The sequence below is a fragment of the Pseudomonas sp. SWRI99 genome (assembly GCF_014270125.1).
GTDB lineage: Bacteria > Pseudomonadota > Gammaproteobacteria > Pseudomonadales > Pseudomonadaceae > Aquipseudomonas > Aquipseudomonas hamedanensis.
In genome coordinates, this window is record NZ_JABWQR010000039.1 from 1 (window position 1) to 56,507 (window position 56,507).

General features: G+C 59.3%; 54 protein-coding genes and 1 pseudogene. 30 read left to right on the top strand and 25 right to left on the bottom strand.

Features of this window, described 5'->3' with window-relative positions:
• Positions 1-576 precede the first annotated feature (576 nt).
• Both HU743_RS24720 and HU743_RS24725 read left to right on the top strand, forming a co-directional pair.
• On the top strand, positions 577-1,551 hold the full coding sequence (locus tag HU743_RS24720) for a D-glycerate dehydrogenase (RefSeq protein ID WP_186651813.1): 975 nt from the start codon (positions 577-579) through the stop codon (positions 1,549-1,551).
• Positions 1,552-1,702: 151 nt separating this feature from the next.
• Positions 1,703-2,212 (top strand): DUF2165 family protein, encoded by a 510-nt coding sequence (locus HU743_RS24725; protein ID WP_186651815.1) that lies wholly within the window; start codon positions 1,703-1,705, stop codon positions 2,210-2,212.
• 18 nt (positions 2,213-2,230) lie between these two features.
• Here the strand turns inward: HU743_RS24725 and HU743_RS24730 are convergent, their stop codons facing one another.
• Positions 2,231-3,133 (bottom strand): DMT family transporter, encoded by a 903-nt coding sequence (locus HU743_RS24730; RefSeq protein WP_186651817.1) that lies wholly within the window; start codon positions 3,131-3,133, stop codon positions 2,231-2,233.
• Between the two features lie 139 nt (positions 3,134-3,272).
• Here HU743_RS24730 and HU743_RS24735 point away from each other — a divergent pair, with 139 nt between their 5' ends.
• On the top strand, positions 3,273-4,148 hold the full coding sequence (locus tag HU743_RS24735) for an AraC family transcriptional regulator (RefSeq protein ID WP_186651819.1): 876 nt from the start codon (positions 3,273-3,275) through the stop codon (positions 4,146-4,148).
• Between the two features lie 131 nt (positions 4,149-4,279).
• On the opposite strand, the gene HU743_RS24740 is transcribed toward HU743_RS24735, so the two are convergent.
• The 4 genes from HU743_RS24740 to HU743_RS24755 form a co-directional block, all read right to left on the bottom strand.
• The gene (locus HU743_RS24740; RefSeq protein ID WP_186651821.1) at positions 4,280-6,709 is read right to left on the bottom strand and encodes a TonB-dependent receptor; all 2,430 of its coding nucleotides are present in this window, start codon (positions 6,707-6,709) and stop codon (positions 4,280-4,282) included.
• Between the two features lie 216 nt (positions 6,710-6,925).
• Positions 6,926-7,915 (bottom strand): FecR domain-containing protein, encoded by a 990-nt coding sequence (locus HU743_RS24745; protein ID WP_186651823.1) that lies wholly within the window; start codon positions 7,913-7,915, stop codon positions 6,926-6,928.
• Complete coding sequence (locus tag HU743_RS24750) at positions 7,912-8,478, bottom strand: RNA polymerase sigma factor (protein WP_186651825.1); 567 nt, start codon at positions 8,476-8,478, stop codon at positions 7,912-7,914. Before HU743_RS24750 ends, HU743_RS24745 begins: the two co-directional genes overlap by 4 nt.
• A gap of 42 nt (positions 8,479-8,520) precedes the next feature.
• Positions 8,521-8,826, bottom strand: coding sequence for a DUF3649 domain-containing protein (locus tag HU743_RS24755; RefSeq protein ID WP_186651827.1), 306 nt, complete (start codon positions 8,824-8,826; stop codon positions 8,521-8,523).
• Positions 8,827-9,013: 187 nt separating this feature from the next.
• On the opposite strand from HU743_RS24755, the gene HU743_RS24760 reads away from it, so the two are divergent.
• The 3 genes from HU743_RS24760 (at position 9,014) to fecA (ending at position 12,979) form a co-directional block, all read left to right on the top strand.
• Complete coding sequence (locus tag HU743_RS24760; RefSeq protein ID WP_186651829.1) at positions 9,014-9,502, top strand: sigma-70 family RNA polymerase sigma factor; 489 nt, start codon at positions 9,014-9,016, stop codon at positions 9,500-9,502.
• Positions 9,499-10,431, top strand: a complete 933-nt coding sequence (locus HU743_RS24765; protein ID WP_186651831.1) for a DUF4880 domain-containing protein — start codon at positions 9,499-9,501, stop codon at positions 10,429-10,431. Before HU743_RS24760 ends, HU743_RS24765 begins: the two co-directional genes overlap by 4 nt.
• Before the next feature lie 214 nt (positions 10,432-10,645).
• Positions 10,646-12,979, top strand: coding sequence for a TonB-dependent Fe(3+) dicitrate receptor FecA (gene fecA / locus HU743_RS24770; protein ID WP_186651833.1), 2,334 nt, complete (start codon positions 10,646-10,648; stop codon positions 12,977-12,979).
• 69 nt (positions 12,980-13,048) lie between these two features.
• Here fecA and HU743_RS24775 read toward each other — a convergent pair whose 3' ends face one another.
• Both HU743_RS24775 and HU743_RS24780 read right to left on the bottom strand, forming a co-directional pair.
• Positions 13,049-13,456, bottom strand: coding sequence for an HPF/RaiA family ribosome-associated protein (locus HU743_RS24775; protein WP_186651834.1), 408 nt, complete (start codon positions 13,454-13,456; stop codon positions 13,049-13,051).
• A 200-nt stretch (positions 13,457-13,656) separates the two neighbouring features.
• The gene (locus HU743_RS24780) at positions 13,657-14,604 is read right to left on the bottom strand and encodes a LysR substrate-binding domain-containing protein (protein WP_186547204.1); all 948 of its coding nucleotides are present in this window, start codon (positions 14,602-14,604) and stop codon (positions 13,657-13,659) included.
• A 135-nt stretch (positions 14,605-14,739) separates the two neighbouring features.
• Here HU743_RS24780 and HU743_RS24785 point away from each other — a divergent pair, with 135 nt between their 5' ends.
• The 3 genes from HU743_RS24785 (at position 14,740) to HU743_RS24795 (ending at position 18,093) form a co-directional block, all read left to right on the top strand.
• Complete coding sequence (locus HU743_RS24785) at positions 14,740-16,116, top strand: L-serine ammonia-lyase (RefSeq protein WP_186651836.1); 1,377 nt, start codon at positions 14,740-14,742, stop codon at positions 16,114-16,116.
• Between the two features lie 62 nt (positions 16,117-16,178).
• Entirely contained in the window at positions 16,179-17,480 is a 1,302-nt protein-coding gene (locus HU743_RS24790) for a serine/threonine transporter (RefSeq protein WP_186651838.1), read from the top strand.
• 295 nt (positions 17,481-17,775) lie between these two features.
• Positions 17,776-18,093 (top strand): DUF3509 domain-containing protein, encoded by a 318-nt coding sequence (locus HU743_RS24795; protein WP_186630916.1) that lies wholly within the window; start codon positions 17,776-17,778, stop codon positions 18,091-18,093.
• Here HU743_RS24795 and HU743_RS24800 read toward each other — a convergent pair.
• A complete protein-coding gene (locus tag HU743_RS24800) occupies positions 18,090-18,590 on the bottom strand; it encodes a phosphate-starvation-inducible PsiE family protein (RefSeq protein ID WP_186547208.1) in 501 nt (166 codons plus the stop codon). The two genes, HU743_RS24795 and HU743_RS24800, sit on opposite strands and share 4 nt — an antisense overlap.
• A gap of 326 nt (positions 18,591-18,916) precedes the next feature.
• Between HU743_RS24800 and HU743_RS24805 the strand changes: the two are divergent.
• Positions 18,917-19,156 (top strand): annotated as a pseudogene (locus HU743_RS24805) (YebG family protein); the annotation flags it as partial.
• A gap of 158 nt (positions 19,157-19,314) precedes the next feature.
• Here HU743_RS24805 and HU743_RS24810 read toward each other — a convergent pair.
• Complete coding sequence (locus HU743_RS24810) at positions 19,315-20,334, bottom strand: Glu/Leu/Phe/Val dehydrogenase (protein ID WP_186618725.1); 1,020 nt, start codon at positions 20,332-20,334, stop codon at positions 19,315-19,317.
• Positions 20,335-20,519: 185 nt separating this feature from the next.
• Between HU743_RS24810 and HU743_RS24815 the strand changes: the two genes are divergently transcribed.
• Entirely contained in the window at positions 20,520-21,323 is an 804-nt protein-coding gene (locus HU743_RS24815) for a transglutaminase family protein (RefSeq protein ID WP_186547211.1), read from the top strand.
• Between the two features lie 124 nt (positions 21,324-21,447).
• On the opposite strand, the gene maiA is transcribed toward HU743_RS24815, so the two are convergent.
• Genes maiA through hmgA form a run of 3 tightly spaced genes read right to left on the bottom strand, consistent with a single transcriptional unit; the run spans position 21,448 to position 24,710 of the window.
• Complete coding sequence (gene maiA, locus HU743_RS24820) at positions 21,448-22,086, bottom strand: maleylacetoacetate isomerase (protein WP_186651840.1); 639 nt, start codon at positions 22,084-22,086, stop codon at positions 21,448-21,450.
• 11 nt (positions 22,087-22,097) lie between these two features.
• Positions 22,098-23,402, bottom strand: coding sequence for a fumarylacetoacetase (fahA, locus tag HU743_RS24825; RefSeq protein WP_186651842.1), 1,305 nt, complete (start codon positions 23,400-23,402; stop codon positions 22,098-22,100).
• 3 nt (positions 23,403-23,405) lie between these two features.
• On the bottom strand, positions 23,406-24,710 hold the full coding sequence (gene hmgA, locus HU743_RS24830; protein WP_186651844.1) for a homogentisate 1,2-dioxygenase: 1,305 nt from the start codon (positions 24,708-24,710) through the stop codon (positions 23,406-23,408).
• 164 nt (positions 24,711-24,874) lie between these two features.
• On the opposite strand from hmgA, the gene HU743_RS24835 reads away from it, so the two are divergent.
• Complete coding sequence (locus HU743_RS24835; RefSeq protein WP_186651847.1) at positions 24,875-25,666, top strand: IclR family transcriptional regulator; 792 nt, start codon at positions 24,875-24,877, stop codon at positions 25,664-25,666.
• A gap of 30 nt (positions 25,667-25,696) precedes the next feature.
• Here HU743_RS24835 and HU743_RS24840 read toward each other — a convergent pair whose 3' ends face one another.
• The 4 genes from HU743_RS24840 to HU743_RS24855 all read right to left on the bottom strand — a co-directional run bounded on the left by HU743_RS24840 (position 25,697) and on the right by HU743_RS24855 (position 35,203).
• Positions 25,697-29,161, bottom strand: coding sequence for a DUF6543 domain-containing protein (locus tag HU743_RS24840; protein WP_186651848.1), 3,465 nt, complete (start codon positions 29,159-29,161; stop codon positions 25,697-25,699).
• Positions 29,162-29,324: 163 nt separating this feature from the next.
• Positions 29,325-31,880 (bottom strand): LuxR C-terminal-related transcriptional regulator, encoded by a 2,556-nt coding sequence (locus tag HU743_RS24845; protein ID WP_186651850.1) that lies wholly within the window; start codon positions 31,878-31,880, stop codon positions 29,325-29,327.
• A gap of 138 nt (positions 31,881-32,018) precedes the next feature.
• Positions 32,019-33,386, bottom strand: coding sequence for a DUF1329 domain-containing protein (locus HU743_RS24850; RefSeq protein ID WP_186547218.1), 1,368 nt, complete (start codon positions 33,384-33,386; stop codon positions 32,019-32,021).
• Positions 33,387-33,409: 23 nt separating this feature from the next.
• Positions 33,410-35,203, bottom strand: a complete 1,794-nt coding sequence (locus HU743_RS24855; protein ID WP_186630925.1) for a DUF1302 domain-containing protein — start codon at positions 35,201-35,203, stop codon at positions 33,410-33,412.
• 623 nt (positions 35,204-35,826) lie between these two features.
• Between HU743_RS24855 and HU743_RS24860 the strand changes: the two genes are divergently transcribed.
• The 5 genes from HU743_RS24860 (at position 35,827) to HU743_RS24880 (ending at position 38,014) form a co-directional block, all read left to right on the top strand.
• Positions 35,827-36,210, top strand: a complete 384-nt coding sequence (locus HU743_RS24860; protein WP_186651852.1) for a hypothetical protein — start codon at positions 35,827-35,829, stop codon at positions 36,208-36,210.
• A gap of 209 nt (positions 36,211-36,419) precedes the next feature.
• Positions 36,420-36,683, top strand: coding sequence for a bacteriocin immunity protein (locus HU743_RS24865; RefSeq protein ID WP_186651854.1), 264 nt, complete (start codon positions 36,420-36,422; stop codon positions 36,681-36,683).
• A 318-nt stretch (positions 36,684-37,001) separates the two neighbouring features.
• Positions 37,002-37,268 (top strand): immunity protein, encoded by a 267-nt coding sequence (locus HU743_RS24870; RefSeq protein ID WP_186651856.1) that lies wholly within the window; start codon positions 37,002-37,004, stop codon positions 37,266-37,268.
• 77 nt (positions 37,269-37,345) lie between these two features.
• Positions 37,346-37,603, top strand: a complete 258-nt coding sequence (locus tag HU743_RS24875; RefSeq protein ID WP_186547221.1) for an immunity protein — start codon at positions 37,346-37,348, stop codon at positions 37,601-37,603.
• 153 nt (positions 37,604-37,756) lie between these two features.
• Positions 37,757-38,014, top strand: a complete 258-nt coding sequence (locus HU743_RS24880; protein WP_186651858.1) for an immunity protein — start codon at positions 37,757-37,759, stop codon at positions 38,012-38,014.
• A 53-nt stretch (positions 38,015-38,067) separates the two neighbouring features.
• Here the strand turns inward: HU743_RS24880 and HU743_RS24885 are convergent, their stop codons facing one another.
• From HU743_RS24885 to HU743_RS24900, 4 genes are all read right to left on the bottom strand, one after another.
• Positions 38,068-38,979 carry an SDR family oxidoreductase gene (locus tag HU743_RS24885; RefSeq protein WP_186618716.1) on the bottom strand — a complete coding sequence of 304 codons (912 nt, stop codon included), beginning with the start codon at positions 38,977-38,979 and terminating at the stop codon, positions 38,068-38,070.
• A 153-nt stretch (positions 38,980-39,132) separates the two neighbouring features.
• A complete protein-coding gene (locus HU743_RS24890) occupies positions 39,133-40,035 on the bottom strand; it encodes an alpha/beta hydrolase (protein WP_186651860.1) in 903 nt (300 codons plus the stop codon).
• A complete protein-coding gene (locus tag HU743_RS24895) occupies positions 40,035-40,817 on the bottom strand; it encodes a class II aldolase/adducin family protein (RefSeq protein WP_186547225.1) in 783 nt (260 codons plus the stop codon). The genes HU743_RS24890 and HU743_RS24895 overlap by 1 nt, the downstream gene beginning before the upstream one ends.
• Positions 40,818-41,019: 202 nt before the next feature.
• The gene (locus HU743_RS24900; RefSeq protein WP_186651862.1) at positions 41,020-41,475 is read right to left on the bottom strand and encodes a flavodoxin; all 456 of its coding nucleotides are present in this window, start codon (positions 41,473-41,475) and stop codon (positions 41,020-41,022) included.
• 154 nt (positions 41,476-41,629) lie between these two features.
• Here HU743_RS24900 and HU743_RS24905 point away from each other — a divergent pair, with 154 nt between their 5' ends.
• Both HU743_RS24905 and HU743_RS24910 read left to right on the top strand, forming a co-directional pair.
• Positions 41,630-42,106: a PAS domain-containing protein gene (locus tag HU743_RS24905; protein WP_186630930.1), complete on the top strand. Its 477-nt coding sequence runs from the start codon at positions 41,630-41,632 to the stop codon at positions 42,104-42,106.
• Between the two features lie 54 nt (positions 42,107-42,160).
• Positions 42,161-42,766 (top strand): hypothetical protein, encoded by a 606-nt coding sequence (locus tag HU743_RS24910; RefSeq protein ID WP_186547228.1) that lies wholly within the window; start codon positions 42,161-42,163, stop codon positions 42,764-42,766.
• A gap of 3 nt (positions 42,767-42,769) precedes the next feature.
• Here HU743_RS24910 and HU743_RS24915 read toward each other — a convergent pair whose 3' ends face one another.
• Positions 42,770-43,729, bottom strand: a complete 960-nt coding sequence (locus HU743_RS24915; protein WP_186651864.1) for a MerR family transcriptional regulator — start codon at positions 43,727-43,729, stop codon at positions 42,770-42,772.
• A gap of 212 nt (positions 43,730-43,941) precedes the next feature.
• Between HU743_RS24915 and HU743_RS24920 the strand changes: the two genes are divergently transcribed.
• The 6 genes from HU743_RS24920 to HU743_RS24945 all read left to right on the top strand — a co-directional run bounded on the left by HU743_RS24920 (position 43,942) and on the right by HU743_RS24945 (position 47,078).
• Positions 43,942-44,511 (top strand): antibiotic biosynthesis monooxygenase, encoded by a 570-nt coding sequence (locus HU743_RS24920; RefSeq protein WP_186618709.1) that lies wholly within the window; start codon positions 43,942-43,944, stop codon positions 44,509-44,511.
• A gap of 174 nt (positions 44,512-44,685) precedes the next feature.
• Positions 44,686-45,396: a dihydromonapterin reductase gene (folM, locus tag HU743_RS24925; protein WP_186651866.1), complete on the top strand. Its 711-nt coding sequence runs from the start codon at positions 44,686-44,688 to the stop codon at positions 45,394-45,396.
• 21 nt (positions 45,397-45,417) lie between these two features.
• Positions 45,418-45,978 carry a GTP cyclohydrolase I FolE gene (folE, locus tag HU743_RS24930; RefSeq protein ID WP_186651868.1) on the top strand — a complete coding sequence of 187 codons (561 nt, stop codon included), beginning with the start codon at positions 45,418-45,420 and terminating at the stop codon, positions 45,976-45,978.
• A complete protein-coding gene (folX, locus tag HU743_RS24935) occupies positions 45,979-46,350 on the top strand; it encodes a dihydroneopterin triphosphate 2'-epimerase (protein ID WP_090281808.1) in 372 nt (123 codons plus the stop codon).
• A 99-nt stretch (positions 46,351-46,449) separates the two neighbouring features.
• Entirely contained in the window at positions 46,450-46,743 is a 294-nt protein-coding gene (locus HU743_RS24940) for a DUF1244 domain-containing protein (protein WP_186651870.1), read from the top strand.
• A complete protein-coding gene (locus HU743_RS24945) occupies positions 46,740-47,078 on the top strand; it encodes a HopJ type III effector protein (RefSeq protein ID WP_186651872.1) in 339 nt (112 codons plus the stop codon). The genes HU743_RS24940 and HU743_RS24945 overlap by 4 nt, the downstream gene beginning before the upstream one ends.
• 188 nt (positions 47,079-47,266) lie before the next feature.
• On the opposite strand, the gene trxB is transcribed toward HU743_RS24945, so the two are convergent.
• A complete protein-coding gene (gene trxB, locus HU743_RS24950; protein WP_186547236.1) occupies positions 47,267-48,229 on the bottom strand; it encodes a thioredoxin-disulfide reductase in 963 nt (320 codons plus the stop codon).
• Between the two features lie 311 nt (positions 48,230-48,540).
• On the opposite strand from trxB, the gene cysZ reads away from it, so the two are divergent.
• Both cysZ and HU743_RS24960 read left to right on the top strand, forming a co-directional pair.
• On the top strand, positions 48,541-49,293 hold the full coding sequence (cysZ, locus tag HU743_RS24955) for a sulfate transporter CysZ (protein ID WP_186547237.1): 753 nt from the start codon (positions 48,541-48,543) through the stop codon (positions 49,291-49,293).
• A 40-nt stretch (positions 49,294-49,333) separates the two neighbouring features.
• Entirely contained in the window at positions 49,334-50,530 is a 1,197-nt protein-coding gene (locus HU743_RS24960; RefSeq protein ID WP_186651873.1) for a glycosyltransferase family 1 protein, read from the top strand.
• A gap of 110 nt (positions 50,531-50,640) precedes the next feature.
• Here HU743_RS24960 and HU743_RS24965 read toward each other — a convergent pair whose 3' ends face one another.
• The 3 genes from HU743_RS24965 to HU743_RS24975 all read right to left on the bottom strand — a co-directional run bounded on the left by HU743_RS24965 (position 50,641) and on the right by HU743_RS24975 (position 52,996).
• Positions 50,641-51,744, bottom strand: a complete 1,104-nt coding sequence (locus HU743_RS24965; RefSeq protein WP_186651875.1) for an NADH:flavin oxidoreductase — start codon at positions 51,742-51,744, stop codon at positions 50,641-50,643.
• Positions 51,745-51,904: 160 nt separating this feature from the next.
• Entirely contained in the window at positions 51,905-52,387 is a 483-nt protein-coding gene (locus HU743_RS24970; RefSeq protein WP_186547240.1) for a glutathione peroxidase, read from the bottom strand.
• 123 nt (positions 52,388-52,510) lie between these two features.
• Positions 52,511-52,996, bottom strand: a complete 486-nt coding sequence (locus HU743_RS24975; RefSeq protein WP_186630937.1) for a peptidylprolyl isomerase — start codon at positions 52,994-52,996, stop codon at positions 52,511-52,513.
• On the opposite strand from HU743_RS24975, the gene HU743_RS24980 reads away from it, so the two are divergent.
• Genes HU743_RS24980 through HU743_RS24990 form a run of 3 tightly spaced genes read left to right on the top strand, consistent with a single transcriptional unit; the run spans position 52,965 to position 56,345 of the window.
• Positions 52,965-53,291, top strand: a complete 327-nt coding sequence (locus HU743_RS24980; protein ID WP_186547242.1) for a DUF3565 domain-containing protein — start codon at positions 52,965-52,967, stop codon at positions 53,289-53,291. The two genes, HU743_RS24975 and HU743_RS24980, sit on opposite strands and share 32 nt — an antisense overlap.
• 51 nt (positions 53,292-53,342) lie before the next feature.
• Complete coding sequence (gene pta, locus HU743_RS24985; RefSeq protein WP_186547243.1) at positions 53,343-55,442, top strand: phosphate acetyltransferase; 2,100 nt, start codon at positions 53,343-53,345, stop codon at positions 55,440-55,442.
• The gene (locus HU743_RS24990) at positions 55,443-56,345 is read left to right on the top strand and encodes an acyltransferase (protein WP_186547244.1); all 903 of its coding nucleotides are present in this window, start codon (positions 55,443-55,445) and stop codon (positions 56,343-56,345) included.
• Positions 56,346-56,507 lie beyond the last annotated feature (162 nt).

Sequence of the window (56,507 nt, forward strand, 5' to 3'; positions counted from 1 at the left end):
AGGTCGGCTGTCAGGCCGCCTTCGCTGGCAAGCCAGCTCCCACAGGGACAGGGTGAATCTGGCAGAGATAGGTTGGCAGTGAAGACGCTTTCGCGAGCAGGCTCACTCCTACAAAAGCAAAGGTAAAGCAGCGCAGCTGCCCGCGGCGAAGCCGCACCACTCAACAATGAGCGTTAGCTCGCGTGCCTTTGATCTTGCTTTTGATCCACGGGCGACTTCGGAAGGCTGAGCGGAGGGATTGATCCGGGCGTGGGAGCGCAGCGACCGTCTGGCGCAGCCAGACACAGCGGAAGGAGGTGCAGCGAAGCAAACCGGAAACGCTGCGCCCGGATCGATCCCGCAGCGAAGGAACCCGAGCCTGCGAGGGCCGAACGCAGGAGCAAGCCTTTTTGGGTACTTTTTCGGCGTCTGGAAAAAGTGCCTCGCCGTAAGGGCGAAACCGCCAGCAGCCGCTACCGAAGCAACGGATATTCACACCCGACAAACCCAAGGCATGGCCGGCCCAGAGGCCGCCAAGACAACCCGAGCGAGAAAATGTTAGCGTGCTTGCAATCAAGCCCGACGAGCCCAAACCCAATGAAAAAAACAGTCCTGGCCTTCAGCCGCATCACCCCCCCCATGATCGAACGCCTGCAAGAAGAGTTCGACGTCATCGTCCCCAACCCCAAGAACGGTGACATCAACGCCCAGTTCAACGAAGCCCTGCACCACGCCCACGGCCTGATCGGCGTCGGCCGCAAACTGGGCCGCGCGCAACTGGAGAACGCGACAAAACTCGAAGTGGTCTCCAGCGTCTCGGTCGGCTACGACAACTACGACCTCGACTACTTCAACGAACGCGGGATCATGCTCACCAACACCCCCGACGTACTCACCGAAAGCACGGCGGATCTGGCCTTCGCGCTGATCATGAGCAGTGCCCGCCGCGTCGCCGAACTCGACGCCTGGACCAAGGCCGGGCAATGGCAGGCAAGCGTCGGCGCCCCACTGTTCGGCAGCGATGTACACGGCAAAACCCTCGGCATCGTCGGCATGGGCAACATCGGCGCCGCGGTCGCCCGTCGTGGCCGCTTTGGCTTCAACATGCCGATCATCTACAGCGGTAACAGCCGCAAGACAGAACTGGAACAAGAACTCGGCGCCCAATGGCGCAGCCTTGATGAGCTACTGGCCGAAGCCGACTTCGTCTGCCTGGTGGTACCGCTAAGCGACAAGACCCGTCATCTGATCAGCCATCGCGAACTGGCACTGATGAAACCGAGCGCAATTCTGGTCAATATCTCTCGCGGCCCGGTTGTCGACGAACCTGCACTGATCGAAGCCCTGCAAAACAACCGCATCCGTGGCGCCGGGCTGGACGTCTACGAAAAAGAACCGCTGGCCGAGTCGCCGCTGTTCCAGCTGAAAAACGCCGTCACCCTGCCGCACATCGGTTCAGCCACCACCGAGACCCGCGAAGCCATGGCCAATCGCGCACTGGCCAACTTGCGCAGCGCCCTGCTCGGCGAACGGCCTCAGGATCTGGTCAACCCGCAAGTCTGGCGCGGATAAAAAACCGGGCCAGCGCAACAAAGCGCTGGCCCTGGACTTATTCTCGATACATAACTTGCAACCGAACAGCAAAGCCAAATCAGGCAACTGCATATAAGCTCTCGACACTTATCAATTTATTGATTGATTAATTGCAAGGAGAGCAAATTTCGTGGACACCCTGACCACTGACAAACTCATTCGTTACAGCAAAGTCATCTTGATGGCTTATATAAGCTTCTTTGGCCTGCTGGTGATGATTCACAACTTCACCGACTACGAGTCCAATTACACATACGTCGCGCACATCCTGAGCATGGACACCACCAATGCCAGCGAGAACATCATGTATCGGGCGATTGACTCGCCGATGATCCATCACCGGATCTACTGGTTCATCATTACCATGGAAGTCACCTACACGGTGCTCTGCATGATCGGTACTTACCAGTTATATCGCTACATCGATGCATCGGCTGCGGCATTTCATGAAGCCAAGAAATTTTCGATCATGGGCATATTGGTCGCCCTCTTCATTTATTACGTTTGCCTGCAAACTGTCGGTGTGGAGTGGTTCGACATGGACACTTCGCAATCATGGAATGCCAAGGACTGGGCAAGACATATTGTCGATTTCATTTTCCCGGTAATGATTTACATCACATTGAAAGTTGAGCGCTGAACCACAGCACTCGTTTTATCAAGCCAACTTTCCCTGACGGGCAGACAACAGCTTTTTCGGTTTACGAAACACCAACACGTTGCCCAGCATCACCAACACCAGCCCGGCCAGCGCCGGTGCGGTCCACTGATAACCTTCGGCGAACGCCGATACGTTCAGCGCCACCACCGGGAACAGCACCGTGCAATAAGCGGCACGCTCCGGGCCCATGCGCCCGACCAGCGTCAAGTACGCGGTGAAGCCAATCACCGAGCCGGGAATCACCAGATACAACAGCGCACCGACATAACGCGACGACCAGTCCATGTCGAAAGGAATGCCTTTGACCAGACACCAGACCGACAACATCGCCGCGCCATAGGCCATGCCCCAGGCGTTAGTGGTCAGCGGCCTCAGGCCGGCCTTCTGCTGCAGACTCGACAACATGTTGCCCGCCGAAAAACACAGGGTGCCGCACAACGCCAGACCGAGGCCGAGCAAGGTTTGCGGACTGGCCTGATGCCCAGCCAGTTCCGGCCAGAACAGCAGCCCCAGCCCGAACAGCCCCAGCGCGCCGCCCATCAGCACATTACGCGCAATGCGCTGGCCGAAGAACACTCGCGCATTCAGCGCGTTCCACAACGTTGCCGTCGAAAACACCACCGCCACCAGCCCACTGGGAATCCACTGACTGGCCGTCAGGAAGCACATGAAATTCACGCAGAACAGACACAATCCCTGTGCCACACAGATCAGATGCCCGCGTCGATTCATCGGTTGCAGGCGCCGACTGAGCAGCAACAGCGCAAACAACACCAGCGCAGCAAGACCGAAACGGTAGACAATCGATACTGGAATTTCGACCACGCCCAACTGCCATTTCAAGGCAATCCAGGTGGTGCCCCAGATCAGCACGGTCAGCAGATACAACGACAGGTTCATGACAGACGCTCCTTAAACAGGCCTTGAGTGTCCGCCCGGACTCGCCTTGAACGCTTGCAGAATCTTGCGCTTTTGTCTGCCGACAGGCTGGCAGCGCGGTGCCTACGGAGTAGGATGCAAGGCGTTGGAGAGAACGAACATGGCCGCCATTGATACCCTGCAAGTCTTTCAAGCATTAAACAGCTCGCCGAACGCACGCCTGGTGCACAGCGCCGAGCTCGGTGACGGCTTGGCGGCGGCTTTGTGGACCAATCACCACGACGCCCGCGAATACGAAGCGCCGAATCATCACACCCTCTCCTGCTATATCGCCGGCGGCACCGGCACATTCCGTCGTGGCCAGCCGGGGCGAAAGGGCGGGCCGGACAAACTGTGCATTTTGCCGGCCGATCACGAATCGGGCTGGGTGATCAATGGCGATATCCGTCTCGCGCACCTGTATTTCAGCGCCGAGCAATTCGCCCTGGGCTGCGTGACCTTGCTTGATCGCGAACCACGCGAGATGCAGTTGCGTGAACAGACGTTTCTTGAAGATCCGCTTCAGGCACAGCGCTTTCGGCAATTGCTGACCCTGAACTGGGAAGAACCGGCAGAGCGCTTGCTGACCAGCAGCCTCGCCCACGAATTGATCAGCCACACCCTGCTCAGCCAGGTTGGCGTGCGGCAAGGCCTGCGTTTGAAGGGCGGATTGGCACCGCATCAACGCCGACAATTGGTGGAGTTCATCGACAACCAGTTGAGCGACGCAATCAGCCTCGGGCAACTGGCCGGGGTGTGTGCGCTATCGGAATACCACTTTGCGCGGATGTTCCGCGTGAGCTTCGGGCTGCCGCCGCATCAGTATGTGCTGGCGCGCCGCCTGAGCCGCGCGCGCGAGTTGTTGCGCGGGACGGCGCTGCCGCTGGGCGAGATTGCGCTGGCGTGCGGGTTTGCCAGTGCCAGTCACTTTACCAACCGGTTTCGCCAGGTTCTGGGTGGGACGCCGGGGGAATATCGGCAGGCGTTTTTGCGCTAAAGCCTCGCACCTTGTCCTCGGTTCTGGCCCCTTCGCGAGCAGGCTCGCTCCCACCTTGGAATGTAGCTTCCTGTGGGAGCGAGCCTGACTCCGAGCGGCGCTCCGACGAAGAACAATGATGCGATTCTGGATCAGAACTCCAGAGTGCTCGACAAGGAAACCTGTCGCGAATCGCCCATCGACACAAAGAAGCGGCTCGCCGAAGAGGTGTAATAAGTGCGATCAAACAGGTTCTTCACGTTCAACTGAAACTTGACCTTCTGCCCTTCGACTTTAGTGTCGTAAGTCGCAAACGCATCAGCCACGGTATAGCTCGGCAGATCAAAATCATTCACCGCGTTGCCCGCCCGCTCGCCGACATACCGCGCGCCGGCACCGACACGCAATTGATCGCCGCCGAACACACTGCCGAAGTCATACACCGCCGACAGCGAGCCGGAATTTTTCGCTACGTTTTGCAGGCGCTTACCCTTGTATTCCGGGTCTTCGGTCACTTCAGCATCGGTGTAGGCGTAGCTGCCGATCAGGTTCCAGTGCTCGCTGAGCTGACCGCTCAAATCCACTTCGAGCCCGCGTGAACGCACTTCGCCCGCCGCGCTGTAGATCGTCGTCGGGCCTTCGGAGTTGGCCACCAGCACGTTGCGTTTCTTGATGTCGAACAGCGCGATATTACCGGTGATGCTGCCCGGCAAATCCAGCCGCGCGCCCAGCTCCCACGACTTGGCTTCCTCGGGCGCAATGCTGCCGTCGAGCACAGTGCTGCTGCCACTCAGCGGGGCGATGGTCGAGTTGGGTTTGAACGATTCGGTGTAGCTGCCGTAGAACGACAAGGCATCGGTGTAGCGATACACCAGACCTGCGCGCGGCACCCATTTCTGGCCGTTGCTGTCGGTATTGGCCTTGAACGGCACGCCTTTGCCGGCGTACTGGTCGTATTCCTGAAAGCGTCCGCCAGCGACCAGAATCCACTGCTCGTTGAGATGAATCGAGTCCTGCAGGAACACCGAGTCGCTGCGCAGTTCATCGGTCTGCGCACTGTCGGGTGCGCTCACCGTCGAGCCCATCACTTCGCGGCCGTACACCGGATTGAGGTAGCTGAAGGTGGTCAGGCTTTTCTGCCGGATCAAATCCTCGCGGTAGATTTTGCGGTACTCGTCATCGACGCCGAACACCAGATCATGTTGCATGCCCAGCACATTGACCTTGCCTTCGAGGCTGACGGTGGTGAAACGATCGGTGCTGATCGCGTTCTGCGTACCGTCCATGCTGCGCGTCAGCGTGCCGTTTTTGGTATTGATCGCGGTCACGCGGACCTGGCTGGCGTCGTAGGTTTCGCGGTTCCAGCTATAGCCGAAGTGAGCTTTCCAGTCGTCGTTTAGCTCATGATCGGCTTCGAAATGGTACAGATCCGAACGCCCTTCCATGTCGTTGAACGGCTCGTCGAGACGCTCCTTGCGGGAGATATCCAGTGGATGATTGGTACGCGGATCGATCAAGGTGCCACGGTCGAACGGGGTGAGGAATTCGCGGTGTTCGTAGGCAAACAACAGCTTGGTGCGCTCGCCGTACCAAGCCAGCGACGGCGCAATCAGCGTCTCGCGGTGCGTGCCGAAATTGCGCCAGTAATCTTCGTCTTCATGATCGAGGACCATACGATAGGCGAATCCGGAATCGCCCAATGCACCGGTGCTGTCGAACGCGCCGCCGCTGCCATTTTTGCCGTCGCCGTAAGTCGAGCCGCGCAGGGTCAGGGCGTTGTACTGAGTGAGTTCGGGCTTTTTGCTGACCAGGTTGACCACCCCGCCGGGGTCTTGAATCCCGTAGAGCAACGAGGCCGGCCCCTTGAGTACTTCGACGCGATCCACACTGGCGTTCATGCCACGGCCCTGCACAAGCGGCATGCCGTCGCGCATGATCGAGCCGTTGCGGTTGTCGCCGAAACCGCGGGTCATCACCGAATCCTGCGTGCTGCCCAAGGTGTTGCCTTGGGTGATGCCGCTGACGTTGGCCAGCGCGTCATCAAGATTGCGTGGCGCCTGATCGCGAATGACCTGCGCCGGGATGATGTTGACGGTCTGCGGAATTTCCTGCAACGAGGCCGAAGAACGCATCACCGAACTGGTCTGCGGCGGCTGATAACTCATCGATTCATCGCGCATCGAGGTGATCGTTGTGGCACCAAGGTTCAGCGCGCCTTCGCTCGGCTGGGGTTCCAGCGCCAAGGTGTGGGGGTCGGTGCGACGGAAGCTCAGGCCGGAGTTGCCGAGCAAGCGTTGCAGTGCCTGTTCGGCGCTCATCCGACCGGTGACCGCCGGGGCATTGAGGCCGTACGGCGCTTCATCGGTGTAAACCACGCTTTGCCCGGTGACGCGGCTGAAGTCATTCAAGGCTTGTGGCAGCGGTTTCGCGGCGAGGGCAAAATTGAACTGCTGTTGCGGCTGATTACTGACCGCCTCAGCGGCCACTGCCACCCGCATCGGCAACAGTGCCAATGCGGAAAAACTCAACGCCGACACGCTTAACCACTGTTTGACCGAACCCGACTTTGCCTTGGACTTCATTGCTTAACGACCTGTGTAGAACCGCAACGGATGCGAATGAATCGCAGTTTCAGTCACTACACGGATGGGGCTCGGAGTTACCTCACCAAGATTTCGAAATTATTTTTTGGGAGTGTTGTGCTGTTTGTTCTGGCCCCTTCGCGAGCAAGCCCGCTCCGACATTTGAACTGCGCTCCCCCTGTGGGAGCGAGCCTGCTCGCGAAGAGGCCGGCAGCCTCACTGCAAAATGATCAGACGCCCCAACACCCGATGCTGCTCAAACCCCAACACCCCCTGCAACGAATTGAGCACCGCCTGCGGATCCTTGCTCGGAAAACTGCCGCTGACCTTGCGCGCCGCCAGCTCGTCATTGAGCACAACAATCCGTCCCGGGTAATAGCGACGTAAATCTTCCACCACATCGGCCAGGGTTGATTTGTAATACGTCAGCCACCCCTGGCGCCACGCCATTTGCGCTTCACTGTCCACCGCATGGAGCTTTTGCGCCGTTCCGTCAGCGTAAGCGACCTGTTGACCGGCAGTGAGAATCTGCTGCTCGCCGTCACGACTGGCGGACACGCCGACGCGCCCGGACATTACCGTGACCTGCGCACCGTGAGGCTTCAAACGCACTTCAAACCGGGTGCCGAGCACCCGCGCCTCGCCCTGCTGCGCCGCGACCACAAACGGATCGCCGGTGTGGCTGACGCTGAAGAAACCGGCCCCCCGGATCAGTTGCACGCGCCGCTGACCGTGACTGAAATCAACGGCAATCGCACTGTCGGCATCCAGGGTCACTTGCGACTGATCGGCCAGTGTCACCGTGCGAATTTCGCCAGGCGCCGAGACGTAATCGGCGCCAAGATCATCGACCCAGCGCTGCGGCTGCCAGCCTGTGCCAAGGCTGACCATCAGCAACAAACATGCGGCCATCGCGAGCGCCCCCGCCGCACGCCGGAGTTGCGGACGCCGAGGTCGATCCATTGCGTCGAGATACCCTTGCAGCGCAGCCGCTTCTTCAGCGGCAAGCGAGCGCGCCGGGCTTTCGCTCAATTCCCAGACGACCTGCGCCTGTGCATACGCTTCGGCGTGGGCCGGATCGGCACGCAGCCATCGGCTGAAGGTCAGTTGATCGCCGGCACTCGGCCGATCATGCAACAGGCTCAGCCAGGCGAGAGCGGCTTGCTCCTGAGCGGGGGTCGGGGTGACGGAATCGGATCGGTTCACGGTGCTTTCCCTGGCAGGCGTGGCGCGGGTTCGCGCAGGCTGGCCTTGCAGGCCTCGAGGGCGCGCATCATATGTTTTTCCACGGCGCTTTGGGACAGGCCCATGGCTTTGGCGATGTCGGCGTACTTGCGACCGTGAATGCGATTGAGCAGAAAAATCTGCCGGGTACGCTCAGGCAAGGCGCGCAGTGCAGCTTCGACATGGCGCAGGTCGTTGCCCGCCTCCAGTGCCGCTTGCGGCTCGCTGCCGTGGCTGTCGGGTTCGTCCGGCTGCCAGCCTGCCTTGACGCGGGCCCGCGTGCCTTCACTGCGCAAATGGTCGATGGCAATGTTGCCAGCGCAGCGCAGCAGATAAGTGCTGAGTTCCTCGACCTGCACCAGTGGCCGGCGCCAGAAACGCAGAAACAGATCCTGGACCAGATCCGCCGCCGTCGCTCGGCAGCCGACACGCCGGTTCACCAGCGCTTCCATTTGCGCACGCTGGGACAGGAACACCTGGAGAAAATGCGCACGGGCGCCACGCGGCTCGTCGTCGCGCGATTCCGGCGGCAGACCGATTAGCATCTCAGCACTGCGCCCAGGCCATCGCCTGCAGGAAGCCCTCTTTCATGCCAGCCCCAGGCCGCGCGCAACGCCGGAGACGGTGGCGAGAATCACGCTCGGCACCAGCAAGCCGACCCACGCCGACCAGGCGCTGCGGCAGACAAAACACCAGAGCACCGCGACCAGATAAACCAGAAAAGACACGGTCATGCCGGTCACCACCGCTTCGGCGCGGTTCAACGGCAGCCACAGCGTCAGGGTGACGCTGGCCAGCGCCGCGACCAGATAGCCGCCAAAAATTGCCGCCAGCACCCGCGAGGTGAGCGCCAGACGATAGGACATGGGAAGCGTGGCGAGTTTGCCTTTCATCTTTCGGCCCTGAAACGAAAAACGCCCGGCCGACAAGCCGAACTACAGACGAGCAATATTAATGATAAATATTCTCATACGCAAAAGCATCTGATTGCCGGGGACGGCCTCCAGCCCCTACAATGCGAACCGTTCTTGTTCTCTAACGCACGTTCTCTACGCAAGCATTGCGTCCGGAGTCATTTCGTTGCCGTCCGCCCATCCTGTCGAATCGCTTTACCACGCCCACCACAGCTGGCTTACCGGCTGGCTGCGGCGCCGGCTCGGCTGCCCGGACAGCGCGGCGGACCTGGCTCAGGACACGTTCATCAAGGTACTCACCGCGCGCGAACCGCCTGTCATCATCGAACCGCGCGCCTTTCTCACCACCCTGGCCAAGCGCGTGTTGTTCAATCACTACCGCCGTCAGGATCTGGAGCGCGCCTACCTCGAGACACTGGCGCAGCTGCCAGAGATGGTCGCGCCGTCGGAAGAACACAAAGCGATCATCCTGCAGACATTGGTCGAACTCGATGAGCTGCTCAACGGTTTGCCGCGCCAGGTCAAACGCGCCTTCCTGCTCGCTCAGGTCGATGGCCTGACGTATCCACAGATCGCCGCTGAACTGGGTATCTCGGTGGCCACGGTCAAGCGCCATTTGAACAAAGCGGCCATGCGCTGCTATTTCGCCCTGTGAATCGCGCGCCGGATTTCTCCGCGCAGGTCGCCGAACAGGCGGTGCACTGGCTGCTGGAAATGCAGCAGGGCACGCTGACGCCGCGCCAGCAACAGGCCTGGCAACAATGGCTGGATGCACACAGCGAACACCGCCGGGCGTGGGAACACATGCAACGGGTCAACCAGCGCTTGCGCGGTGTGTCGTCACCGCTGGCCCACGCGGCATTGAACGGGCCACAGTCCACCAGCCGTCGGCAGGCGCTGAAACTGCTGCTGATCCTCGGTGCCGGTTCCGCATTGACCTGGAGCCTGCGCGAGCACACGCCGCTGCCGTCGCTGCTCGCCGATTACCGTACGCCGGTCGGGCAACGGCGCAGGATTGCGCTGGGTGGCGCCGATTCGTTGCAACTCAATACCGCCAGCTCGGTCGATGTCGATGCCGCGCGGCGGTCGATCCGGCTGCTGGAGGGCGAAATGCTTTTGAGCGCTGCGACACCGTTCGAGATAGGCACGGCACAAGGCGTGCTGAAAACCCAAGGTGCGCGCCTCAATGTCCGGCAGTTCGCCGATCGCACGCAGGTTGCGCTGTTCGAAGGGCGAGTCGAATTGACCGGCAGTCAACGCACCCCCCTGCTGTTGCCAGTCGCGCGCCAACTGAATTTCACCACGACCTCCGTCAGTGAGGCTAAACCGCTGGATGCCAACAGCGGAGCCTGGACAGACGGCATGCTGGTCGCCGCGCACATGCGCTTGGGCGATTTTCTTGAAGAGCTTGGCCGCTACCGTCGCGGCCAGTTGAGTTGCGATAGCCAAGTCGCCGATCTGCTGATTTCCGGGACGTACCCACTGGATGACAGCGAACGGATTCTTGAGCTGCTGCAGATCAGTCTTCCGGTCAAAGTGAAGCGCTTTACTCGCTATTGGGTGACCGTCGAAGCCCGGGCGTAAGGCAAAAATTATTGTGGCGAGGGAGCTTGCTCCCGCTGGACTGCGCAGCAGGCCCGTTTTGAAAAGAAGGGCCGCTGCGCGACCCGGCGAAAGCAAGCTCCCTCGCCACAACCGCAGTCGCTGAAAAATATTCGTAAACAGTGAGCCGTTTTTCAGATCTGGCGTGACAGAGAAGGAAAGCCCCCTTGATTCCACCTTCTCAGGATCATTCGACATGCAGCCCACCCGCCTTACGCCACTGGCCCGCAGCCTGCGCAATTTCGTCCTCGGCGCCAGCCTGAGTCTGACCGCCCTGCCTGCTGCACTGGCCGCCGAGACCAAGACCTATCACATCGCCCCTGCGTCGCTGGAAACCGCGCTCAACCAGTTTGGCCGTGAAGCCGGCGTGCTGATTTCCTTCGGCTCGCAAGTCACCAGCGGCGTGCAGAGTCGAGGTCTGGAAGGCAATTACACCGCGCAACAAGGCCTCGATGCCCTGCTCGAAGGCACAGGCCTGCAAGCTCGCGCCGAGGGCAATAATGCGTTCAGCCTGCAACCGGTGGCAGACGCGGCGCTGGAGCTGGACACCTCGAAAGTCGTCGGCGACTGGCTTGGCGATGCGGCGCAGATCAACGTTTTCGAACACCCCGGTGCGCGCGATGTGATCCGCCGCGAAGAATTCGAGCGTCAGGGCGCGACGCAGGCCCGTGACGTGCTCAACCGCATTCCGGGCGTTAACGCACCAGAAAACAACGGCACCGGCAGCCATGACATGGCGCTGAACTTCGGCATCCGTGGTTTGAATCCGCGCCTTGCCGCGCGCTCGACCGTGTTGATGGACGGCATCCCGGTGCCGTTCGCGCCGTACGGTCAGCCGCAGTTGTCGTTTGCACCGATCAGCATGGGCAACATGGATGCGGTGGACGTGGTGCGTGGCGGCGGTGCAGTGCGTTACGGCCCACAGAACGTCGGCGGCGTGGTCAACTTCGTGACTCGGGCGATTCCCGACGAACCAACGGTCAAGGGCGGCTTCCAGACCGAAACCAGTCCATCGTCGAGCCATGACGGTTTCAAGACCAGCGCCAACCTGCTGGCCGGTGGCACCAATGCCAACGATCTGGGCGGCGCATTGCTGTATTCCGGCACACGCGGCGGCGACTGGCGTGAACACAGCGATACCGAGATCGACGACCTTATCCTCAAGGGCAAGTACCAGCTCGACGAGGCCAACAGCTTCAACGCCATGGCCCAGTATTACGAAGGCAAGGCCGACATGCCCGGCGGTTTGAACGTTGCCGACTACGATGCCGATCCGTATCAGTCGACGCGCCCGAAAGACCAGTTCTGGGGCCGTCGGACGATGTTCAACTTCGGTTATCGCTATCAGGAGGATCGCCGCGAGTTCACCGCCAACACCTTCTTCACCAAGACGCTGCGCAGCGGTTATCTCGACCAGGGCACGTTCCTTTCGCTGTCTCCGCGCGAATATTGGGTGCGCGGTCTGGAAACCCGTTTCGCCCAGGGCTTCGACCTCGGTTCGAGCAGCCATGAAGTCGGCGTCGGCTACCGCTACATCAACGAGGCCGGCCACGAGCTGCGTTATCGCACGCCGATCAGCGCCAACGAATACCCGACTACCAGCAGTCGCAACGACCGCGACACCCGTGGCGGCACCGAAGCCAATGCGTTCTTCGTCGATGATCGCATCGACATCGGCAAGTGGACGATCACTCCGGGCGTGCGCTACGAGATGATCGAATCGCAGCAGACCAACAACCTGACCAACGTCAAATACAAGGGCGACTACAACACCGCGTTGCCGGCGCTGAACGTGCTCTATCACCTGACTGACAGCTGGAACCTGTACGCCAACACCGAAGGCTCGTTCGGCAGCGTGCAGTACAGTCAGATGCCCAACCGCGTGACCAGCGGTGAAGTGAAACCGGAAAAAGCCCGCACCTGGGAACTCGGCACGCGTTACGACAACGGTGCGCTGCGGGCGGAAATCGGCGCGTTTCTGATCAACTTCGACAACCAGTACGAAAGCAACCAGACCAACGACTCGGTGATCGCCCGTGGCGAGACCCGGCATCAGGGCATCGAGACCAGTGTCAACTATGCACTGGATGACTTGAGCCCGGCGCTGGCCGGCTTCGACGTCTACGCCAGCTACGCCTACGTCGACGCAACCATCCGCGAAGACGGACCGAACAAGGGCAACCGCGTGCCGTTTTCCTCTAAACACAAAGGCACGGTTGGCGTCGGTTATACCGAAGGGCCATGGAAACTGAACCTGGACAGCAGCTTCCAGAGCGACCAGTTTGCCGACAATGCCAACACGTCCAGGGAAAGTGCTGATGGCAGCACCGGCAAGATCCCCGGTTATATGCTGTTCAGCAGCCGCGCCGGGTATGACTTCGGGCCGCAGTTGTCGGATCTGAACGTGGCGGTGGGGGTGAAGAACATCTTCAACATGCAGTACTTCACGCGTTCGTTCGATGACAACAACAAGGGCAAGTATGTGGGTGAGCCGCGGACGGTGTACGTACAGACTTCGGTGGCGTTCTAGGAAATCGCCCAAAAAAAACGGGCCTGCATCAGCAGGCCCGTTCTCCTTGTGTGACTTGAAATCAGCGCATCAACTGTTGATCGCTGCCTGTTCGTTCTCGTCGAATTCTTCCGCCAACAGCTTGTCGTTGGCTTTGCCGGTAAATGGCACTACAGCGGCGCGTGGTTTGCCTCGTTTTTTGCCGAAATGGTGTTCCAAGGCGTGCTCGAGCTTCTCGGCAGCGCCGTCGATCGCCTGCTCCAGCGAATCGGCTTTATGGGTCACGGAAATCGGTTGGTGGCCTTTTGGCCGCGCTTCCAGTTGGCAGCGCAAGTCATGGGGACCTGGTTTTTCGCCGTTCTCATCGCTCAGGTGAACTTCGACACGGGTCAGGTCTTCTTCATAACGTTCGAGCGTGCTCTCAATAGTTGTACGTACCCACTCCTCCAGTCGCTTACTGCCTTGAATATGGTTATCGCTGTTGACTTGGATTTGCATAGTTCATCCCTTATTTCAGCTAGCTCGCAAGGGGCCTGGATCAGGATTTCGTGACCCCTTGATTACAACAATCGGCCCGAGCGGCGAACATTTCAACCCCTGAAAAAAGATAAATATTCATTCGCAAAAAAAGCCGGACAACCGAGCGAAGCGCTGGTAAGGTCGGGAGTCGGGTCGCCTCGCCTCTTGGCAAAATCTGCTCATGACTGCCCGTCATTCAGCGGGTGTAAACTGCGAAAAATGCCCGCCTCTTCTACCACCCAATCATGTACCGCACGCACGCCTGGATGGCTCAACGCCCCCGGCGCATACAGCAACACATAGCGTTTGTGATTGGGCACGGACAGCCCGAACGGCACCATCAGCGTGCCGCGTTCCAGTTCATCGTTGAGCAAGGTACGTCGTGCGATCGCCACGCCCATGCCGGCGATGGCGGCTTCGATGGTCAGGTGATTGCGGTTGAAAGTGTGACCACGCCGGACGTCGGCGCCCTCGAAACCGATCGCATTCAAATAGAATTCCCATTCCGCATATTCGTAACTGCCGCGCCAGGCAGTGATGTCGTGCAGCAACGGAAAATGCCCCAGATCCGCCGGCCCGTGCAGTGGCGGTCGTCCGCGCAGCAGGCTCGGCGCGCACACCGGAAAGATCTGCTCATCAAGCAAGGCTGTGGATAACAATCCCGGGTAGCTGCCATCGTTCAGGTCGATTGCCAGATCGAAATCGCCCTCGTGCAACGGCACGCTGCTGTCCTCCGCCACGAGGCGCAACTGGATGTCCGGGTAGCGCTGTTGCAGGCGCGGCAAGCGCGGGGTCAACCACTTGCTGAGGAATGAGGGAATCGAACGCACCCGCAAAATCCCGCTGATCATGCCGGCGTCCAGCCGGCGCAGTTCGGCATCGATACTGCCGTAAGCCTCGTTGACCGTCATCGCCAGCCGCTGTCCTTCTGCACTGAGCTCCACGCCGCGTGCCCGTCGATGGAACAGCCGGAAACCCAGGCGCTCTTCCAATTGGCGGATTTGCTGGCTGACCGCGCCCGGGGTGATGTGCAACTCCTGCGCGCAGCGAGTGAACGACAGGTGCCGCGCGGCACAGGAAAACACCTGCAGCCAGACGTAGGTCTGGGCGTGCAATTGACGACTCATTGTTTAGTCCTGCTAAAGGCTTTCTTAGGAAGTTTCGTTGGTCACGTAGGACCGAGGCAGGCAGTATCGCCGACATTGCGCTTGTCCTACAAAAAATGGCAGCGATTCCTCTTCCATTGCTTGTCAGGGTTTAGCATGGCTATCAGCGTTTTTGATCTATTCAAAGTCGGCATCGGTCCGTCCAGTTCCCACACCGTCGGCCCGATGCGCGCCGCCGCAACGTTTGCCCAGGCCTTGATTGATCAACATTTGCTCAACGACGTACGGCGTGTGGAAATCCGTCTGTACGGCTCGCTGTCGGCTACCGGCGTCGGCCATGCTACTGACCGCGCCACAGTCATGGGATTGATGGGCGAATGGCCGGACAGCATCGATCCGTCGACCATCGATCCGCGCATCCGGCAACTGCGCGAGGACGGTCAACTTCGCCTGGCCGGCCAGCACTCGATTGCCTTCAACTGGCAAAACGATCTCCTGCTGCTGGACGAGAGCCTGCCCTACCATCCCAACGCCATGTCTCTGACAGCCTTTGGCGAAACCGCGAAGCTGTGCGAGCAAACGTACTACTCGGTGGGCGGCGGTTTCATCATTGAAGCGGCCGAGGCCGAATCCGGCGTCGCGCCGGCCAGTGACGTCGTGCTGCCTTATGACTTTTCCAGCGCGGCCGAACTGCTCTCGCTGTGCAAAAAACACAACCTGCGCGTGTCCGAGCTGATGATGGCTAACGAGCGGGCGTGGCGCAGCGATGCCGAGATTCGCCAAGGCCTTTTGCACATCTGGTCAGTGATGTGCGAATGCGTCGAACAAGGCCTGCGTCACGAAGGCATCCTCCCCGGCGGTCTGAATGTTCCGCGTCGAGCGGCGAAACTGCACCGCAGCCTGCTGGAAATCGGCAAACCGAATGTCATCAGTTCGACGCTGTCGGCGATGGAGTGGGTCAACCTGTTCGCCCTCGCCGTCAACGAGGAAAACGCTGCCGGCGGGCGCATGGTGACCGCGCCGACCAACGGTGCCGCAGGGATCATTCCGGCGGTTCTGCATTACTACATGAAATTCAATCCGGATGCGTCTGAGGATGACGTCGTCGCGTTCTTTCTCGGCGCGGCCGCCGTCGGCATTCTGTGTAAGAAAAATGCCTCTATCTCCGGCGCCGAAGTCGGCTGTCAGGGTGAGGTCGGATCGGCCTGTGCCATGGCCGCCGCCGGCTTGGCCGACGTACTTGGCGCCACCCCGGAACAACTGGAAAACGCCGCCGAAATCGGCCTGGAACATAACCTGGGCCTGACCTGCGACCCGGTCGGCGGTCTTGTTCAGGTGCCGTGTATCGAGCGCAATGCCATTGCTGCGGTGAAAGCCATCAATGCCACGCAAATGGCCCTGCGCGGCGACGGCAACCACTTCATTTCCCTCGACCGGGTGATCCGCACCATGCGCGACACCGGTGCCGACATGCACGACAAATACAAAGAGACTTCACGGGGCGGCCTGGCCGTGAGCTGGGTGGAGTGCTGAGGAGCCTCCCCTGCCGTCCGTAACACGTGAGCCCGAGCAAGAATAATAACGAGGCGATACCGATGACCGATGTACGTACACCTGCTGCCGAAAATCCCGCTGTACCGCGCACAGAAAAGACAGAAACGGCCGACAAGGGCTGGAGCACATTCGACACCACCTGGATGCTGGGTCTGTACGGCACCGCCATCGGTGCCGGCACCTTGTTCCTGCCGATCAACGCCGGTGTCGGTGGATTCTGGCCGTTACTGCTGTTGGCCGTGCTGGCTTTCCCTATGACCTTCTTCGCGCACCGGGGCCTGACGCGGTTCGTGTTGTCCGGACGCTCCGGGGACATCACCGAAGTGGTTGAAGAACACTTCGGCATCGGCGCCGGCAAATTGATCACGCTGCTGTATTTCTTTGCGATCTTCCCGATCCTGCTGGTCTACAGCGTGGCGCTGACCAACACCCTGAGCAGTTTCCTCGAACACCAATTGCAGATCGCCCCGCCGCCACGAGCAATCTTGTCGCTGGCGCTGATCCTCGGTCTGATGGTTATCGTGCGTTGCGGCCAGCGTGTCATCGTCAAAGCCATGAGCGTGCTGGTTTATCCGTTTGTCGCGGCCTTACTGCTGCTGGCGTTCAGCCTGATCCCGAACTGGAACGGCGCCTTCTTCGCCAGCGCTCAAGAGGCCATGCCGCTGTCGGTATTGCTCAAGACACTGTGGCTGGCGATCCCGGTGATGGTGTTCTCGTTCAACCATTCGCCGATCATCTCCGCCTTCGCTGTCGATCAGAAACAGCGTTATGGCGCGCAGGCCGAACGCAAAAGCAGCGGCATCCTCGCCATGGCCCACGGCATGATGGTCGTCACGGTGATGTTCTTTTGCTTCAGTTGCGTGCTGGCGCTGTCACCGGCGGATCTGGCGGCAGCGAAAGCGCAGAATATTTCGATCCTGTCGTACCTGGCCAACCACTTCCAGACACCGGTCATCGCGTATGCCGCACCGCTGATCGCGCTGGTGGCAATCACCAAATCCTTCCTCGGCCACTACATCGGCGCCAGCGAAGGCTTTCAAGGCCTGATCGTCAAAAGCCTGCGCAGCCGTGGCCGGGTGATGTCGGCGAGCTGGCTGAACCGCGCCACCGCGCTGTTCATGATCCTCAGTTGCTGGGCCGTAGCCACGTTCAACCCGAGCATTCTGGGCATGATCGAGACCCTCGGCGGCCCGGTGATTGCCTGCCTGTTGTTCCTCATGCCGATGTACGCAATCCGCCGCGTGCCGGCCTTGCGCCAGTATTCGGGCCAGGTATCCAACGTGTTTGTGGTGCTGATCGGCCTCATTGCACTGTCAGCGATCATCTACTCATTTCTGCCCTGAAACAGGCCAGCCAAAAAAGGCGAACCTCGGCGGTTCGCCTTTTTCATGCCCGTGTTCATTGTTCGACAATTTTCTCGGCACAGCCCTTGCTACTTCCCTGCTGGAGCACCGAATGACTGCACTGATTTCATTCACTGATCGAAATCAACACAGCCAAGCGCAAAAGATCGCAGCCTTCGACAGCCCCCACATGAAGCAACGCTACAGGCCACGGAATGCCGGTGATCCGGTTTGGCGAACCAAATCGGATCATGGCCGGTCAACAACTGCACGTTCAATCAGGCGGTGACGCATCATGGACAACCCATTTCAGATCATTACCGATGCCTTCGCGCCGGACTATCAAATCAACCTGAGCATTCAGGGTCTGGACGGCAGCATCATGCTGACCCTGTCCAACAGCGGCCGAATCGTGGCCAAACGCATGATCAGCGCCGAACAGCGCAACGATCCGGAAAGGTTGAAACGGCTGGTGCAGAGCATCCAGTTCGGCATCGCCATCGAGCAGGGCCACAGCGCCATGACGATTCTCGAAGCCATGACTCGCGGCGCCGGGCTCACCCCGCCACCGCCTCGAACCAAAGGCCCGTCGGGCCAGGCGGCGGGCCTTTAAAGCTCGCCTTTCTCGACCTCGGGATGCTCGCTGGAACCGGCGCCCAGTTTGCGTTGCGGTTTTTCGATCTTCACCGAAGGGAACTGCGACGAAGCGTAACGCACCACAAGGATGGCGAAGGCCAGCAGCAAAATCCCGCCGCACAGGTAAATGATGCCCATGTCCGGCGGGTTGTGGTGCGAGACGTTGGAAATCAGCAGACGGGTCAGCGCGGTGATGGCCACGTAGATCAGGAAGCGCACCGGCATGTGGTTGGTCTTGAAATAAATCCCGACCATCGCGCCCAATTCCAGATAGATGAACAGCAACAGGATGTCATCGATCTTGATGTGGCCTTCCTCGAGCATCCCGAGAAACTCCATCACTGCCGCCCACGCCGTCACCGCACCGATGGCGAACAGCGCCAGGTAGTGAAAGGTTTCGACGAACAGGTTGCCCAGGGACTCGGCCAGTTGGTGCACGTTTTGCCGTAGTTTCTCGGCCCAGTTGATTCTCACGATGATGTTCCTTAGCCCGATTCGAGCGGATGATGCGTGTTGGACGTGACGGTTTTGCGCATAGGCCCTTCTGCGTTTTTTTCATGCAGATTCAGGGCCATGCATCATGGCGATCCGTTGCAGATCCCGCGCCGTGGCGTTTGGTCGCACCGCCTGTGGCAGCGAGCCTGCTCGCGAATGCCAACGACACGCCCCCTGACAAACCGAAAATCCGGTCTACATTGAAAAGCCACTACCCATGGCGCAGGGATTCGCTTATTCTTTTCGCTGTATATGGATACAGTAGTCGTCAAGACAACTTAACGTGAAGGCATGTGAGGTGGTGAATGGCCGTCGAAGTGGTATACCGCAGCAGCCGAGATCTGGAGCGCTTGTTCATGGATAAAGCCGAAGCTGACCGTCATGACAAAATGCTCGAACTGGCCGAATATCTGGCCGATGTGCTGCAAAAAGCCGTTCCGTCCTTGACTGAACAGCAAGTGGAAGAAGCCGGGATCTACATGGCGAAGAATCGCGATGTGTTCGCCCGGGCGTTCAAGAGCCAGCCCGATGCGCTGTCGGAGCTGATCAACGCGCCGGCTGAACCGGTCGAGAAAGCGGACGAGGCTGAAGCGGCAGAAGCGCCGGTGAAACCGGTCAAAGCGGCGAAGGCAGCGAAGTAATCGAAGCCCGAATTGAACAGGCCCTGAGTCGAAACGCTCAGGGCCTTTTTGATGCCTGACATTTATCGATACAAAACCTTCTCGGCCAACTCATCTGCCACCCGCGCCGGCGAACGCTTTTCTGCTTGCGCGTGGGCGAAGACTTCGGTCAATCGCGAACTGATTTTCGACAGGTGCGCGGTAATGGTCGGCAATTCTTCACCGCGATGTTTCAGCGAGACGTAGATCAGGCCGCCGGCATTGATCACATAATCCGGCGCATAGAGAATGCCGCGCCGCTCCAGTTGGTCAGCCACATCAAGATGCGAAAGTTGATTGTTCGCCGAGCCGGCCACGGCCGAGCAGCGCAGTTGCGCGACTGTGTGGCTGTTGAGCACACCGCCCAGGCCGCAGGGCGCGAGAATGTCGCAGGGTGTGCTGAGCAGCGCATCATTGGCAATCGGGTGGGCGTTGAGTTGCTCCATCGCCAATTGCACCTTGCCGTGGTCGATGTCGCTGACCAGCAGCTCGGCCCCGGCCGCGTGCAGTTGCTCGGCCAGCGCATAGCCGACATTACCCAGGCCCTGGATGGCCACGCGCAACCCTTCGAGATTATCGCTGCCCAGCCGCGCCATGGCCGTGGCGCGAATGCCGGTGAACACGCCCATCGCCGCGTGGGGCGCAGGGTCGCCCGCAGAAGTGGTGCTGGTGACGTGTTGCGTCTGTTGGGCGATGCAATCCATGTCGGCCACCGAGGTGCCGCTGTCGATGGCGGTAATGTAACGGCCATCGAGCTGGTCGATGCAACGGCCGAATGCTTCGAACAACGCTCCACGGTTTTCTACATGGACCGGGCGCACAATCACCGCGACTCCACCGCCCTGTGCCAGACCGGCCAGCGCCGCTTTATAGCTCATACCCTTGGCCAGGCGAATGGCGTCCTCGACGGCTGATTCGTCATCGGGATAGGCAAGGTAACGACATCCGCCCAGGGCTGGCCCGAGACGGCTGTTATGGATGGCAATGACCGCCTTCAACCCGGAGACCGGGTCCACGCTCAGGTGCAGCGATTCCAGGCGAGTGCTTTGCATGAGAGCGAACATCATCGGGCTCCCGAATCACTTCTTGTAGAACGCCAGTATAGGCTTGCCCCTGAAAATTGCTGGAGCGCGCCGGAATAAGCGACCCTGCACAAACTGCCTTTGCGGCATATCCGGCATGCCACGCCGCCGGCGACTGGACGAACGCCACGGACGGGGCTAAAACGAGGCATTCGAGGGAGATTTCGATGAGTCCGCGCCAAGGTTTTTTCGAGTGTCTGCACCGTTCGCCGCCGGCGCTGCTGGAAGCCGCGCTGTGGATCGCCGCCGAGCACGACAAAGCGGTGGAACCGCAAGCGCTGCTGCAAGCGTTCAAGGCACTGCAACAACGGATCAGTTACGGGTTGCCAATGCTGCCGGTCAGCGAACTGGCGCAACCGCTGCTGCGCCGCATGGTCGATCTGGGATTCGCTCAGGACGACTTCCTGCCGCTGCGCCCACAGGCGGCGCTGGTGCATCGCGTGTTAGAGACGCAACGCGGCCAGCCGTTGGCATTGGCGCTGATTGCGCTGGAGCTGGCCCGCGGCCTGGAAATACCGCTGGTCGGGGTCAACTTTCCCGGGCATTTCCTGCTGCGCGTACCCGGTGCCGATCACCTGCTCGATCCCTGCGGTGGGCGCCGCCTGTACCCCAATGACTGTCGTGAACTGTTGCAGCGCCAGTACGGGCCGAACCTGCAACTAAAAGCCGAGCACCTGCTGACCGCGACACCGGTGCAGATGCTCCAGCGTCTGTCGCGCAACCTGCGCCAGCTGCACCTGACCCACGATAACTTCATCGCCGCCCTGATCGACGCCGAGCGCGTACTCGAACTGGGCGACGCCACTGCCGCCGACTATCTGGCCCGGGCCAGTCTGTATCAACGCCTTGATTGCCCGAATGCCGAACGCTTCGACCTGGAGCATGCGTTGCTGCTCAGTGACGATCCGATCCAGCGCCTGCGCCTGACCGAACGACTCGGCCACCTGCCGCCCAACTCCGTCGTCCACTGAAATACTGTTGTGCAAGCCCATGGGAGCGAGCCTGCTCGCGAAGCGGACGCCTCGGTCTGACTGGCAGACCGCGTTAACGTTCTTCGCGAGCAGGCTCGCTCCCACAGGGTTATCTCTTAAAGGGTTATCTCGGGGTGTCAGGTTGGTTGGCGGGATGGGCCTTGATGAACGCAGGGTGCTCGGCCGCGAGCGCGGCGACCCGGCGGATTTTAGGATAATGGTCGAGGCTGACATTAAACCGCTCAGCCGCATACAACTGCGGGATCAGGTACACATCCGCCACGCACGGCCACTCGCCGAAACAGAAACCGCTGTCACCGATCAATTGCTCCACCGTCGCCAGCCCTTGGGCAATCCAGTGGTCGATCCACGCCGTCACCTGCGCTTCGTCGTGCCCTGACTGACGCAGGCGATTGAGCACGCTGACGTTATGCAGCGGGTGCACGTCGCAGCCGATCACCGCCGCGACACCGCGCACCTTCGCACGCGCCACCAGATCGTCCCGCAACAACGGCACCTGTGGATAACGCTCCTCCAGGTACTCGATGATCGCCGGTGACTGGATCAGCAATTCGCCGTCATCGCTGCGCAAGGCGGGCACCCGGCCCTGTGGATTGATCGCCAGGTACGCCGCTTGCCGATGCTCGCCACCCGGCGGCGCGATCAGGTTGATCGGCAACGCCTGATAATCAAGGCCCTTGAGCGCCAGCGCGATTCGCACCCGGTACGACGAGGTCGAGCGGTAGTAGGTATAGAGATCCATGAGCGGCTCCTTCAGCGCGCCGCGATCACGGTGCCACGGCATTCGCCGAAGCCGATCGAGGCATGACCGTCGCGGGCGCAACGCGCGCGCAGGATGATTTCGTCACCGTCTTCAAGGAATTTGCGCACCTCGCCGGAGGCCAATTCGATAGGCTTTTTACCGCCCTCGGTGATTTCCAGCAGGCTGCCGAACTGACCGTTTTCAGGGCCGGACAAGGTACCCGAGCCAAACAGGTCGCCGGCCTGCAACTGGCATCCGTTGACGCTGTGATGCGCGACCATTTGCGCGACAGTCCAGTACATGTAGCGAGTGTTGCTGAGGGTCAGGCGATGGGCCGGCAGATTTTGCTCGCGCATGGCTTCGGTGAGCAGCAGCACTTCCAGTTCGATGTCGAAGGCGCCACCGTCCTGATCACGCTTGTCGAACAGGTAGGGCAGCGGCTGCGGATCGCCCTCGGGGCGCGCCGGCTGCGCCGTGCGGAATGGCTCCAGCGCTTCGGCCGTGACCACCCATGGCGAGACACTGGTGATGAAACTCTTCGACAGGAACGGCCCCAGCGGCTGGTACTCCCAGGCCTGGATGTCGCGGGCCGACCAATCGTTGAGCAGGCAGAAACCGGCAATGTGCTCGGCCGCATCGCTGATGGCGATCGGCTCGCCCATCTCGTTGCCCGGGCCGATCCAGATGCCCAGCTCCAGCTCGTAGTCCAGGCGCGCGCAGGGGCCGAAAGTCGGCTCGTTCTGGCCGGCCGGCAGGGTCTGGCCTTTCGGTCGACGCACCGCGGTGCCGGAGGCACGCACGGTGGAGGCCCGACCGTGATAACCGATCGGCACGTGCTTGTAATTGGGCAGCAGGGGATTGTCCGGGCGGAACAGTTTGCCGACGTTCTGCGCGTGCTCGATACCAACGTAGAAGTCGGTGTAATCGCTGATCCGGGCCGGCAGGTGCATCTGGCAATCGGCAGCCAGCGGCAGCAGTTTCGCGCCTTGTGCTTCGATGTTGCCACGCAGGGTACTGCCTTCGCTGAACAGTTCGAGCAGGCGCGAGCGCAGGGCAACACGCGCCGCACGGCCCAGTTCGAAGAACGCGTTCAACTGCCCTCCGCGCATGGCTTCGACGGCGCTGCGCGCAACGCCATCGAACAGACCGGCCTCGAGCGCTACTTGCAGATCGAAGACATGTTCGCCAATCGCCACGCCCGCGCGCGGCGCCGAATCGTTGATGCTGAACACCCCCAGCGGCAGGTTCTGCAACGGGAAGTCACTGTGGCCGTTGGCCGAAGCGACCCAACTGCGGGTAATGGAAGGCTGAGTCATGGGTTATCTCCGGGTCGGGTCGAACGTGGCGGGCAGCGTGGCCCAGCAGGCGTCGTAATCGGGTTGCAGTTGTGGGCAGTCGAGGGCGAAGCGGCTTGGGCGCAGCACCTGGCTGGTCTCGAACATGAAGGCCATGGTGTTGTCGATCTTCGTGGGCTTCAGCTCGGCATTGATTGCTTTGGTGCAGGTTTCGCCGTCCGGGCCATGGGCACTCATGCAGCTGTGCAGCGAGGCGCCACCGGGCACGAAACCTTCGGCCTTGGCGTCGTACTCGCCCTGAATCAGGCCCATGAATTCGTTCATCAGGTTGCGGTGGAACCACGGCGGCCGGAAGGTGTTTTCGGCGACCATCCAGCGCGGCGGGAAGATCACGAAGTCGAGATTGGCCAGACCGTGCACGCTGGTCGGCGACGTCAGCACGGTGAAGATCGACGGGTCCGGGTGATCGAAACTGACCGTGCCGATGGTGTTGAAACGGCGCAGATCGTATTTGTACGGCACGTTGTTGCCGTGCCAGGCGACCACGTTCAGTGGCGAATGATTGAGTTCGGTGGCCCATAGCTGGCCGAGGAATTTCTGCACCAGAGTGGTCGGTTGTTGCAGGTTTTCGTAAGCCGCGACCGGGGTCAGAAAATCTCGCGGATTGGCCAGTCCGTTGCTGCCGATCGGCCCCAGGTCCGGCAGACGCAGCGGCGCACCGTGGTTCTCGGCGAGGTAGCCGCGCGCTTGTGGGTCGAGCAATTCGACACGAAATTTCAGCCCGCGTGGCAGCACGGCGATTTCCAGCGGCGCCACCTCCAGCACACCCAGTTCGGTGGCGATGCGCAGACGACCCAGTTGTGGCACCAACAGCATTTCACCGTCGGCGTTGAAAAACACCCGCTCCATTGATCGATTGGCGGTATAGCTGTAGATGCTGATGCCGGACGGTTTTTCGGCGCTGGCGTTAGCGGCCATGCTCACCAGGCCGTCGACAAAATCGGTTGGCGCGGCAGGGATGTCCAGCGCATTCCAGCGCAGACGATTGGGGGTCACTTCACCCAACGGCCCTCCCGCCAGTTGCCGCTCCAGTTTGACGAATGCCGGGTGATTCGCCGACGGCTGGATCCGGTACATCCAGGTGCGCCGCGCTTCGCTGCGGGCCATGGTGAATGCAGTGCCGGAGAACAGTTCGGTGTAGAGACCGTAAGGAGCGTTTTGCGGGGAGTTCTGGCCAACGGGCAGCGCGCCGGGCAACGCTTCGGTGCTGAATTCGTTGCCGAAGCCGGACTGATAAGCCAGGCCCTGCGCGGTTGAATCGAGGTTCATGGAGCCTCCTGAACAGGGAGTCGGCAGTGGCCCATCGCTCTGGCTCAGAGGTTTCGGCACGCCGGGGTTGTTATTATCGTAATTTGATTACGCATAACGTAATTTGCTCGCTATCCAGCGTCAAGCTATAAAGACGCCCATTCGAACCGGAACCCGCCAGCACCATGGAAAAAACCAGCGACAGCAACGGCAAACAGAAAGTCCGCTCCGCCGAAGTCGGCACCGACATCCTCAAGGCCCTGGCCGAGTTGTCGCCGTCCACTTCGCTGTCGCGCCTGGCCGAACACGTACAGATGCCGGCGAGCAAGGTGCATCGCTATTTGCAGGCGTTGATTGCCTCGGGTTTTGCCGAGCAAAACGCCGCCACCAACCACTACGGTCTCGGCCGCGAGGCGCTGCGCGTGGGTCTGGCCGCACTCAATAGCATGGACGTGTTGAAAGTCGCCGCCCTGCCCTTGTCCGATCTGCGCGATGAACTCAACGAAACCTGCTTCCTCGCGGTGTGGGGCAATCAGGGCGCAACCGTTGTGCACATCGAACCGGCGGTGCGCGCAGTGACGGTAGTGACGCAGTTGGGGTCGGTGCTGCCGTTGCTCAGTTCTTCCACGGGGCTGGTGTTCAGTGCTTACCTGCCGCACCGGGAAACCGATGAACTGCGCGAGCAGGAGATCACCGTTGCGCAACATCCGCTCAAAGACGAAAAAGCCTATACAGCGCTGTGTCAGCAGATCCGCGAACGCGGTCTGCATCATGTGCATGGTTTGTTAATGCCGGGTGTGGATGCGCTCTCGGCACCGGTGTTCAACGCGGTCGGGCAGATCGCCGCCGTGCTGACCATCGTCGGCCCGACCTCGCTGTTTCACGCCGACGAAAACGGCCCGGCGGCGCAGCGGTTACTGGCGGCGACGCGGGCCGTAAGTTGGCGAATGGGGTATGAACAGCAGCGTATCGAATGAGTAAACGAGCGCGTAAGTGCTCAGTAACGATCAACGCACCGTTGTTTTACTCAGCCCGTACTCGGCGCCCTCCATTAATGTCTTGAAGAACTCGATCAACATCTCCTTGGGTTCTGCCTGGCCAGTGTAATAGGTAACCAGTTCGGCGACCGTGCGCGCGTCTTCAAACAGACTGAGAAACGAGCGTTGTGCATGGGTGATTTCTTTGACGGGCGCACCCGCCGCCGCTGCCTTGCCCAGCGTCAACAGTCCGGTCAGGGTTTCTTTTACATGCCCCAGTGCAGCGGCATAATCACCTCGCCTGTGCGACTGCGAGGCGTCATAGATGCTTTTCATCATCTGGACGGCGACTACAACCGTTCCCACCGGAGGCACCAGCAAACTGACGATATTCGCAGCTTTCAATAGATTGTCGTAGACAAGACCGGCAATCAATTCATTCAGACTGGTAGTGCGCTCGTCGATATCACTCAATACCCGCCGCACCCGCTCATCATGGAAGGTGTAGAGATCCGGCAGCTTCGCGCGATTCTGCGTCCCGATCTGCGGTTTGCTGTCCACGGTTGCGACAAGGTTGTCGAAATAGTCGTTGATCACCTTCTGATCGGTGAGCAATATTCGCTTGCTGTAATACTCCCTGAATGGTCCGAGTCGAAAGCGAATCGAGGGAACGAATTCTGCGATTGGCCGGAAACTGACAAGATCTGGCGCGTCGGGTGTATAGAGCAAGTTCATAAAGCCCGAGGTCCGTTTCACGCGGAATATATAAACGCCTCCTACCGTGCGATCCCAAGCCGTCGTCAAACCGAGCGAACCGATGTTGAATTTATATAAACCCACGTCGCCTTCAGAGATATCGTTCGCAATCGGCTGATAAGCGCCGCTCTCTTTCAGGCTATCGATCACCTGCTGAACAGCAGAAAAAATCTCGGACGATAACTTGCCGCCAACAAAATCGGCGACTGCATTCAGGTGCATTTCACAGCGGATTTTCCGAGCATGTACCGCACGTATGAATACGTAGTCAGGATGCGCCTTGTTCTGGAACTTTTCTTTCAGCATCGCTGTATATCTATCGCCGGGTCGAAAGGTTTTCGACAGCGAAGACAGATCACGAATATCCAGCTTGTCCACCGCCGGGTGATTACTCAGCAAATAATATTTCGGGCTGTATTTGGTTTCGTAGGCGGGAGCGACCGCCTCAAACGCGATTCCTTCAAGCAAGAGATCGGTAACGCTCTTACGAAACGTTTCGGTCTGAACAATAATCCGATCAGGATCAACAGTAACGTCGCTCCCACGAGTGCGCAAAATTTCTTCAATCTGAGCTTTCACTGCATCATGGGTGAACTGCTCGAACGATGGAAAACCGTTGTCTCGTGCATCGACGGTTGAAAGAGCCTTGAGTTCAGTGGTCAACCGGGAATAGCGCATGCGACCTTGAAACCCCAGCGCCCGATAACCTGTCGGCGCAATTGCCTTGTGTTGGGCAACCTCGGCCCGGTAAGCGACGTTTACATAATCAACCAATGGTGTTTTGGCATCGAGGTCGAGATTGGCCAGTGTGGTATCCAGTTCGTACCGATAGCTCAGTTTAGCGCCGGTGCCATTGAGCAAGACGCCTGCGTCATGCAAATACTCCGGGTGAACCAATAATGCTGCGTATTCGCGGCTTGCGGACAACGCAGCCTCAATCCAGCGGTTCATGGCAAAAACGTCGGCGAACTTGTGCAGCTTGAACGGACCTTCGGGACTGCGCAAGAACAGCAGACAGCCCGAGTACCCTTCTGCGGTGAAAACAAGTACATCTTTCAAGGCTGGCGCTTGTAGCCTGATTTTCAATCCGCGAATGGCAACCGACGAATCACTGGCCATTGCCCGGGCAATAATCCCGGCGTCAGTGTCGGTAAGGTCACCTGAGTGTCGAGCAACAAACAACTCGAACTGCATCTGACCGAATAAATAATCACGATAGGCTTGCTGATATGCAACAGAAGGAGACGATGCAAGATCGCTGACAAAATCCAGACGCAGATTGCGCTGCACCAACCATTGCTCAAGCGCAGCGGGCGTCAGCCGGCTTGCGCTGGGTACGCCTGTGATGCTGAGACTGGCGCGATAACCGTTATCATGCAGACCGAAAACAATGAACTCGGTCAGCGTTCGGGTTTCTTCGTGCTCAATGGTGCGGCCTGCGACCTGCAGGGTGTACGAGCTCCGCACGATGATGGATTGCGGGTCCAGTTGTTCACCCAGCACCCTGTCGGCCCACTCCGAAAACGTACGCAGCACATAATCTTTAAACGAAAAGCATGCCTCGGATGCGCTTTGATAATCCGCCAGGTATTGATCTTTCGATGCCTCAAGTTCGGTGTAGCGCACTTGTATATCAGCGTTCGCTTGCTTCAGCCAAAGCGGCCACTCCGTCCGTTTCAATGCCGCCCACAGCAAATAAAAGCGAGTGTTGATACCGTAACGCAGCACCTGCATGCCTTGATTATCCTGCAGCACGGAAGTCAGCGTGGTTTCCAGTTGATCACGGCTATTGGAGAGTAACGATACGCTCTCCAACTGACCTTTGAGATGAACCTCAACACAGTAGGCATGAGGATTCTGCATGGCTTTTGGGTAGTTGATCTGGTTGCTTTGCAAGGACAATCGAGCCTGAAGCTGGCGATGCAAGTCGGTATTTTTCTCAAAAAACTCAAAGCCGTTCTCAGGCGTGTGCATGAGGTAGCAAGTCGACTCGTTGAGCAGCTTCATCTCTGCATCCGAGCGCTCAGCGTTGTCGAGAACGAAACAGGGCAGGAGCGAATCGAGATAATCCTGTCGTGGTTGCAGGCTGACTTCAAACATCCCGCGGCCTGTCTCCGCGTCGAGCAGAGAAGCGAATCGCTCGCCCCAGTGGGCATCGAAATTGTTGGCCATGACCGACAGCGATAGCTCTGCACTTGCCACCGAAGCGTACGCCTGAATAAACGCCTGCTTGTTGGTCAGCGATAGCGCTTCAGAGCGTATGGATTTAACCGCTGCCGCCCAAAACTTCCCGATCTCGGCTCGCAGCGTTTTTTCCAGTCCGGCAGTCACTGCCGCGATCAGATCTTCGACAACAAAAATAGTGAGCCCGCTGACTTTGAATTGATCGTCCAACGTGTCCGGCAGCACAAATACCCCGTCACCGCCCATGATGTAGCCGGGGGTAACATTATTGTCCACGCAATAAAGCGTCACCTGCCAAAGAGAGCCCGACGGACGGTTATCACTGGGCGCAAAAGCAGGGTCCGTATTGATATATACCTTATCGATATCAACACTTTTACCCAAGCGCTTCAATTCCGCTTCAAGCATATTACGCAAGATATCGTGCACGCTCGGCATCGCGTCGATAATTGCAAAAAGTTCGGCCTTTGCCCGGCTTGCCTTCTCCCACTCCTCTGTCCACGTGACTTGATCACCTACTGTGTCACGCATCAAACTTTTGAATACCTTACTCATGCAATATCCTGCCTTACTATCCAGAGCTGCGTTTGCAGCCACTGCAGATAGTTGCAAGGTAATGATTTTTTTAATTAGCAAGAAGCCCAAATACTTTACAAAGCATGCACAACAAAAAGACATACAGCCTTTCATTACTACTGACTACTAACTTCAAACAATCTCAATCCAGTATGCCCATGGCTTTTGCTTTCGCCACCGCCTGGGTCCGGCGTTCCACACCCAACTTCCCGTTGATTCGCCGGGCGTGGGTCTTGACTGTATGTAAGGAAATGAAAAGTTGCTCTGCAACTTGCTGATTCGATGCGCCTTGGGCAATCAACATCAGTACTTCGCACTCACGGCGACTCAGGCACGGCGCCAGCTTACTGCTCTCGGACTGCGGCGCCGCAACAGCCGTGACGGACTCTGTGCCAGCACTGCCTCGGCGTAACTGCCATTCGCGCATGGCTTGATGCAAATGACAGCGCTCAACCAGCATTCGAGCCCGCTGCAATGCCTGTTGCGCCAAGGCGCTATCGCCGTTCAACTCTGCCAGTTGCACAGCGGCCAGCAGTAATTCCGTTTCCATGGTCAGCAAGCCCTTGGCCTGGGCCTGCTCCAATAACCGTTCCAGAGTCGGGAGAGCGTTTTCGTCTGGATTCAATTGCGCACTGGCGCAGGCCAACAGGTATTCGACACGGGTGATCAGCTCGAACGTCGCGGGTGGCGCCTGGAGCGCAGACGGACCGCGGTAATGCCGTAGCAGCCGTGCCAACGCCTCATGCGCCAGCTGCGGTCGGCCTTGCTGCAACCAGAACTGGCTACTGATTTGCAGCACGACGCCGCGATAGACCGTATCGGGAATCTGTCGCTGCTGCATGACCCTCTCGGCCTCACGCAAACGTTCGAACGCACCGGCGTAATCGCCGCGATTACCTGCCAATTGGGCCTGGCCCAGATAACCATACAACACGCGCTTGTCGGCACTGCGCAAGCAGTCTTCAAGGCCTTGGGTGAACAACTGCGCAGCCCGCTCTTCGCGCCCCATGCACAGCGCCAGCCGCCCTCGCCGTAAAGCAATGCGGCCAAGCAACGGCGTGGGGACAACCCTGCGCTGACGCAGTAACTGCTCGATATCCATGAGCAGACTTTCAGCCCGCACAGGGGCTCCGCGCTGTTCAAGCCATTGCGCATGGTCAAGTTCAAGCACCGCCTCGAACAGCAAGGAGCCCTGAGCACGCGCCAGGCACAAGGCCTCGCGGTTGATGGCATGGGCCTGATCGAGTTCACCGCACAGTAATGCTTGCTGGGTCAGTCCCGACAGGCACAACACACGCGCCTGCCAGGCATCGGGCGCCAGCGCGGCCAATGCCTCCTCAAAGCAGGCGCGCGCCGGTGCCATACGCCCTTGCAGATGCAAAAGCCACCCTTGTTGCGCCTGCCAGCGCGCGAGCAGTTGCTGTTCCAGCTGCGCCGCAGGCTGTGGCAGGAAGCGTGAAAGGTGAGCCATGCAGTGTGTGGCCTGTTCGAAACGACCGGCAAAGAGCAAGGCGTCAGTGACCAGCCCGATCAAGTGCGGGGTCATCAGCGTCAGCTCCTGGCTCTGGTGATCATGTAATCGCAACAACAGGACAACCGTCTGGTCTTCATACAAGTCTTCACAGCTCAGGTGCTGCGACAGGCTCACGGCAGTCTCGTATTCTTCGGCCAGCAATGCCTGCTCGAAGGCCGCCCGCCAATCCTGCGCCGCGGTCAACCATTGGCAGGTTCGCCGATGCCAGGAGCGCGCGCACGGCCAATGCGACGCCTGCATGATTCGCGACAATGGCGGGAACACCTGCAGCCAGTCACCCGCCTCGTGCCAGGGTTCGATAAAACATCCGAGTACTTGCAGATCGTGCAGCAGCTGCGCGCCCTCTCCGGCGCCAAACAGGTGTTCACACAGCGGCGCGTTGAAGCGCGGCAAATGAGCCAGCACACGCCATGCTTCGGCTTGCTCCGGCGTCAGACTGGCGAACAGTTCGTGTTGCAGATAATCGAGCAATGTATCGACACGCTGCCGGGGCTGAAGGTGTTGCGCCCAGTCGCACTTTTGCAGCAGCGCCATGCGCGCACCGGCGCACCAGCCGCCGGTGCTCTGAAGAATACCGGCCGCGACGCGGGCAGCCTGCTCCGGCGGCAAGTGGTGCAACACCGAGGTAACTTCATCGTGTGTCAGGGCCAGGCTGGCGCGCTCGCATTCGTATAGTTCGTCATCCAGCAACAGGCGCGGCCAGTTGCACTGTGGTCGACGCCGGCTGCTGATCCAGAAGGTCAGCGCCGCGCTGCTGGCCGTCAGTAGCAGATCAAGCAGAGCATCCAGCGCCGGATTCGGCAGACGGCTGTAGTCGTCAATAAACAGCCAGGCGGGCCTGGACCACGCCGCCAGCGTCGCCAATAGTTGCGCCTCGCCAAGTTCTTCACTCAGCCCGAGCGCGCGGGTCATTCGCTGGCAGAATTCTGTACGGCTGAGCGCCACGCCGGCCAACGGTAACCAGATCGTCTCGCAGCCTGCCGGGGCCATAAGCAGGCACTCGGTGAGTAGCGCGGTTTTGCCGCTGCCGGCGGGCGCGCAAACCAGCCGGACCCGTGCCTGCGACTCAAGCAATGGCTGGCACAGACGCGCGCGCGGCTGATGATGGGAAGCAAGCCTGGGGAGAAATCCGGGGCGATCCAGGCACGGAGTCATGGCGGTCATCGCGTCAGCCTTCTTATCGTTGTGCGATCACCCTAGCCCTCTCCACCGCCCTTGTTGACGAGTATTCAGCGCGCTGATTGACGGCCATAAAAAAGGCGACCGTGCGGTCGCCTTGTGTACAGCTTCGTCGCAGAGCAGTTACCTCACGCCCTCGGCGCGCAACGCCGAAGGTGTGTAATCGGCGGCCTTGGCTTCGAAGCCGAATTCGAAGCTGTGCTTCTCTTCGTTCTTCATGCCCAGGGCAATGTAGCGGCCGGCAATGATGTCGTAGAGCGCTTCAAGGGTGTAGGCCGGCGTCTGGTGATCGTAATAGAACTGAGCATGCCCTTCTGCTACTCGCCACAGCTGGCCGCGCCCGTCGTAGTGGTCGACAAGTGCGACCTGCCAGCTGTCCTCGTCAATGTACATGTGGCGCTTGGCGTAGATATGGCGTTCGTTCGGTTTCACCGTGCCGATCACTTCCCAGACACGGTGCAATTCGTAGCGGGTCAGGTCCTGATTGATGTGCCCGGCCTTGACGATGTCGTCGTACTTGAGCTTCGGCGAGTCGAGCTTGTAGCTGTTGTACGGGATGTACATTTCCTTCTTGCCGACCAGTTTCCAGTCATAGCGATCCGGCGCGCCGGAGAACATATCGAAGTTGTCCGACGTGCGCAGACCGTCCGCCGCCGTACCCGGGCCGTCATACGCCACCTGCGGCGCACGGCGTACCCGGCGCTGGCCGGCGTTGTAGATCCAGGCCAGCCGTGGCTCTTTCACCTGATCGAGGGTTTCGTGCACCAGCAACACGTTGCCCGCCAGGCGCGCCGGCGCGGTCACCGACTGTTTGAAGAACGTCAGCACATTGGCGGCTTTTTCCGGGTCGATTTCCTTCATCAGTTGCGGCACGGCGATCTCTTCTTCGAAGCGGATCGGTGTGTAGCTGCCGTTGGTCTGTGGCGTGACCTGGGTGATGATCCGGCGCAGGTTGCCGCCGTGATAACGGGTGATGTGGTTCCACAGCACCTCGACGCCATTCTTCGGAATCGGGAAGGCGTAGTAGCGGTTGCCGGTGAAATTGGCCAGGCCGTTGCCGTCGTTGATGGTGGTCACATTCAGTGCACTGCGCTTGGCCGATTCATTGATTTCCGGCGGCACGGCGACAGTACGGTGGCTCGGGTAGACCGGGATCTTGTAGGTTTCGGGGTAGCGCTTGAACATCGCCACCTGGCCATCGGAGAGCTTGCTTTTGTACTGATCGACGTTCGCTGCGGTGATGGTGAACAGTGGTTTTTCATTGGCGAACGGGTCGGCGAGAAAGCCTTTGCTGTCCACCGCGCCGGCGTTTTTCGGGATACCGCCGGTCCACGCGGGAATCGAGCCGTCAGCGTTGCCGGCCTTCTCGGCACCCAACGGGGTCAGGCTGGTGCCGAGTTTGTTCGCTTCGTCCGGCGACACTGCCGCCATCACATTGGCCGCCAGCAGACTCAGGGCCAACACCCCGCATTGCAGAATCATTTTGCGCATTGCAGTCATCCTTCTCGGGCAGATCAGAAGTTCACGCCGAAGCTCAGGGCCACGAAGTCACGGTCTTCAAGGACGTTGTAATCGCCGCCGAAGAAATCGGTGTAACTGAGGCTCGCGGTGTAGGTGTTGCGGTAGTCGGCATCGATCCCGGCGCTGATCGCTTTCGCGCCTTCGTTGAACAGGCCGTTGGGGCCATAGCCGGCGACATCGTGCGACCAGGACAGGTTGGGTTTGAGGTTGATCCCGCCAATCACGTTGGCGTAATCGAGGATGGCGCGGGCGCGGTAGCCCCACGACGTCGAGGTCACGAAACCGTCAGTGTCGCCGCCGAACCCGTACTGGCCGTACACCGAGTCGCGGCCGTAACGCAGATTGCTGCGCGACTCCAGGCCACCGACATGCACCACCGCCGCTTCGCCGACCACGGTCAGGCGCTCGGCGCCCAGGACCTGATCGAAGAAGTGCGTCAGGGTACTCTGCACTTGCGTCACTTCTTTGCGGCGATAGCCCTTGTTGTCAGCACCTGGCGCGGTGGCCAGTGGCGACGCCGTGCCGCCGGCAATCGGATTGAGCAGCGCCAGGGTCAGGTCGTTGGTGCTGACCTGCACCGGTGCGTTGGGCCGGTAGCTGATCTCGCCGGTCCACGCGGTGCCGGTCGGCAGCGTGGTGGAGAAACTGGCGCCATACAGGCGAATGTCTTCCGGGTAGTCGAGGTAGTAGCTGCCGCGCCCGAGCATCACACTCTGCGCCAGACCGGCACCGCTGCCCGGCGCCAGGCCGTTGGCGATGCCGACCATGCGCGGCAGCGCCGCCAGGGTCGAAAGGCCCGCGGTGGTGGTGCCCACGTTTGGTGTGCGGCTGTGGTAATTCATGAAATAGAGGCCGTACTCGGTGTCTTCGCCAAGCCAGCGCAGCGCCGTGCCCCACTGCCCGGAATCACGCGCATCACGATCGCCGCCACGGGGAATCACCACGCCCTCACGGGTGACCTGAATGCCTTGGCCGAACGCGGTGGTCAACGGCACCAGCGGGGCAATGGCCGGATTGCCGACGGTATAGCCGTTGTTGCAACCGTCCGCCGCCACGTCAACGCCGAAGAAGGTGCCGCAGTTGTCGAGGACAGTCTGGTCCCACTCCAGTTGGTAGAAACCTTCGATGGACAGTTTGTCGGTGAGGCTCTGTGAACCAAACAGCATGTTTACCGGGATCAGACCTTCCTTGATCTCGGCACCCGGGCGACGGAATGCGGAAACGTCGATCGGGTTGATGCTGTTGATGGAGTTGCCGATGAAGGTGCTTTCGCCCCAGCTCACCACCTGCTTGCCAGCACGCACCGTGCCCGGCAAATCGGCGATGGTGTAGTTGTGGTAGACGAAGGCATCGAGAATCTGCGCGCCAGAGGACTTGGCGCCTTCCTTGCGGCCGCTGTCGCTGATCTGTTTGAACTCGCGATCTTCGTCCTTGAGTTCGAAGTCGTACCAGTACTTGCCACGTATGAATACGCCGGTATCGCCGTACTTCAATTCAAGGTCGTGAATGCCCTTGAAGATCTTCGAGAAGGTTTCGCCCTTCTTGAAGTTCAGGCGCCCGTCATCACCGGTCGAGGATTGTCCGGTGCCACCGTTGACCGTGCCGACCAGCGACTTGTCGGCATCGCGCATGCCCCAACTGGCCCCGATCGACAGCGACGAGTCGAACGTCCCCTCGATTTCGCCGATATTGAATGCAACCGCGTGCGCCTGGGAGCAGCAGCCCAGCGTCACCGCGGCTGCCAGCGCCTGCGGTGTGAAGATGGCGCGCATTGTAGTTTTTGTCATGCGTCTTCCCCGGTGAGTGACAGAAGGCCCCACCCTACTGCCGGGCGGTCAGGTCGATAAGCGCACCAAGGAGGTATTCGCGTTGTCGCTCGAAAGGATGAATGCCCTGCCGAGGCGCGCCATTGCGCCGTCCATGGATCGGCTGGATGAACAATCATCAGTCAGATCCATGGTGCGGTCTGGGGCCGGCGGACTGTTGCATGCCCCGTAACAGTGCATGTCCGGAATCGGTATTTTTCCTACAGGACTGAGACCGTATTCTGAACGCGCTTTCACGGGTAAGCCGCAAAGCACGAAGCACTGGCGCTCGAGTCATTCGCGCCAGCGCCGACAGATTCCAGATGAATCGAACGCTCGGTTCGTCGCCCGCTGTTCACTGACGTTGATTTGTAGCTCCTTGATCCAACGTCTTACCTTGGCCGCTGCGTTTGCAGCGGCCTTTTTTATGCCTGTTGAAAATATCGAAACTCTGGTCCTACAACGTTTCCGAGACCACTATCAGATATTTCTCTTCTTGCCGAAGAACAATTAGCTCGCCGTTAAAAAACAGCGAAAGCGCCTTCAAACCAACTCCCTCTTACTGACAACTTTCTCGGATTCGTTACCTGCGGATCTGTTGTAACTTGAAATGCATCAACTATTCGCTGATGACGCTTATAAACCAGCAATGGATCATCGCGTTCTGCGCGCCTGTCACGCACATTCAAAAGGATATGAATATGCAAAAGCCTCCGCCGTGGGGATTAACTGAACCTGTTCACACGACAGCTATCGCACCGGACCACATTATTCCCGCGAGGCCTTCAATAGGCAGCCATCGTTACAACGGCACTTTTAGTACGACTCGCAACTCCGCGCGTTATCAACCGATCCTGCAAAGTCACATCGGCATTCTGGAAAGAGAGTTCCAGACCAGTACTGCCCAGATCCCCCAGACCCTTGAAGCGCAATTAACCGCGACACGCCAGGAGGAGTCGACTCATCCACTGCCACCGGGGCCGCGATAATCCGTGAGCTTGGCGTGCGCAACAAACTTATCCAACGTAAAAGCGCGGAACTGCAACATCAGACCCACCTGTCCCACAGTTTTTATGGAAGCGACCCTACCAATAAAAGCGCCGATCAATTCCTTTCCCGCGCACTGGTTGTTGATAAAACCCTGTGCTGACACCAAAGCAGCACGTTGAACTGCACTCTAAATAAGGAGCGATGCAAATTGGAACTAAAAAACAAACTGGAACACTACGCAGAGTCGGAATACCTGGCAGTGATAGAACGGATATTCCGAGGTCGATTTCCTTCAGAGAGACAACATGATGAATTCATTGAGAACATAGTAGCCACGTCAGAACATCCAAACGGAACAGGTGTTCTTTACTATCCGGAAGAAGGAGTCGACGACAGCCCGGCAGGAGTATTGGCAGCTATCAAAACTTGGCGTGCTGCCAACGGAAAACCCGGCTTCAAACAAGAATCTTAGAAATGCGAGCAGGCGTCCTGTGCCTGCTCGTATTCGAAAGCGGTTACAGCGAATACTTCTGCAAATTCCCCATCATCGATACGGACTGGCACTATTACACTCATGAGATTCGAGAGTTTGAAAGATTTCTGGCGATGCAACTTAGGGATGACTTCAAACCTGAGAGCGGATCTCCGGTGTGGAACAATGCCACGCTGCAACTTTGGAGGACTACAAACTGGGCAGCAGTGAGCATGTCTTGTACTCACCGGACGCGGTTCGGGCAGGAAACAGCCAAACCGCCCGGATATATGAACAACTGCTTACAGGAACAAAGCAATGAGCCGGATCGAGAAGATTATAAAGAACGAACCTGTGTTGGACGTTTTGACAGCCTTTGGAATCGGACTGGCGTATCCGTCGCTGGATAGAATGATTGGTCGCTATAAATTCGAGCTTATTGCCAACGGTGAACTTCTGAAAATCTACACGCAGCTTTTCGAAGACGGAGTGCTCGCTAATGGAGACGGTCCCGTTCCGATTAAAGGACCCAACTGGGAAGCCCCAGAATGTTTAACTGAAAATAAATATTCAGAAAAAAGGTAATTGACCATCGAGCCGGCAATTAAAGCAATGAATACTCAAGATCAACGAGAGCATGCAACTGCATGAGGAGTTGGCCAATGACCACTATCGAGAAAATCGTAAAGAATGAGTCAGTGGAAGATGTACTGACCGTGTTCGCACTCGGCTCCGCCATCCCGTCTTTGGACAGAATGTTTGGGCGTTATAGATACGAAGTTATCGCGAGCGGTGAGCTGCTAAAAACCTATGCGCGTCTTTTCGAACAAGGCGTGTTAGCTAATGGCAACGGGCCGATTGCCGTCAAAGGACCCAACTGGCGAGCACCAAAGTTCATGACTGACAAAACGTACTCCTAGACAGCGATATCGGCCACCACGTCCAAGCTTGGTGGCCTCCACCCCGGTCCACCCCGGTCGGGCAGCGATGAAGCTGTGTTGCGATCTCGGACGCGGCTCGGGCAGGAGCCAACAGGACCGAAGATGTCAACATCTGCTTAGAGGAACAAACCAATGAACCGGATCGAGCAAATCGTAAAGAACGAACCGATTGCGGACGTCATTTCACTCTTTGCACTGTGTTTTCACACCATGCGCATCGATCAAATGTATGCGCAATACTGCAAAGACACTATTACCCATCGTGTATTTATAGACACATACCAATCGTTGTTCAGAAAAGGCGTCTTGTCCTACGATGAAAACGGGAAAACCATCAAAGGTCCTAATTGGGCACCGCCGACGTTCATGACGGATAAACGCTACGACTAAAACAGAAAAAATCCACCCGACTATCACTTTCATTAGTCGGGTGGTTTAAGTACCTAGAGCGAATACTTCTGCAGATTCGCCATCATTTCCTTCAACGCCTCGATATTGTCCTGCGGATGCGCCGCCCCTTCGAAGTCGCAAATCTGCTGCCAGTGCGCTGCCACATCTTCCGGTGAAAACCCCTCGCGCGGGTCAAACCCGGCGCCGAGGCTGCGCTCCCAGCGCACTTTGCCCATCCACCCCCCGCCGACTTCGAACAACCCGGACGTTTCCTGACATTGCTCACTCGCCAGATAAACTACTAGCGGGCTGACCAGTTCCGGCTTCAGTTGCTCGAACACTTGCGGCGGGATCAGGCCTTCGGTCATGCGCGTGCCGCCGGTGGGGGCAATGGCGTTGACGAGGATGTTGTTCTTGCGACCTTCAATTGCCAATGTGCGCGTCAAACCGTACAGCCCGAGCTTCGCCATGCCGTAGTTGGACTGACCGAAGTTACCGTAGATGCCCGAAGTTGATGCAGTGAAAATCACCCGACCGTAGTTTTGCTCGCGCAAATGCGGCCAGGCAGCACGGGTGACTTTGTAGGCACCTTCGACGTGCACGCGATAGACCAGATCCCAATCCGTGTCCTCCATCTTGTGAAACGATTTGTCGCGCAGGATCCCGGCGTTGTTGACCACCACGTCGACGCGGCCGAACGCATCGAGAGCGTTCTGCACCAGTTTGTCGCCGTCGGTGACCGAGTCGTGGTTGGCTTCGGCAGTGCCTCCCGCGGCGCGAATTTCGGCGACAACACGATCGGCGGCCGACGCGTTGGCGCCTTCGCCCTGAGTCGAGCCGCCGAGGTCATTGACCAACACCCGGGCGCCCTGTTTTGCGAACAACAGTGCGTGAGCACGTCCGAGTCCGCCACCGGCTCCGGTGACAATCACGACTTTATCTTCGAAACGCACAGGCTCGTTCATCGCGGCAACTCCAGCTGGCCAAGGGATAATGATCCCGAGTGTCAGGCACCGCGCTTTGGGTCACAACGAATACGACTGAGGCTGAATGGTGCGCGATAAGGCAGGGGGATGATCCAGGGTCCGAGGGCTGGGAGGAAAGTCCTCCCGGCGTCATCAGGAACAGGCGACTTTGCGCGGTGGCAATACAAGATGGGTGCGAAACGCCAGATAGTGCTCGAGTACCTGCACCGGCGCTTCGATCTGCGGATAGTGGCCAATGCCCGGCAACAATACCGTGTCCGCGTCAGGGATCAGCTCGCGATAACGCTCCACCATGTGCACGCCGGAGATCGGGTCGACCGCACCATCGATCACGCGCAGGGGAACATCCCCGCGCTGCATGGCGGCCACCCAGCGCTCGCGCTGCACCCGGCGTTCGGGGATGTAGGTAATCAGTTTGTGCATGATGCGTGGCCCGCGGTTGCTGTCGACCAGACTCCAGAAATCGTCCAGTTCGCTTTCGCTCGGCTGGGTCTGCGGGCCGAATATTCGCTGAAAACCCTTGACCAGGGCCTCGCGACTGAACGCGCGGCCCAGTAGCCAGCCCAGCGGGCTTAGCAGCAGTTTTTGCATCAACAGTGGGCGATGGGTTTCCGGAAACAGACCGCCGTTGAGAAACACGCAACTGGCGACGACGATTCGCGCCTCGTAGTGCCGCGCGAGCAGTTCCTGCGCGACGCTGTCGCCATAGTCATGGGCAAGGACATGCACCGGTTGCTCAACCTGCAAATGGCTGAGTAATGCCTGCTGCAGATCGGCCTGTTCCAGCAGGCTGTAGCGGTGATTGAGCGGTTTGGCCGAATCACCGAAACCGAGCATGTCGCAGGCGATCACCCGATAGCGCTGGGCCAGCGGTTGCCACAGGTAATGCCAATCCCAACTGGCAGTCGGAAAGCCATGGATCAGCAGCAGCGGCTCGCCCTGCCCGGCCACCCAGTAACGGATCGTCTGGCCCTGAAAGACAAACGTCCGGCTGCGTTTACGCCAGACACACAGAGGAATCTCGGCAAGAGGCATCAGAGCTTATATCCGGGGTCTTGTTTATCCAGTTTGCGCAGCAGCGCCGGCCAGGCCAGCGCGCCGCCCATGCCTTGAGCGCTTTTGGTCACGCCGGCAATCATCGCCTTGGCGCCCGCGAGAATCTGCGGTTCGATGGCAATCAGCTGCGCACCGCCGGTCTGCGCCATGACCTGAATGTCGCAGGCGCGCTGAAAGGTGAACATCATCAGGAAAGTGTCGGCGATGGTGCCGCCACAGGTCAGCAGACCGTGGTTGTGCAGCATCAGAAAATTGTTATCGCCAAGATCAGCTTGCAGCCGCGCCTTCTCTTCATGGTTCAGCGCCACTCCTTCGTAGGCGTGGTAGGCCAGGCTCGACAGCACGAACAATGATTGCTGGCTGATCGGCAACACGCCCTGCTGTTGCGCGGACACCGCGACACCGGACGCGGTATGGGTATGCAAGACACAGACGACGTCGTGCCGAACCTCATGTACCGCACTGTGGATGGTGTAGCCGGCGGGGTTGATTTCGTAGGGGCTGGCCATGAGTTTGTTGCCGGCCTGGTCGACTTTCACCAGGCTTGAGGCGGTGATCTCATGAAACATCAGACCGAACGGATTGATCAGGAAATCTTCGGTGCCCGGCACCTTGGCGGATATGTGCGTGAAGATCAGGTCGTCCCAGCCATGCAGGGCGACCAGCCGATAACAGGCGGCGAGATCCACACGGGTCTGCCACTCAGCAGCACTGACCTGGTCTTTGACATCAAGGGACGACGGGACGGGGGCTACGCTCACTGTGTGCTCCTCTGCGTTCTTCTTGTTCTGCTGTGTCAGCAGTCTAGTCAGACGCACGCCATCGCGTAGTTGCATTCGCAGCCAGCTTGATGACTGAACGAGTCAGCGGTGCAAACCGCTGGCGTCCTGTCAAAGCATGGACGCCAGCGAATCTGCAGTAACCGAGTGAGCAGGCGCTTTTGACGCCTGGTAAATACCGTGATCAGCCCTTGAACGTGTCGATCAGTTTTGCCAGCCAAGGCTCGGCATCGGTTTCCGGGGTAACACTTTCACTGGCGTCGATGCGCAGCATTTCTTGCACTTCGCGCAACCCCAGTTCAGCGAACAGTTCACGTATCTGCTCGCCACCGCCACAGAAGGTGTCGCCATAACTGGCATCACCGAGGGCAATCACCGCCCCCGGCAAGCCGCGCCACGCAGCGGGCAACTGATCGCGGATGGCCGAATACAAGGGTTGCAGGTTGTCCGGCAGTTCGCCCATGCCTGTGGTCGAGGTCACGGCGAGGAAAGCTTCAGGCCCGAACGCGTCAATATCGGCCAGCGTGGCGCGCGCATTGTAGAAGGTTTCAAAGCCAGCGGCTTTCAGCAGGTTCTGGGCGTGGCGAGCGACTTCTTCGGCGGTGCCGTAGACCGAACCGGAGAGGATGGCGACTTTCATCAATCTGATCCTGAAACTGAAAAAAAGAGCGCCGATAGTAACAGTCCGACGCGCTGTGCTGCGATCGAATCTCAACAAGCGACGATAGCCAGTAGACAGCACCGAAGGTTCTTCTAGAATGCAGCCGACAATAACTCGCAAAAGGGCTTCAAGGATGATTAATGCCAGCTTGCTGCAAATGGTAATAAACGCATCGAACGACGGGATCGTGGTGGCGGAAAAGGAAGGCGAACAGGACAACATTCTGATTTACGTCAATCCGGCGTTCGAGCGTCTGACCGGCTACACCAGCGAAGAAATCCTTTATCAGGACTGCCGGTTTCTACAGGCTGGAGACCGTGATCAGGACAATCTGAGCCTAATTCGCGACACCCTGCGCGAGGGAGGCGCATGTCGGGAAATCCTGCGTAACTACCGTAAGGATGGCACGCCGTTCTGGAACGAGCTGTCGCTTTCGACGGTAAAAAACGCTGACGACGGGCAGACTTATTTTGTCGGGGTGCAAAAGGATGTAACGGTTCAGGTCAAGGCTCAGCAACGAGTGGCTCAGCTCGAAGCCCAGGTCGCAGCTCTGGAAGCCGAACTGGCAGCGGTCAAAGCGACGAACGGCGCAAACAAAACCGCGAACTAACGGTCATTAACTACAATCACCAATGACTTTGTAATTATACCTTTCGAGCACGCCATGCAACGCGACGCCCTCCTGACCCAGGATGAGCTGGACTTCATCCAGACCATGCAGCACAACCCGCAACTGAATGTGCGGGATGCAACGTCGAGTCTGCTGGTTAACGGCGGTTCGCAGATCCGCGACCTGCTCACGCGTCTGGCCGCTCACGAGCAGGTGACTATCCAGGCCAGCTTCGAAAACCAGCAGATGACCTTCCCCTTGCATCTGGTCGAAGACGAATTCCACGCGTTGCACCTGCGCCTCGGCGTGCCGAGTATTTACGAAGATGGTCCGATGGTGCGGCCTTGGCGGCTGGTGCTCGAAGAGCCGGTCGCCCTGGAGAACGTCAAGGGACAACCCGGCACGTTGTGGGTCCACGAGGTTTCGCACAAAGGCGTGCTGCTGGAAGTCCGCAACAAGACCAAACCACCCAAGCATTTTGCGCTGTGGTTCAGTCCTTCGGGTTACGAGCGGATTTCATTGCGCGGCAATTTCGAACGGGAAACCGAAAACGGTTTCTACGCCTACGAATTGAGCCAGACCGACACCGACGAAACCGAGCGCCTGCGTCAATACATCTTGCAGCAACATCGCCTGACCCATCCGGCCCTGCACGCCTGAGCGTCAGGTATCCAGCGTCCCGGCCAGAAACTGCAGCATGCGCTGCCGCATGGTCGTCCCTTCGTTCCCCAGGCACGCAATAGAAGATCCGGCCAGGCTCTCCTGCGCCAGATCCGACGCGTCGCCCGCCAGCATCAACTGACAATCGAGGCTCAGCGCCAGCCGTTTCAGGCGCCGCGGCAATTCGGTGCCGGGCGCGTGGTTTGAAAACACGACCAGTGCTTCAGGACGGACCTTTTCGCAGACCAGCGTCAGCTCATCGAACGGCTGGCCGGTGGGCAGCAGGCGTACGCCGCAATCGTTGCCGCTGAGAAACAGCGCGGCCACCAGCAACTCCAGTTCACGACATTGCCGGGCCAGTGCGCTGACGATGATCCGCCGTGGCTGAGAGCCGCGCAGCATGACAATCCGTTGCAGCACCCGCACCCGCAGGAAGCCATCGAAGAACAGCCACTCACTGGTTTGTCCGAACGCGTCCTGACGTTGCAGCAATTGCCGCCACAAAGGCATCAGAATCTCCTGAAACACCACCGACAGTGCATAGGAAGAGAAGATCTGCCCGTAGACCCGATCCAGCTGCTGATCGTCGAATGCGCTGACCGCCTGCTGGATCTGCTCCTGCCATTGCCGATAATCAGCCTGCACCAGGTCGTCGGAGATGAGGTGTGCCAGCACTTTCAGCGGCTCGGTCCGGGCCAGAATCTTGCCGACTTTGCTCACGGCAACACCGCGATCGATCCAGTCGACGATGCTGCGAACACGCTCGATATCGGCCATCGAATACAGCCGATGACCACTTTCGGTGCGCGTCGGCTGGATCAATCCATAGCGCCGCTCCCAAGCGCGCAAGGTTACCGGGTTGACGCCGGTCAGCCGCGCGACCTCACGGATCGGGAACAGATCTGCGCGTTCGACCGCAGCAGACACCTGCAAAGCAGGGCTTGCGTCCGTGATGACAGGCATAGGGCACTCAACTTCCATGTCGGCTCGATTGGATCCCATTCTACCCTCCATGTCCTATCGACATTCAAGTGCTTAAATGCGACGAAAGCCGCTGGTTTAATCGGCAAAAACAGGAATAATCCTTGCTTCTCGAAAAGCGCAGGCCTCTACCCCGGCCCTGCGTCAGGCGAAACTCCTATCCGGAGCGGAGCACCGAAACATGGAGATACACAATGTCTACTGCCCCCGTCACGCTAATGGTAGCCCGTCGCGTCGCCAATGGCCGCTATCAGGATCTGATCGCCTGGCTGCGCGAAGGTGAACAACTGGCCACTGACTTTCCTGGTTACCTGGGCTCCGGCGTACTTGCGCCACCACCGGGCGATAACGAATTCCAGATTATTTTTCGCTTTGTCGACGAACAGACGCTGCATGCCTGGGAACATTCGGCATCGCGCACCGCCTGGTTGAGCCGTGGCAGCGATCTGTTCGCCCATCCGCAGGAACACCGCGTCAGCGGTATCGAAGGCTGGTTCGGTGCCGCAGGCCAGCGGCCACCGCGCTGGAAACAGGCCGTGGCGATCTGGCTGGCCTTTTTTCCGGTGTCGCTGTTGTTTAATTTTATCCTTGGGCCATTGCTCGCCGAGCTGAGCTTGCTGCCGCGTGTGCTGATCAGTACAGCATGCCTGACACCGCTGATGGTTTACCTCTTTATTCCGCTGTCGACGCGCTTGCTGGCGAACTGGTTGAACAGCCCCCCGACACGGCCGTTGCCGGTGACACCGTCTACGCAAAATCGCTGATCCTTGGTGGGAGCGAGCCTGCTCGCGAATGCTGACCGTCGTCCAACATGGATATCGACTGATGCAGCGCTTTCGCGAGCAGGCTCGCTCCACAGGCAGGTGGTATCACCAGCAATAGGTATACCGCTCACGCCGCTGTTATAGTTTTTGCTCCCCCTGCGATGCGAGCTGTTCATGCCTGATTGCGTAGCCCCAATCCTCATCACCGGTGCCGGCCAGCGTGTCGGGTTGCATTGTGCCCAGCGCTTGCTCGAAGACGGCCGCCGCGTGATTTTCACCTACCGCACGGAACGCCCCGGCGTGCAAGCGCTGCGCGACCTGGGCGCCATCGGCCTGTTCGCAGACTTCTCCAGTGAAGCCGGTATCCTCGCCTTTATCACCGAACTGCAATCGCACACCGACAGCCTGCGCGCCATCGTGCACAATGCCTCCGAATGGCTGGCCGAAACCCCGGGCAGCGAGGCCCAAGCCTTTGCTCGCCTGTTCAATGTGCACATGCTCGCGCCATATTTGATCAACCTGCACTGCGCCGACATGCTACGGCGCTCGGCGCCCGCCGACATCGTCCATATCAGTGATGACGTCACGCGCAAAGGCAGCAGCAAACACATCGGCTACTGCGCCAGCAAAGCCGGGCTGGACAGCCTGACGCTGTCTTTTGCCGCCCGCTATGCGCCGGCGATCAAGGTCAACGGCATCTCCCCGGCCCTGCTATTGTTCAATCCCGACGACGATGCGGCGTACCGCGCCAAGGCCTTGGCCAAATCGGCGCTGGGGATCGAGCCCGGCAGCGAAGTGATCTATCAGAGCTTGCGTTATCTGCTCGATAACCCCTACGTCACCGGCACGACCCTGACCGTCAACGGCGGGCGGCACGTCAAATAACGTCCTGCTGCGAGGCTGTCCATGAACCGCTCCCTGCCCGAACATTACCGCGACATTTTGATCGGCCTCGGTGAAGATCCCGACCGAGAAGGGTTGCTCGATACACCGGTGCGCGCGGCCAGGGCCATGCAGTACCTGTGTCACGGTTACGAACAGAGCGTCGAAACCATCGTCAATGGTGCGCTGTTTGCTTCTGACAGCGATGAAATGGTCATCGTCGCCGACATCGAGTTGTACTCATTGTGCGAACATCACTTGCTGCCCTTCATCGGCAAGGCCCATGTGGCTTATATTCCAACAGGCAAGGTGCTGGGATTGTCGAAGATCGCCCGACTGGTAGACATGTTCGCCCGGCGCCTGCAGATTCAGGAAAACCTCACCCGGCAAATAGCCGATGCGGTGCAGCAGGTCACCGATGCCGCCGGCGTCGCGGTGGTCATTGAAGCCAGACACATGTGCATGATGATGCGCGGTGTCGAAAAACAGAATTCGACCATGAACACCTCGGTCATGCTCGGCGCCTTCCGCGACTCGAGCACCACCCGCCAGGAGTTTCTGCAATTGATTGGACGGAGCAAGTAAATGCCACAACTTCAACCAGGAATGGCACGCATCCGGGTCAAGGATTTGCGCTTGCGCACCTTTATCGGGATCAACGAGGACGAGATCCTCAACAAGCAGGATGTGCTGATCAACCTGACCATTCTGTATGCCGCGCAGGAAGCGGTGCGTGACAACGACATCGACCATGCGCTGAATTACCGCACCATCACCAAGGCGATCATCGCCCATGTCGAGGGCAACCGCTTCGCGCTGCTCGAGCGTCTGACCCAGGAACTGCTCGATCTGGTGATGACCAACGAATCGGTGCTGTACGCCGAAGTCGAAGTCGACAAACCGCACGCGCTGCGTTTCGCCGAGTCGGTCTCGATAACGCTCGCGGCAAGCCGCTAGGCTTCAAGCTTCAAGCTTCTAGCGGTAAGCTAACGGCCTACCCCGATCCAATCCTGCAGCTTGAAGCTTGCCGCTCAAAGCTGTCTCGCAGAGACTCCCATGACTGATCAACAACGCCTCGAACTCGAAGCCGCCGCCTTCCGCCGGCTGGTCGCCCACCTGGACAGCCGCAAGGATGTGCAGAACATCGACCTGATGAACCTCGCCGGCTTCTGCCGCAACTGCCTGTCCAAGTGGTACAAGGCCGAAGCCGATGAGCGTCAGATCGAGGTCAGCCTTGATGACGCCCGCGAAGTGGTTTACGGCATGCCATACGCCGAGTGGAAAGCCCAATACCAGCAAGAAGCCAGCGCCGAACAACAAGCGGCGTTCGCCAAGGGAAAAACCCAATGACTGATCTGAACACCCTGCGGGCCAGCCTGAAGAGCGGCGAACACGCTTTTGCCGACACCCTCGCGTTCATCGCCGCCGGTTACGACTATCAGCCGCGGGCCTTCAACAACGGTGGCGTGGAAAATGCCGCCGGGCAGAATGAAGGCTCATGCAAGACGCTCGGCCTGGCGCTGCTGGAAGGCTTGAGTGATGAAGAAGCGCTGCTGGCATTCGGCGAGCATTACCGTTCGGTCGTCGCAACGCCTGAGGGCAACGATCACGGCAATATTCGCGCGCTGATCAAACACGGCCTTGCCGGTGTGAAACTTGAAGGCCAGCCGCTGACCCGCCGCTAATCTCTGCAGCCACGCGATCCCCTGTGGGAGCGGGCTTGCTCGCGAATGCGGTCTGATATTCAACATTAATGTCGACAGAAATACCGCTTTCGCGAGCAAGCTCGCTCCCACATTTTGAGTTCTGGAGGCCCGGATAACGGGCATAAAAAAACCGGCCATTCTCTGGCCGGTTTTTTTGTGCCTGCGATTTAGAACGTAGCGTTCTGCAGACCGTCCAGGTAACGCTCGGTATCGAGTGCCGCCATGCAGCCGGCGCCCGCCGAGGTGATGGCCTGACGGTAAACGTGGTCAGCCACGTCGCCGGCCGCGAAGACACCTTCGACACTGGTGGCAGTGGCGTTGCCTTCACGGCCGCCCTGCACCACCAGATAACCGTCTTTGAGCGTCAACTGGCCCTCGAACAGCGAGGTGTTCGGGGTGTGACCGATGGCGATAAACACACCGTCGACCTTGATTTCGTCGAAGCTGCCATCGTTGTTGCGCAGACGCGCACCGGTCACGCCCATGTTGTCGCCGAGGACTTCGTCCAGGTTGGCGTTCAACTTGAGGATGATCTTGCCTTCGGCCACACGGGCGTTGAGCTTGTCGATGAGGATCTTCTCGGCACGGAAGGTTTCGCGACGGTGAACCAGCGTTACGGTGCTGGCGATGTTGGCCAGATACAGTGCTTCCTCAACCGCGGTGTTGCCGCCGCCCACCACTGCTACCGGCTTGTTGCGGTAGAAGAAACCGTCGCAGGTCGCGCAGGCCGACACACCCTTGCCCATGAACGCTTCTTCCGAAGGCAGGCCCAGGTAACGGGCGCTGGCACCGGTAGCGATGATCAGCGCGTCGCAGGTGTAGACGGCGCTGTCACCGGTCAGGGTGTACGGCTTGGCAGCGAAATCCACAGCGTTGATGTGGTCGAAAACGATCTCGGTTTCGAAACGCTCGGCGTGTTCGCGCATCCGCTCCATCAGCACCGGACCGGTCAGACCGTGTACGTCGCCCGGCCAGTTATCGACTTCGGTCGTGGTGGTCAGTTGACCGCCGGCCTGCATGCCGGTGATCAGCAATGGCTTGAGGTTGGCACGGGCCGCGTAGACCGCAGCGCTGTAACCGGCAGGGCCGGAACCGAGAATAATCACTCGCGAATGACGGACTTCAGACATGACCTGCTCCTGTTGACCGGGCCGAAAAACGGGCACGGATCGCCGGACTGCCGGCGGGAATAAAAAAGGACCGTGGATGACCTTGGGGAAGGCTTGAACTCGACAGTCCTGTAAAAAGTTGGGTGCAGCGTATCGAGGGGGGCAAGATTAAGGAAATACGGTTTAACAATCCAGCTCATAGGTGGTCTCTATGCCGAGCGACTGACCTGATGGACGTCTTTGTTACAGTGCATGTCGATTAATCTGCCGCGCTTTCACCACCGCTGCAAAGCCGGTAAGGTCGGCGCGTTTTCCCTTGCTCGGAGCACCTTATGCCCGCCCCCGTTCTTTCCGGCCCGCAATACCTGCGCGAAGGCCTCAAACTGGTTCTCAGCCCAGGCCTGCGCCTGTTCGTGCTGTTGCCGCTGGCGATCAATCTGGTGCTGTTTGTCGGTTTGATCTATCTGGCCGGCCATCAGTTCAGTCTGTGGGTCGACACGCTGATGCCGTCACTGCCCGAATGGCTGAGCTTCCTCAGCTACATCCTCTGGCCCTTGTTCGTGGTGCTGGTGGTGCTGATGGTGTTTTTCAGCTTCACCTTGCTCGCCAATATCATTGCCGCACCGTTCAATGGCTTCCTTGCGGAAAAAGTCGAAGTGGTGGTGCGTGGCACCGACGACTTCCCGGCGTTCAGTTGGGGCGAGCTGATCGCCATGGTTCCGCGTACATTCGCCCGGGAAATGCGCAAGCTCGGCTATTTCCTGCCGCGGGCGATCGGCCTGTTCATCCTTTCGTTCATTCCCGTGGTCAACATCATCGCCGCGCCGCTATGGCTGCTGTTCGGCGTATGGATGATGGCGATCCAGTACATCGACTACCCGGCGGACAACCACAAACTGGGCTGGAACGAAATGCTTGCCTGGTTGCGGCAGAAGCGCTGGCAGAGCATGAGCTTCGGCGGCAGCGTGTATCTGGTGCTGCTGATCCCGGTGGTCAACATCCTGATGATGCCGGCCGCGGTCGCCGGGGCGACGCTGTTCTGGGTGCGTGAGCGCGGTGCGGAGAACCTCGTTACGCAAAACTGACCCAGTCACAAATCCATCATCCAAACGTCACATCGTCGACATGGCCTCAGCCGAAACTGAGGTCATGACGACAGCTCTACACATCACCCTGATCAGCGAAACCTTCCCACCGGAAATCAACGGCGTGGCCAATACCCTTGGCCGCTTGTGCGATGGACTGCGCGCGCGTGGGCATCAGGTTGACCTGGTGCGCCCGCGTCAGGCCGGCGATCAGCAACGTAGCGATGACGAATTGTTGCTGTGTCGCGGCTGGCCATTGCCGGGGTATCCCGGCCTGCAATGGGGCCAGTCATCGATGCATAAACTGCTGCGGCGTTGGAAGCATCAACGCCCGGATGTGCTGTACATCGCCACCGAGGGTCCGCTGGGGTTGTCGGCGCTGCGGGCGGCACGACGCCTGGGCATTGCGGTGGTCAGCGGTTTTCATACCAATTTCCAGCAATACACCAGCCAATACGGACTCGGTTTACTGACACGTATGCTCACGCATTACCTGCGCTGGTTTCACAATCGTTCGGCGTTGACGCTAGTGCCAAGTGTCAGCCAACACCTGGAGCTGGAACGCCGGCATTTTGAGCGACTCGCCCTGCTATCACGCGGTGTGGACAGCCAGTTGTTTCACCCCAGCAAACGGCTGAATACACTTCGTCAGCAGTGGGGGCTGGCTGAACGCGATATAGCCGTGATTCACGTAGGGCGACTCGCACCGGAGAAAAACCTCGGTCTGCTCAAACGCTGTTTCGAAAGACTCCGCCAGACTTATCCACAGCGCAATCTGAAGCTGATTGTGGTGGGCGACGGTCCACAGCGCACAGCGTTGGAAAAGGACCTGCCCGAGGCTGTTTTCTGCGGGGTTCAGCGTGGCGAAGCCCTGGCGGCGCACTATGCCTCTGGAGATGTGTTTGTGTTTCCGAGCCTGACGGAAACCTTTGGCAACGTGGTGCTGGAAGCCTTGGCCTCGGGGTTGGGTGTGGTGGCCTATGATCAGGCCGCGGCGGCGCAGCATATCCGCCATGGCTACAACGGCGTATCAGCGATGCCCGGCGATGAGCAGGCTTTTTGCGAGGCGGCGGCGTGGTTGCTAGAGGAAGATGAGCGGTTGCGTTGTGTGCGGCTGAATGCGCGACAGCATGGCAGCCGGCAGGGCTGGGCGGCAATTATCGAGCAATTTGAAGGGTATTTGCGGGGGGCTTGTCAGGGGGAGCTGGTAGTGCCGAATGCGCAGACATTGCCCTGAGTCATGGCTGGCTTGGAGACCGCTATCGCAAGCAGGCTCACTCCTACAAGGGGAACGCATTCCAATTGTAGGAGTGAGCCTGCTCGCGATAGCATCAATGAAAGCGCCGCTTAAACCAGGGTCATCAACGCCTCACGGCTGAACGGCAAAATATCCTGCTCACGCCCTTCGCGAACTTTCTGCGCCCAGTCCGGATCAACCAGCAACGCGCGCCCCACCGCCACCAGATCGAATTCTTCCTTGTTCAGCCGTTCCAGCAGATTCTCCAGACTCGCCGGCTGCGCAACCTTGTCGGTGTTGACCATGAACTGCAGGAACTCGCCATCCAGGCCCACGCTGCCGACGGTGATGGTCGGTTTGCCGGTCAGCTTACGCGTCCAGCCCGCCAGATTGAGTTCGGAGCCGTCGAACTCCGGCTCCCAGAAACGTCGCGTCGAGCAGTGGAAAATATCCACGCCTGCGTCAGACAGCGGCTTGAGGAATTCACCCAACGCTTCAGGAGTGTGTACCAAACGCGCGGTGTAATCCTGCTGCTTCCATTGCGAAAAGCGGAAGATGATCGGAAAACCTTCGCCGACCGCCGCGCGCACCGCCTGGATCAATTCGATGGCGAAACGCGAACGGTTGGCCAGATTGCCACCGTATTCGTCGGTACGCTGATTGCTGCCTTCCCAGAAGAACTGGTCAACCAGATAACCGTGAGCGCCATGGATTTCCACGCCATCCATGCCGATGTCCTGCGCAGCTTTGGCAGCCTGGGCAAACGCGGCAATCACGTCCTGGATGTCTTGTTTGCTCATGCCGTGCACCACGACCTGACCATCCTTGAGCTTTTCCGACGGACCGTAGCCCGGAACGCTGGCGTCCGGCTCAGTGCCGAGGCGGCGCACGCTGCCGACGTGCCACAGCTGCGGGACGATCTTGCCGCCTTCAGCGTGGACCGCGTCGACGACTTTTTTCCAGCCTGCCAGCGGCGCTTCACCGAAAAACTGCGGCACGTTCGGGTAGCCGTTGGAGGCGATGTGGCCGACCGTGGTGCCTTCGGTGATGATCAGGCCAACGCCGGCGGCCGCGCGACGCCGATAATATTCAATGACTTTTGAATTCGGTACGCCGCCAGGGGAAAACGAACGGGTCATTGGCGCCATGACCACACGGGTCGGCAGTTCGAGGGCACCGAGGTGGAACGGTTTGAACAGGGCTTGAACGGGCATCGGCGAGGCTCCACAGAGAGGACTTTATGACGAAGATAATATGGAGAGTCGAAGACGCTGAACAGCATTATTGATTGGGGTGATTAAGGGTTAAAAGATCAAAGGCAAAAGATCGTCCGAAGGCTCGGGCCGCGATCGGACGATCTCTTGATCCTGCTTTTCAGGCCAACGCTTTTTCGATCGCGGCAATCACGCTCGGATCATCCGGCGCCGTGCGCGGCGAGAATCGCGCCAGTACCCGACCATCCTTGCCGAGCAGGAATTTCTCGAAATTCCAGGTGATGTCACCGGGGAACTCGGCGCCCTCTCCTGCCAGCAGGCGGTACAACTGATGGCGCTCGTGGCCATTGACTTCAAGCTTGCTCGACAACGGAAACGTCACGCCATAGTTGAGGCTGCAGAAATCCTGAATTTCCTGTTCAGTGCCCGGCTCCTGGCCGGCAAACTGGTTGCACGGCAGGCCCAGCACACTGAAGCCCTTGGCTTTGAACTGCTGATACAGGTTTTCGAGCGCCGCGTACTGTGGGGTCAAGCCGCACTTGGAGGCGACGTTGACCACCAGCACGACTTGGCCCTTGAACGGCGACAGCGGTAGCTCCTGTCCATCCAGGGCTGTCAGCTTAAGGTCGTGAAAAGCACTCATACCGAACTCCAGGATTCTCGTGTTCTACTCGAAACAGCCACTTGGCGGGGCCACCAAGGACAGCCGCGGACTAAAAAGGCGCCCACGGGCGCCTCTCCAGTACTCGAAGCTTAGCGCAGAAAATCAGTGGTGATGGCCACCTTCGCCATGGACGTGACCATGAGCGATTTCTTCCTGGCTGGCGTCACGAATATCGACGATTTTTACGTCGAAGTTCAGGCGCTGACCGGCCAGCGGGTGGTTGCCGTCGACGGTGACATCATCGCCGTCCAGGTCACGAATGGTCACGATTTGCATCTGGCCATCGGGCGCCGACGCGTGGAATTGCATGCCGACTTCCAGCTCGTCAACGCCTTCGAACATGCTGCGGCTCAGGGTGCTGACCAGTTCTGCGGCGTATTCGCCGTAAGCGTCTTCCGGCTCAACGGCAACTTTCAGCTCGTCACCGACAGCTTTGCCTTCGAGGGCTTTTTCCAGACCCGGGATGATGTTGCCTGCGCCTTGCAGGTAGACCAGCGGAGCGCCGCCGGCGGAGCTGTCGATGACCTCACCAGCGTCGTTGGTCAGGGTATAGTCGATGGAGACAGCCTTATTGGCGGCGATCAGCATGGGGCGAGACCTTTTGCATAAGAATATAGAAAGGCCAAGTTTAGCGAAGCAATCGCGTGAAAGCGACCACAACCCGGACAAACGGGTTTCGACCATCACCGGCTTTCATCAGGACGAGGAAGGTCACTGGGTCGCCGAGCTTTCCTGCGGCCACACCCAGCACCTGCGTCACCAGCCGCCCTGGCAATCGCGCGCCTGGGTCCTGGATCCGGCGCAACGTATTGAAAAAATAGGCCAACCCTTTGCCTGCGGTTGGTGCGCACAAGGCTCGGTTAGCGATAACCTTGGCGACTGAATTTCGGTAGTCCGCCAGACATAGGCTGATGCCCTTGCATAGAGAATTCCCATGCAAACTTTTTTTATCGCACCCACCGATTTTGGTGTGGGCCTGACCTCCATCAGCCTCGGGCTGGTGCGCACACTGGAGCGAGCCGGGCTTAAAGTCGGCTTCTTCAAACCGATCGCCCAGCCGCACCCGGGCGACACCGGCCCTGAGCGCTCCACCGAACTGGTGGCGCGCACCCACGGCCTGAAACCGCCGCAACCGTTGGGTCTGGCGCATGTCGAGCGAATGCTTGGCGACGGTCAGCTCGACGAATTGCTGGAAGAAATTATCGCCCTGTATCAGCAAGCTGCCGTCGGCAAAGACGTGCTGGTGGTCGAAGGCATGGTGCCAACCCGCAGCGCCAGCTACGCCGCGCGGGTCAATCTGCACCTGGCCAAGAGCCTCGATGCCGAAGTGATTCTGGTCTCGGCGCCGGAAAACGAAGTGCTCGCCGAACTCTCCGGGCGCGTCGAACTGCAGGCGCAATTGTTCGGTGGCCCGAAAGATCCGAAAGTCCTCGGCGTAATCCTCAACAAGGTCAAGACCGAGGAGAGCATGGACGAGTTCGCCGCGCGGCTGAAAGAGCATTCGCCGTTGCTGCGCAGTGGCGATTTCCGTCTGCTCGGCTGCATTCCGTTCCAGCCGGAACTCAATGCGCCGCGCACCCGTGATGTCGCCGACCTGATGGGCGCGCAGGTGCTCAATGCCGGCGATTACGAAACCCGGCGCATGAGCAAAATCATCATTTGTGCACGCACCATGCGCAACACCGTCGAGCTGCTCAAGCCGGGCGTGCTGGTGGTGACCCCGGGTGATCGCGACGACATCATCCTTGCTGTCAGTCTCGCGGCGATCAACGGCGTGCCGCTGGCCGGCCTGCTGCTGACCAGCGACACCCTGCCCGATCCGCGCATCATGGACTTGTGCCGTGGCGCCTTGCAGGCCGGTTTGCCGGTGCTGTCGGTGAGCACCGGTTCTTACGACACCGCCAACCTGCTCAACGGTTTGAACAAGGAAATCCCGATCGACGACCGCGAGCGTGCGGAAATCATCACCGATTTCGTCGCCAGCCACCTCGACGCCAACTGGCTGCACCAGCGCTGCGGCACACCGCGGGAAATGCGCCTGTCGCCAGCGGTGTTCCGCTATCAATTGATCCAGCGCGCGCAGGCGGCGAACAAACGCATCGTTCTACCCGAAGGCAGCGAACCGTTTACCGTGCAAGCGGCAGCCATCTGTCAGGAACGCGGGATCGCCCGTTGCGTGTTGCTGGCAAAACCTGCAGACGTCGAAGCGGTAGCGCGCGCGCAAGGCATCGTGTTGCCGCCGGGGCTGGAAATTCTCGATCCGGATCACATCCGCGAGCGCTACGTCGAGCCGATGGTCGCCCTGCGCAAGACCAAGAGCCTCAATGCGCCGATGGCCGAGCAGCAACTGGAAGACACCGTGGTGATCGGCACCATGATGCTCGCGCTGGATGAGGTCGATGGCCTGGTGTCGGGGGTAATCAACACCACCGCCAACACCATCCGCCCGGCCCTGCAACTGATCAAGACCGCACCGGGCTGCACGCTGGTGTCGTCGGTGTTTTTCATGCTCTTTCCCGAAGAAGTGCTGGTCTACGGCGACTGTGTGATGAATCCGCACCCGAGCGCTGCGGAACTGGCGGAAATCGCCCTGCAAAGCGCTGACTCGGCGGCAGCCTTCGGTATCACCCCACGGGTGGCGATGATCAGCTACTCCAGCGGCGAATCGGCCAGCGGCGAAGAAGTCGAGAAGGTTCGCGAAGCCACCCTCCTCGCCCACGAGCAACAGCACTCGTTGCTGATCGACGGGCCGTTGCAGTACGACGCCGCCGCCAACGCCGATGTCGCCCGACAACTGGCGCCGAACAGTCAGGTCGCCGGACGCGCTACGGTGTTCGTGTTCCCTGATCTGAACACCGGCAACACCACGCACAAAGCTGTGCAGCGCAGCGCCGATTGCGTCAGCCTCGGGCCGATGCTGCAAGGCCTGCGCAAACCGGTGAACGATTTGCCGCGCGGTGCGCAAGTCGATGACATCGTCTACACCATCGCCCTTACGGCGATCCAAGCCGCCAACCGACCTATGGATGTGTAAATGCTGGACTTTCTCCCTGCACCGCTGCGCGGCGTGATCGCCTCGCTGCTGTTGGCGCTGAACACCATTGCGCTGTGTTCATTTCTGTTCTGTGTGGCGCTGGTCAAAGCGCTGCCATTTGCTTTGACTCAGCGCATTGCCGGTTGGCTGATGAGCCACACCCACGAAGCGTGGATCAGCAATAACAAGGGCTGGATGAATCTGGTGCGGCGCACGCGCTGGCACGTCAGCGGCCTGCAAGGGCTCGACTATCAGCACTCGTACCTCATCACCAGCAACCACCAGAGCTGGGTGGATATTCTGGTCCTGCAATACGTGCTCAACCGGCGCATTCAGCCGTTGAAGTTCTTTCTCAAACAAGAGCTGATCTGGGTGCCGGTGATCGGTCTGGCGTGGTGGGCGTTGGGCTTTCCATTCATGAAGCGCTATTCCAAGGCGTATCTGGAAAAGCACCCGGAAAAGAAAGGCAAGGATCTGGAAACCACACGCAAGACTTGCGCGAAGTTTCGCCATAACCCGGTGGGGATTTTCAACTTCGTCGAAGGCACGCGTTTTACCGAGGGTAAACATGCGCAGCAGCAGTCGCCGTTCAAATACCTGCTCAAGCCCAAGGCCGGCGGGATCGCCTTTGTGCTGGATGCGATGGGCGAGCAGCTGGAGTCGATCGTCAATGTGACGATTCACTACCCGGCCGGGCGTCCGGGGTTCTGGGATCTGCTGTGCGGCAACGTGCGCGATGTGGTGGTGCATTTTGAAGAAATCAAAATCCCGCCGGCCTTCATCGGCAAGAACTACGACCAGGACGGCGAGTACCGCCTGCAATTCCAAGGCTGGATCAATCAGCTGTGGCTGGACAAGGATGCGTTGCTCGAACAAATGCACCGCGAATATCCGAAGCGTTAAAGATGATCGTTCCCACGCTCCGCGTGGGAATGCAGCCCGGGACGCTCCGCGTCCCTGCCGAAGCGGACGCGGAGCGTCCAATGAGGCATTCCCACGCGGAGCGTGGGAACGATCACCAACCGAGTTAGCCCGAATAAAAAAGCCCGCCGATGATCACTCACT

Coding starts and splice junctions, on each gene's coding strand:
- HU743_RS24720 (WP_186651813.1), top strand. CDS start 577: ATGAAAAAAACAGTCCTGGCCTTCAGCCGCATCACCCCCCCCATGATC.
- HU743_RS24730 (WP_186651817.1), bottom strand. CDS start 3,133: ATGAACCTGTCGTTGTATCTGCTGACCGTGCTGATCTGGGGCACCACC.
- HU743_RS24735 (WP_186651819.1), top strand. CDS start 3,273: ATGGCCGCCATTGATACCCTGCAAGTCTTTCAAGCATTAAACAGCTCG.
- HU743_RS24740 (WP_186651821.1), bottom strand. CDS start 6,709: ATGAAGTCCAAGGCAAAGTCGGGTTCGGTCAAACAGTGGTTAAGCGTG.
- HU743_RS24750 (WP_186651825.1), bottom strand. CDS start 8,478: ATGCTAATCGGTCTGCCGCCGGAATCGCGCGACGACGAGCCGCGTGGC.
- HU743_RS24755 (WP_186651827.1), bottom strand. CDS start 8,826: ATGAAAGGCAAACTCGCCACGCTTCCCATGTCCTATCGTCTGGCGCTC.
- fecA (WP_186651833.1), top strand. CDS start 10,646: ATGCAGCCCACCCGCCTTACGCCACTGGCCCGCAGCCTGCGCAATTTC.
- HU743_RS24775 (WP_186651834.1), bottom strand. CDS start 13,456: ATGCAAATCCAAGTCAACAGCGATAACCATATTCAAGGCAGTAAGCGA.
- HU743_RS24780 (WP_186547204.1), bottom strand. CDS start 14,604: ATGAGTCGTCAATTGCACGCCCAGACCTACGTCTGGCTGCAGGTGTTT.
- HU743_RS24785 (WP_186651836.1), top strand. CDS start 14,740: ATGGCTATCAGCGTTTTTGATCTATTCAAAGTCGGCATCGGTCCGTCC.
- HU743_RS24790 (WP_186651838.1), top strand. CDS start 16,179: ATGACCGATGTACGTACACCTGCTGCCGAAAATCCCGCTGTACCGCGC.
- HU743_RS24795 (WP_186630916.1), top strand. CDS start 17,776: ATGGACAACCCATTTCAGATCATTACCGATGCCTTCGCGCCGGACTAT.
- HU743_RS24810 (WP_186618725.1), bottom strand. CDS start 20,334: ATGTTCGCTCTCATGCAAAGCACTCGCCTGGAATCGCTGCACCTGAGC.
- HU743_RS24815 (WP_186547211.1), top strand. CDS start 20,520: ATGAGTCCGCGCCAAGGTTTTTTCGAGTGTCTGCACCGTTCGCCGCCG.
- maiA (WP_186651840.1), bottom strand. CDS start 22,086: ATGGATCTCTATACCTACTACCGCTCGACCTCGTCGTACCGGGTGCGA.
- fahA (WP_186651842.1), bottom strand. CDS start 23,402: ATGACTCAGCCTTCCATTACCCGCAGTTGGGTCGCTTCGGCCAACGGC.
- hmgA (WP_186651844.1), bottom strand. CDS start 24,710: ATGAACCTCGATTCAACCGCGCAGGGCCTGGCTTATCAGTCCGGCTTC.
- HU743_RS24835 (WP_186651847.1), top strand. CDS start 24,875: ATGGAAAAAACCAGCGACAGCAACGGCAAACAGAAAGTCCGCTCCGCC.
- HU743_RS24840 (WP_186651848.1), bottom strand. CDS start 29,161: ATGAGTAAGGTATTCAAAAGTTTGATGCGTGACACAGTAGGTGATCAA.
- HU743_RS24845 (WP_186651850.1), bottom strand. CDS start 31,880: ATGACCGCCATGACTCCGTGCCTGGATCGCCCCGGATTTCTCCCCAGG.
- HU743_RS24850 (WP_186547218.1), bottom strand. CDS start 33,386: ATGCGCAAAATGATTCTGCAATGCGGGGTGTTGGCCCTGAGTCTGCTG.
- HU743_RS24855 (WP_186630925.1), bottom strand. CDS start 35,203: ATGACAAAAACTACAATGCGCGCCATCTTCACACCGCAGGCGCTGGCA.
- HU743_RS24870 (WP_186651856.1), top strand. CDS start 37,002: ATGAGCCGGATCGAGAAGATTATAAAGAACGAACCTGTGTTGGACGTT.
- HU743_RS24875 (WP_186547221.1), top strand. CDS start 37,346: ATGACCACTATCGAGAAAATCGTAAAGAATGAGTCAGTGGAAGATGTA.
- HU743_RS24880 (WP_186651858.1), top strand. CDS start 37,757: ATGAACCGGATCGAGCAAATCGTAAAGAACGAACCGATTGCGGACGTC.
- HU743_RS24885 (WP_186618716.1), bottom strand. CDS start 38,979: ATGAACGAGCCTGTGCGTTTCGAAGATAAAGTCGTGATTGTCACCGGA.
- HU743_RS24890 (WP_186651860.1), bottom strand. CDS start 40,035: ATGCCTCTTGCCGAGATTCCTCTGTGTGTCTGGCGTAAACGCAGCCGG.
- HU743_RS24900 (WP_186651862.1), bottom strand. CDS start 41,475: ATGAAAGTCGCCATCCTCTCCGGTTCGGTCTACGGCACCGCCGAAGAA.
- HU743_RS24905 (WP_186630930.1), top strand. CDS start 41,630: ATGATTAATGCCAGCTTGCTGCAAATGGTAATAAACGCATCGAACGAC.
- HU743_RS24910 (WP_186547228.1), top strand. CDS start 42,161: ATGCAACGCGACGCCCTCCTGACCCAGGATGAGCTGGACTTCATCCAG.
- HU743_RS24915 (WP_186651864.1), bottom strand. CDS start 43,729: ATGCCTGTCATCACGGACGCAAGCCCTGCTTTGCAGGTGTCTGCTGCG.
- HU743_RS24920 (WP_186618709.1), top strand. CDS start 43,942: ATGTCTACTGCCCCCGTCACGCTAATGGTAGCCCGTCGCGTCGCCAAT.
- folM (WP_186651866.1), top strand. CDS start 44,686: ATGCCTGATTGCGTAGCCCCAATCCTCATCACCGGTGCCGGCCAGCGT.
- folE (WP_186651868.1), top strand. CDS start 45,418: ATGAACCGCTCCCTGCCCGAACATTACCGCGACATTTTGATCGGCCTC.
- folX (WP_090281808.1), top strand. CDS start 45,979: ATGCCACAACTTCAACCAGGAATGGCACGCATCCGGGTCAAGGATTTG.
- HU743_RS24940 (WP_186651870.1), top strand. CDS start 46,450: ATGACTGATCAACAACGCCTCGAACTCGAAGCCGCCGCCTTCCGCCGG.
- HU743_RS24945 (WP_186651872.1), top strand. CDS start 46,740: ATGACTGATCTGAACACCCTGCGGGCCAGCCTGAAGAGCGGCGAACAC.
- trxB (WP_186547236.1), bottom strand. CDS start 48,229: ATGTCTGAAGTCCGTCATTCGCGAGTGATTATTCTCGGTTCCGGCCCT.
- cysZ (WP_186547237.1), top strand. CDS start 48,541: ATGCCCGCCCCCGTTCTTTCCGGCCCGCAATACCTGCGCGAAGGCCTC.
- HU743_RS24960 (WP_186651873.1), top strand. CDS start 49,334: ATGGCCTCAGCCGAAACTGAGGTCATGACGACAGCTCTACACATCACC.
- HU743_RS24965 (WP_186651875.1), bottom strand. CDS start 51,744: ATGCCCGTTCAAGCCCTGTTCAAACCGTTCCACCTCGGTGCCCTCGAA.
- HU743_RS24970 (WP_186547240.1), bottom strand. CDS start 52,387: ATGAGTGCTTTTCACGACCTTAAGCTGACAGCCCTGGATGGACAGGAG.
- HU743_RS24980 (WP_186547242.1), top strand. CDS start 52,965: ATGGAGACAGCCTTATTGGCGGCGATCAGCATGGGGCGAGACCTTTTG.
- HU743_RS24975 (WP_186630937.1), bottom strand. CDS start 52,996: ATGCTGATCGCCGCCAATAAGGCTGTCTCCATCGACTATACCCTGACC.
- pta (WP_186547243.1), top strand. CDS start 53,343: ATGCAAACTTTTTTTATCGCACCCACCGATTTTGGTGTGGGCCTGACC.
- HU743_RS24990 (WP_186547244.1), top strand. CDS start 55,443: ATGCTGGACTTTCTCCCTGCACCGCTGCGCGGCGTGATCGCCTCGCTG.